The sequence below is a fragment of the Gottfriedia acidiceleris genome (assembly GCF_036421055.1).
Lineage (GTDB): Bacteria > Bacillota > Bacilli > Bacillales > Bacillaceae_G > Gottfriedia > Gottfriedia acidiceleris_C.
Window position 1 is genome coordinate 288,358 of record NZ_JAZGQS010000002.1, and the last position, 57,671, is coordinate 346,028.

A 57,671-nucleotide genomic window follows, 5' to 3' on the forward strand; every position below is an offset into this window, starting at 1 on the left:
TTGAAGATTTCTTAAAATCTGACGGCACATCTAATTTAATGCTTCACGTAGATAATTTAGGTAAACCGATGTTTGGAAATGAAGTAAAATATGCGAAACCTAGTAATCCATTTTATCCAGTCTCCCTTTCTACTACACTTGATAAAGATTTACAACAAATTTTAGAACAAGCTGTTGACCAAGCTAAACTTCAAAAAGGTGCGGCTGTCCTAATTGACGTAAAGACTAACAATTTATTAGCAATGGTTAGCCGACCAAATATGAATTTCCAAAATTTATTTTCTTCGAATGATAATACGGCGACTAATTATGCACTATTAGCTAGTACACCAGGTTCAGTCTTTAAAACAGTTGTAGCGGCTGCCGCTATAGATCAAGGAATTGTGAAAGAAAATCAAATGTATAATTGTAATAATAATCTAGTCGGTAAATATGAAGATGAAGAGAAAAAGAGAAAAGGTAATTTAAATTTTCAACAAAGTTTCTATGAAAGTTGTAATTACACATTTGGCCAATTAGGTAAGCAATTAACTTTAAAAAATAAAGATATGTTTCAAACATATGCCAAAAAGCTAGGTTTAGATGGCCCAGTAGGTTGGACAGGACCTGTCTATCATGAGTCTAATTTTAGTCAATTTCAAAATGAAGGGAAACCAACTTATTTTGTAGGAAACTATTTGAGTGATAAGCTCTTAAATACTTCCATTGGGCAACAGGATGTAAAAGTATCCCCTTTAGGTGTAGCAAATATGATGGCTACCATTGCACGAGGTGGGAGTCCAAAACAAGTAAAGGTAGTAGATTCTGTATTATATAAAAATGGTACAGAGATGTTTAAATTTCCAGAACAGACATTAGTGGATGATTATCTAGCTCCAGATTCAATGCAGCAATTAAGAGAGTTGCTTCGAGGTGTAGTTACAGATCCGAAAGGAACGGGAAATCGATATACTAGTTTGCCTTACACTTTAGCAGGGAAAAGTGGTACAGCAGAAACAAAAGTAGTAGATGGTAAAATAGTCGAACAAAATAAATGGTTTGCAGGATATTTCCCATATGATAAGCCAAGATATGCATTTGCAGTAGTTAGTTTAAATGTTTCAAACGAAGTTACATCTACTTCTGACACTGTTACAAATTTAATAAAATCTATATATAACTTTGATAAAAGCCACACAAAATAGCTATTTTTAATTAGGTAACTCTATGTTAAAATAGGGAAAAATTAGTTGTTTTTGGAGGATTTTGTCAATGACTTCGATTGAACCAAACAAAAGGGTCCAAAAATTAAGACGAGTACGAAGTGGAAATTATTTTTATAGAATACTACTTATTCCACTTCTTTTTGGAATCATCTATTTAGGGATAAAAATCACTTTACCGATCGTCAACCAACAAAAGATAGAGCCTAATACTGCTAAAGCTAAGATTACTACGATTGCTCAAGAACCAAAACAAATGACTGATATACCGAATCCATATCAAGCGAAATATCGTGAAAAAGTAAATGAGATTATTAAAGATTCAATAAATGATGAAAATATAATAGAATCGACTGTAAAAGAATGGACACCTAACAAAACAAAACAAATTGAGCCTCATACAGTTCACTATAGTCATAAGTCTCAAGACTTTTATGAAATAGAAGATACAGTATCAAATGCGATTTCTTTAACAAAAGAAGATTATCTAGTTTGGCATATTGGTCAAGGATACGATCAACAAAGTATAAAAGTATATGTTGCTACAAACGACTTAAGCTATAAATATGTCGTATACTTACACTGGGTTGTAAAAGAAGGCTGGCTCCCTATTTTGGTACAAGAAGTAAAAGAGTTAAAGTATTAAAATCCGGTAATAAAGTTTTTAGTCCCTACAGAAGCAAACTGTAAGCTTATGCCTCATAGAAAGCAAGCTCCTGTAAGGAAACCAACGTCTTTCTTTATTAAAATTTAAGTGTTTTTTGTTGAATGCATTCTTAAAGATGAATGATCTGTCTCTATATGGTAAAATGATTAAAGTTTGAAAGAGAAAGTAGGGAATTGAGAGAATGAAAATAGCTATTATTGGAGCAATGGAAGAAGAAGTACATGTATTACGTGATAAATTAGACAACCTGAGAAAAGAAGAAATTGCAGGCTCAGAATATAACATAGGTACATACGAAGGAAAAGAAGTAATTTTATTAAAGTCTGGAATTGGTAAAGTAAATGCAGCAATGGCAACAGCAATTCTTTTAGAAAAATATCAGCCAGATGTTGTGATTAACACTGGATCTGCAGGCGGACTTCATACAGACTTAAACGTTGGCGACGTTGTTATCTCAACTGAAGTGCGTCATCATGACGTAGACGTTACTGCATTCAATTATGAATACGGACAAGTTCCAGGTATGCCAGCAGCATTCCCTTCTGATGATAAATTAAAGTCTATTGCTAAAAAATGCGCTGAACAAATTAATGGTATCCAAGTTGTTGAAGGATTAATCGTAACTGGAGATTCATTTATGAACGATCCAGTAAGAGTTGACTTCGTGAAAGAGAAATTTGGGGATCTGTATGCTGTAGAGATGGAAGCAGCTGCAATCGCTCAAGTTTGTTATGCATTTAAAGTGCCATTTGTTGTAACACGAGCATTGTCAGATATTGCAGGTAAAGAATCAAATATTTCATTTGATCAATTCCTTCATACAGCAGCAGTTAATTCAACATTAATGGTTGAGGAAATGATTAAAGCGTTATAAATTGTTTAAAGAAAGATGTCTAATAGGCATCTCAGACTACCCGCCAAACGCTCGCTTTCTTCGTTGCTTTGCCTGTCTGGAGTGCTCATTACCGTTTAGGGTAACTCCGCTTTTCACCAGGCTTCGCACCTCGAAAAACAAGCGCTTGTAATCAGTCTGATATTCAAGTTTTTGTACATTATAACCGCACTAAGATGTCTTAAGGGCATCTTTTTTTGTTGTTTGAATACAATTGAGTGAGTACTCACTTTTTGTTGACTGGGAATAAAAAGTGAATTAAAATAAAAGTATAAAGTGAGTACTCACTCATTATGGGTTCTATGAAGAAATAGACTTGAACGGAGGAATAAGATGAGCAATGTTGTTAAAATCCAAAATGTTGATCGTTTATTTGGAAAAAGAACTGTGCTAAAAAATATTTCAATGAACATTCAAAAAGGAGAGATATTTGGAATATTAGGTCCGTCAGGTTCTGGTAAAACAACTTTAATCAAATTGATTGCTGGAATCGATAAAAGTTCAAAAGGAGAAGTATTAGTCTACAATAATGAAATGCCTACTTTCACAGTCCTTCCGTCAATTGGCTATATGGGACAATCTGACGCTTTATATAGCGATTTAACTGGTGCTGATAATTTAAATTTCTTTGGTGCCCTATATAGTCTAAAAGGGAAAGAACTTAAGTCGAGAATACAAGAAGTAGCTCAGATCGTTGGGTTAGAAGATTCATTAAACAAGCAAGTTAATCAATATTCTGGGGGAATGAAAAAACGACTTTCTCTTGCAATTTCAATTCTCCATAAACCTACATTACTAATCCTTGATGAACCGACAGTTGGAATTGATCCAGTACTAAGAAAGCAAATTTGGCATCAATTTTTTGAAATGAAAAAACAAGGTACTACGATAATCATTACTACCCATATCATGGAAGAAGCTGAAAAATGTGAAAGAATCGGATTAATTAGAGAAGGAGAATTAATTGCTTTAGATACTACTGAAAATTTAATTTCGCAATCAAAAACAGGCAAAATCGAAGATCTATATTTTAATACTGAGGTGAGCCCATGAGAGTCTTTGCTATTTCTAAACGTATCATAAAACAATTTTTAAAAGATAGAAGATCACTTGCAATGATTTTTGTTGCACCTATCGTATTATTATTTTTATTTTCTTATATCTTAAAACAAGATGACACAAAACCTACCTTAGCCCTAGTTGATGCCCCTCCTGCATTTGAGCAAATTGTGAAAGATTATGCCAAAGTAAAAAATGTAAATCCTTCGGACATCGAAGATAAATTGAAAAATATGGATCTTGATGGCGCAGTCTTGTTTAAATCGGGAGAAATAGTTGTGCAATTTGAAGGGACAGATAAAGCCCGAACAACTGCAGTAATGGATGCTATTCAATCTGCAGTTAAAGAAAATACACCATCTAATCTAAAAATTGTAATGGACCCTATATATGGTAGTAAAAATATGGAATCATTTGATTCAATTGGACCAATTTTTATTGGATTTTTCTCGTTCTTATTTGTGTTTATCTTATCAGGTATTTCATTTGTCAGAGAAAGATTAACAACAACACTTGAAAGATTACTCGTCACGCCAGTCAAAAGATGGGAAATTGTTGTTGGTTATATTTTAGGCTTTGGATTTTTTGCTTTAATCCAATCGATCATTATAACTGTCTTTTCAATCAGTGTATTGGATATGTATAATGTAGGAAGTGCATGGGAAGTCTGCGTAGTTAATATTCTATTATCTCTCACTGCTCTTACGCTTGGTATGCTGTTATCTGCATATGCAAATAATGAATTTCAAGTTGTACAATTTATTCCAGTTATTGCTGTCCCGCAAATACTTTTTTCAGGTATTTTCTCAACGGCGTTTTTACCAAATTGGTTCAAATTTATCGGGGGTATTTTACCACTGACATATGGTGCAGAAGCTCTTAGAGGGATTATGATAAAAGGACAGTCGCTTTCTGATGTTGTATATCAATTATTAATCCTACTTGGATTTTCAATCGTATTTATTTCTTTAAATATACTTGCATTAAAGAAACAGCGGTCAATATAAGGAGTGTTACCAATTAAATTAGAAGAGTTTTTTCCAGAAGAAAAATTACAAGAAATGAATGAAAAAGAAATAAAAATTCTTGAAGCTGCAATTGAAATTTTTGCAGAAAAAGGTTTTGTTAGTACATCTACCAATGAAATTGCAAAAAAAGCAAATGTTGCTGAAGGGACTATTTTTCGTTACTTTAAAACAAAAAAGGATTTATTAAAAAGTATTATCAAACCGACATTAGTAAAAACAATTGCTCCTTTTGAAATGGATCGTTTTTCTAAAGCAGTATTTCATTTAGAGTACGAAACATTTGAAGATTTTCTTAATGCACTAATTAAAAATCGAATGGAATTTGCAAAGAAAAATAAGGAAGCTGTAAAAATAATCATACAAGAAATACCATTCCAAGACGATATGCAAGAAGAGTTAAAAAGACTCTTTAAAGAAAAAATGTACCCTAAAGCAGCCACTGTATTACAATCGTTTATCGATAAAGGGCAAATAAAAGAACTACCGATACCGACAGTTCTAAGACTAATTATCTCAACAGTAATTGGTCTAGTCATCTCTTCAATCGTCCTAGAAAATACACCTCTTTGGAACGAAGAACAGGAAACTAAACGTACAATTGAGTTTATTAAGAATGGGTTGAAATAACTTATAGCTGAAAACGTAAAATATTGAAAGAAGAAGGGAATTTAAAGTAATCCCTCAGTGAAAATCAAGCTTTCAGTATTATGTCTACAAACTGAGGGATTTAAAATAATCCCTTTTTCTTTGTGTTGAAATATTTACAATTACTATTTTATTAATATAATTTTAGTAAAAAAGCAAAAAATGGAAATCAACATAAATAGTTTGTTTTATTGACAATTTGAACTTACTAATCTCTACATGTACTACCTTTAATTACCTTCACTTTTTTAGAATAAAATATGTTACAGTTATTAAGTCAAGAAGAAGGGAAGGTGTAGTATTCGTGAATTTAAAAAAGCTACAGGCGAAGGTTAACGATTTTAAAACATATGGTGCAATTACAACAGCATTGGCTACTTTTTTCTATATCGGGACTCTCCTTCCAAAGGACGGATTAACCCAACATAAAATATTAATGGTCGAGAGTATCGTTTTTACAATGCTGATATTTGCATTAGGTTTCTTTCTAACATCCAATTATTTTAAACGCGTATTGCAAAAAGAAGAGCAAGCATAAAACCACTAAAAATGAATTCACTCCAATTGTTAGATCAGACTGACAATTGGAGGTCATATTCATCTTTAGTGGTTTAATTTTTATTTTTTATCTTTTTTCTTTTCTTTTTCAGCTCTTAAAAACTCGTGATACATCTTCATTAAAGCACGTTTTTCAATTCTCGAAACATAACTTCTTGAGATTCCTAATTTCTTTGCGATTTCACGTTGAGTTAGTTCTTTATCCATATCAATACCAAATCGTTGAATAATTACATCTTTCTCACGGTCGTCAAGAATCTTGATATATTGCTTGATTTTTTCTAATTCCATATTAAGTTGAATTTGATCAACTACATCTTCTGTCTCAGTTTTTAAAATGTCTAATAGTGAAATTTCATTGCCTTCTTTATCCTGGCCTATTGGATCATGAAGGGACACATCTTTTTTTGTTTTCTTTAAAGCACGTAAATGCATAAGTATTTCGTTTTCAATACATCTTGCAGCATATGTGGCTAATTTTGTTCCTTTACCTTGAACAAAGCTTTCAATTGCCTTTATTAAACCAATTGTACCAATCGAAATTAAATCTTCAGCATCTTCTCCGGTATTTTCAAATTTCTTAACAATGTGGGCTACAAGTCTTAAATTATGTTCAATTAATAAATTTCGTGCTTCTCCATCTCCATTTGCCATACGATTTAAATAAAGCGTTTCTTCGGCTTGTGAAAGAGGTTGAGGAAAGGCATTATTTTTAACATAGGAAACAAACACAAACACTTCTTTTAAGAAAAGACTTAAGGCGGTAAATAAACCAGGCATATAATCACTCCTAAGGAAGGTTAGGTTAGTTGTTATTTATATATTTATGTAATGTACAAATTCTGTGTGTCTGTACCATAAAAAAAATGTAAGCAGTGTAAAAAAAATGTTGAAAATAGTAAGCGCTACCATTCTAATGATGATGTATCTTTTTTTAAATCGTTACATATTCTAGAAAAAAAATGCATTGACAGCCTATTTAATAGTGCTTTATAATCCTCATTAATAACTTTTTTAATGAATCTTTTGACAATTTAATAGATTGCGTTGATAAGGGCACAGTAGGCATAACTTCCCTGTTTAAGAGAGCTGACGAAGGCTGCGAGTCAGTACATAAGGTATGCTGAATTACATTCTTGGAGCAATTTCTATTTTTATTTAATAAAAATAGAAACGGTCATTTTTGATCGTTAACAAAATGAAGGTGGTGAGCAGAATTTTTGTTCACAACTAGGGTGGTACCGCGATTAATTAATTCGTCCCTACTGTTTATTCAGTAGGGACTTTTTGTTTTCATTTTTTACATACTTACTTCTTGATAAAAGAAGTGGTATTGGAATAGACATTTAAAATTTGAGGAGGAAAAAGAAATGAGTACAAATAATGAGTTAGTGCAATTACGTGATAAGGTTGATGAGATTAATTTAAAAATCGTTGAATTATTAAACGAGCGTGGAAAAGTTGTACAAGAAATTGGTCAGCAAAAGATTAAACATGGTATTAAGCGTTTCGATCCAGTTCGTGAGCGTGAAGTTTTAGATATGATTGCAAATGTAAATGAAGGTCCATTTGAAACATCAACTTTACAACATATTTTCAAGACAATTTTCCAAGCAAGCTTAGAACTTCAAGAGGATGATCATAGAAAAGCTCTTTTAGTTTCAAGAAAGAAAAAGCCTGACAATACAATTGTTAAAGTGAAAAATGATATTGTCCTTGGTGATGGTTCTCAATCATTTATTATGGGTCCATGTGCAGTTGAAAGCTATGATCAAGTACGTGCGGTAGCACAAGCTATGAAACAACAAGGATTAACAATGATGCGAGGCGGTGCATTTAAACCTAGAACTTCTCCATACGATTTCCAAGGGCTTGGATACGAAGGATTACAAATTTTAAGAGAAGTGGCAAATGAATTTGATTTAGCAGTAATAAGTGAAATACTAAATCCAAATGATGTTGAAAGATCTTTAGAATACGTTGATGTAATTCAAATTGGTGCACGTAATATGCAAAACTTTGATTTACTGAAAACAGTTGGTCAAGTAAATAAGCCGGTTTTATTAAAGCGTGGACTGTCAGCAACAATTGAAGAATTTATTAATGCAGCAGAATACATTATTTCGCAAGGAAATGACCAAATTATTCTTTGTGAAAGAGGAATTCGTACTTACGAGAAAGCTACAAGAAATACATTAGATATCTCAGCAGTGCCTATTCTGAAGAAAGAAACACATTTACCAGTTGTTGTAGATGTTACACATTCTACAGGTCGTAAGGACTTATTATTACCAACTGCAAAAGCAGCATTGGCAATTGGAGCAGATGCAGTAATGGCTGAAGTACACCCTGATCCAGCTGTTGCTTTATCAGATTCAGCTCAACAAATGAATATCCCACAATTTGAAGAATTTATGTTTGAGTTAAAAGACTTCCGTGCAAAACTACAATCATAAATAATATTACTTAATGAAGGATAGGCGGTGAATGCCTTGAAAAAGAACGTCCTTTTAATTGGTACAGGATTAATCGGAGGCTCAATTGCCTTGGCAATAAAAAAAGTTCATGATGTAAATATAATTGGATATGATATAAACGAAAAACAACTTGAAATTGGTAAAAAAATTCAAGTTTTAGATGAAATCTCGGTACAGCTTAAAGACTGTGCCGAGAAGGCTCATCTAATCATTTTTTCTTGTCCTGTAGAAGAGTCAATAAAATATATACATATGTTAAGTGAATATGAACTTAAGAATGATGTCATATTAACTGATGTAGGTAGTACGAAAAGTGAAATTATGAAGCATTCGAAGACTCTGACAGATAAAGGTTATTGCTTTATTGGAGGTCATCCAATGGCAGGCTCGCATAAAACTGGCATCGAGAGTGCAAAAGTTCATTTATTTGAAAATGCATATTTTATTTTGACACCAAGTGAAAATACAAAAAATGATCAAATCGTTGAATTAAAAGAATGGCTTAAAGGAACTGGTTCACATTTTGTTGTAATTGATGAAGAAACACATGATCAAATCACCGGAGTGGTAAGCCATTTTCCACATCTTATTGCTTCTAATCTTGTTAAGCAAGTTAAAACTTACTCAAAGGACGAGCCTTTAATAACAGCTTTAGCTGCCGGAGGGTTTAGAGATATTACTAGGATTGCATCAAGCAGCCCAAAAATGTGGACTGATATTGTGATTCAAAATAAGGATACATTACTTTCATTAATTTCGAATTGGATTGATGATATGAAAGAAATGTATCAGCTAGTTGAAAGCCAGAATAAGGAAGATATCTTTCATTATTTCAAGGAATCAAAAGATTTTAGAGACAACATGCCAGCAAAAGCAAATGGCGCCATCCCAAGTTATTTTGATTTGTATGTAGACGTTTTAGATCGAGTCGGTGAGCTTGCTAACATCACGACAATTTTATCGATTCACCAAGTAAGCATTACGAATCTAAGAATCATAGAATCACGTGAAGGGTTACCAGGTGTACTAAGAATAAGCCTTCAAACAGAATATGATAGAGAGAAAGCTGAAAAATTTCTAAATGTTAATGGTTATGAGACATACATTGTTTCATAAAAAATTCAGACTTATTTCCACATTAAAAGCACTTCTCCAGGGTGCTTTTTTTGGTGAAAGAACAACAACGAGATCAATTACTTCGCTAGTTTGTCAAATTCTCTCTGACATTTCAAATAAAAATGAATAGTCAGTCTCTTTTCTGTACCAATTTTCTGAACTTTATATTATAATTTAGTAGGTTAGTTTTTTAAATCGTTAAACATGGAGGGATATCAATGTCTCAGTTTGAAAAATCATTAGAAAAATATGCTGAACTTGCGGTAAAAAGTGGTGTTAATATCGTACCAGGACAAACATTACAAATAAATGCACCAATCGGAGCTGTAGAATTCGTTCGTAAAGTTGTAAAATTCGCTTACGAAGCTGGAGCTAAAAATGTAAACATTGATTGGAATGATGACGTAATTACTCGTACTAAATATGAACTAGCTCCTGAAGAAGTTTTTGGAGAATTCCCAGGCTGGAAAGTAACAGCAATGGAAGAATTAGCTGAAAATGGAGGTGCTGTTTTATCAGTAATCTCACCAAATCCAGAATTATTAAAAGGTATCGATCCAAAACGAATTGCAACTTTTAATAAGACAGCTAGCAAAGCACTACATAATTATCGTGAATACATGATGGCTGATAGAATTCGTTGGTCTATCGTAGCTATTCCATGTGTTGAATGGGCTGAAAAAGTTTATCCAAATGAACCAATAGATAAAGCGATGGAATTACTTTGGGACTCAGTATTCAAAATTTGCCGAGTAGACAATGAAAATCCAGTTGAAGCTTGGGTTAAACATAACGATTTCTTACAAGAAAAAGTTGTTCAATTAAATGACAAGCGCTACAAAACATTACATTACACAGCACCTGGTACTGATTTAAAACTAGATTTAGTGGATAATCATGTATGGAAAGGTGGCGGAGCGAACAGTGAAGATGGAAAATGGTTTAATCCTAATATTCCAACTGAAGAAGTATTCTCTATGCCACATAGCCATGGGGTAAATGGTACTGTTAAGGCGACTTTACCATTAAATTACGGTGGAAATTTAATTGAGAACTTCTCTTTAACATTTAAAGATGGTAAAGTTGTCGATTTCACAGCTGAAAAAGGCTATGATACTTTACAACACTTATTAGATACTGATGAAGGAGCTCGCCGTCTAGGTGAAGTAGCATTAGTACCACATGATTCACCAATTTCAAATACAGGTTTAATTTTCTTTAACACATTATATGATGAAAATGCTTCTTGCCATTTAGCATTAGGTAAAGCATATCCAAACAATATGAAGGATGGGGAAAAATTACCTTCAGAAGAGCAAGGAAAATTAGGAATCAACCAAAGTTTAACTCACGTTGATTTTATGATCGGATCAGCGGAATTAAACATCGATGGAATTAAAGAAGATGGTACAGTTGAACCAATCATGAGAAATGGTAACTGGGCATTTTAAAAGTAAATAAAAATGGAAGGGGTGTCTCGAAGTTTTTTTGAGACACCCCTTCATTTTACTTTTCTTAAATTGTTTGAAATTGAGCGTTACATCTTAAAACTGTTATGAAACCATCTAATATTGTATGACTAACCGAGAATCCCTTACGTTTATAAAATTCTAGAGCGTCGTCATTTCCATTTGAAACATAGATAAAATAATCCTCTACATCGTCAAATTGTTTTAACCAGTTCATTGACATACTGAATAGTACAGAGCCTACTCCATATTTTCTATATTCTTCTTTAATGTAAAATTGAGATAAACATCCAACATTCTTTTTATGGACTGATGAAAGGTCAAAAAAAGTTGCAAATTCGCTTACGTATACTTCTTTTGGAGAAATATTTGAATAAACGTAACCAACGATCTGATCTCCATCTTTCACGATAACAATATAATTATGTATAGCTTTTTTTATTGAAGGAACCATCCGTGTATCGAAATTCATACGATCAAACAACTCTGGTTTGATCTTCGCTTTTGCCTTCTGAAAAGTCATTAATTCATTACATAAATCTCTACATATTTCAATTTGATTCCTGTCAATCACTTCATAGGTTAAATTCATTTTGTCACCCCTCGTTAAATTTTTTTTAGCTTTAATTAAATTTATTATGAATTAATATTAATATATAAGTTCTTGAAAACAAATGAAAATAATATAAGCTGAACTATTTTTGGTATATAATGGAATTGGCAACTAGAATCAATTCATCATTCTGCACATAAAACAAATGGAGGATGAGAAAATGGAAGAACTTAAGTATGAGTTTTATATTGGGGCTAAACCAGAAGAAGTGTGGAACATATTTGTTTCGCCAGAAGCAACTAAAGCTATCTTTTTTGGTTGTATTTTAAAATCTACATTTGAAGTCGGTGCAAAATATGAATATATTGGACCAGGAGAAGCTGGAGATCATACAGTGCATGTTTATGGGGAAATCCTAGCATTTGAACCTCATAAAATGATGAGTTATACAGAACATCCAGGCCCAGTTTACCGTGAAAATCATGCTGAGCTAGAAACTAGAATTACACTTACACTTGAAAATATAGGTGAATGCACAAAATTAACACTAGTTAACGACCAATGGCCAAAAAATCACCCTTCATATGAAAATACGAAATCTACTTGGCCAATGATTTTAAGTAATGTAAAAACATATGCAGAAACTGGTAAAACATTAGATTTTGGTTGGTGACATTGAAAATAAAAAAACCTCTGGGATCAGAGGTTTTTGTTTTAGATTTAAAATTCTCGTTCATCTAAAAATATGAAAACCGACATATGCACTACAAATACTTATAACAGTAGATAAAAAGATATAAGATAACGCAGTTTTATACTTTTTTGCAAGCAATAATTGAATCGATTCATAACCAAATGTAGAAAAGGTTGTAAATCCACCTAATATTCCTACTCCAATAAACAGCCACATTGTAGTAGACATCGACTTATCGAGATATAAATGGTTTATTAAACCTAAAATAAACGATCCGAGTATGTTTATCACGAAGGTTCCAGTAGGAAAATTTGTTTTAACTTTTTTATTAACATAGTTTCCAAGGGCATAACGAAAAATTGCTCCGATTCCCCCACCTATTCCAACAATCACAATCATGATGAGGTTTCTCCTTTTACCTTATTAAATTTCTCAGCCGCTTTAAAACCAAAATATGCCAAAATTATTCCGATAACTAAACTTAAGAGGATATAGACTAAACTTACTAGCAATTTTTTTTCATCCATCAGCGCTACATTTTCAAGTGAAAAAGTAGAGAATGTAGTGAATGCTCCAGCAAATCCAGTTCCAATTAGTAAAGTATATTCAGGTTCTAATTTAACTTTAGCCATCGGTAAAAAGAAACCTAAAAAGAAGCATCCTATTATATTAATTAAAAATGTCTGAATTGGATATCCGTTTGAAAGTGGATGGATTGATAGACCTATAAGGTAACGAAGAATTGCTCCAAAAAATCCTCCGATTAGTATCAATAAATAATTCATTATACACCTCATAAATACATTATAAAAACGCTCCTTAGAGCGTTTTTTGTTAGTTTACAATAAAAAAAGCAATAATTGAAACTAAGTTATTTAAAAAATGGGCAAAAATTGTAACTTCGATTTTTTTTGTTTTGATATAGATAATACCAAAAATTAAACCAGCTAAAGAATATGAAAGTAATGCATAGATTGAAAAACCAGCAAGCATATGCAATAAGCCAAACCCAAATGAACTTACAATTAACCCAATAATCGGCGAGTTTTTAAAAATCGAACCAATAATTAGCTTACGTGTAATCCATTCTTCTTTAATTGGTGCAAGAATAACCGCAGAGATAATCATTAGGACTGGATTAGTCCGCAATAAGCCTTCCACTGCTTTTTGGTTATCTGGCGTAGCAATTGAATAATTGAAATGTTGAAAAATAACATCAAGAAGTTGTGAAGAAGCCATAAGAACCACATATGCCCCTAAAACGATCACAACATCAATCATATTTATATTTATTCGTCTTAAAGTTAGAAGCCCTTTTTTCTTCGTATAATAATAGAGCCATAATAAGCTGAGGACACCAAAAATTGAATCCGAATAAATTGATACGGTATTTACAAGATTATCAAATTGTTTTTCAGTAAGGTTTATATCCGCAACACTAACAAAAATCATACCCCATATTGAAGCAATCAAGATTAGTAAGTTCAAACCAACAATAAATATTAAAAAATAGTATAAAAGGGTTTTTAAGGCGGACTTACGTTCATTTGGGATATTTTCAGGAATGAGTGTTTTATAGTTTAATTCATTATTCAAATCGGCTCCTCCAATTTTTTAATCTATGTCACAAACTTTCTAATTTCTAATTTACATTTATACTAACATATCCTATATTATCTTAAATTTAAAGCTGAAAGAACTAGAAAGAGAATAAATGAGTCTAATTAATTAAAACCATTTTTATTTAATATATGAAAGGTTCGAGACAATATATGAGCAAAAAAGGATACCGAATAAATAGTAATATAAGAAACAAGGTATCTAAAGATACCTTGTTTCTTAGTAAAAGAATTATTTTTCAACATTTATTCTTTTATACTTAAATCTTAAATATTCTAATTTAACTGTTCAACCTGATCTCTAATCATCTCCATTTTATAGTCTAAAGAATTTACAGTTGCTGAAGCTTCATTCAAACTTTCTATAATTGCTTTTGGAACCTTCTTATTGTATTTATAAAAAATCTTGTGTTCCAGGCTTGCCCAGAAATCCATCGCAACTGTTCTAATTTGGATTTCCACTTTTACTCTTTTTGTTTCAGAAGCAAGGAAAATTGGAATTTCAATAATCATATGAAAGCTTTTATAGCCATTTGGTTTTGGATTTTTTATATAATCTTTTATTTCTATTATATGAATATCGTCTTGTTGTTTTAATAGTTCATAGATCATATAAATATCACTAATAAATGAACAACTAATACGTACTCCAGCTATATCACTTATATAATTTTCCAAATTATATTGTGTTAGTTCTAAACCTTTTCGCTCAAGCTTTTCTATAATACTGTCAGGTTTTTTTAAGCGTGATTTTACGTGTTCTATTGGATTATGATTATGAGTTAAAGTGAATTCTTCATTTAAAATTCTAATTTTAGTATTGATTTCATCTAACGCAAATTTATAGATTAAAAGTGTGTTAGTCCATTCACCTAAGCTTTGATCTTTCAACATAGGCAACCTCCTAGTGTATATTACATCAGTAATTGTACCAGCTTAATGTGAACTCAGTGTGAAATCTTGGTGAACAGTTAGTGACAAGTAGAATACAGGGATATTAAGTGTTTTAGGTAAAAGGAATAGTTAAGGTTAGTAATGGCAGGGTTATTAGAAAGGATCAAAGCAGTAGAAAGTGCAAGTAATATTAGAAAAATAAACAATTAATTTTAGCGACAGTAATTTATTTAGGGTTTTGTTAGTTTTGGAATAATATGTTATAAATTTATATATATAATTTTAGTTAGGAGTACATTGATGAAACAGAGTTTTTATCGTTTGTTTATAGAGTTGACAAATAATCGTTTTACTTCTGGTCTTTTGCGTAGGCTTGCTACTTCTAGATTTAGTAGGATTTTTATTAATCCTTATATTAAAGCGTTTAATTTAAATATGGATGAAAGTAAAGAGACCGTTTTTCCTACTTTACATGCCTTGTTTACTAGAGAATTAAAGCAAAATGCTAGACCGATTCATGCTGGTGAAAGTGAATTAGCTTGTCCGGTAGATGGTGTGTTAGAGTCATGTGGGAAAATTGAAAAGGATATTAAATTTGTCGTTAAAGGAAAGACATATAGCATTATTGAGATGTTAGGTTCAAAGGAAATGGCAGATAAATATGATGAGGGTTATTATATGGTATTGTATTTAAGTCCTAGCCATTATCATCGTATACATAGCCCAATCGAAGGCGAAATTGTATCACAATTCGAGTTAGGTGCTAAATCTTATCCCGTGAATAAAGCAGGATTAACGTATGGTAAAGATCCACTTTCAAAAAATTATCGAGTTATTTCAGAAGTATTATGTTCTGAAAACAATAAACATGTTGCGATGATTAAAGTTGGTGCTATGTTTGTTAACACAATCGTAGTAACTAAAAAAGAAAAACGTTTGAAAAAAGGTGAAGAAGTAGGGTATTTTTCTTTCGGTTCTACAGTTGTTTTGCTTTTTGAAGCTAATAGTTTTTCACCAAATTTGAAACTTCAATCTGGCCAAGCAATCAGAGTTGGTCAAAATCTTGGTAAATTACACTAAGTATGCACTTTTTTTCACGAAATGAGAGCCATCGTATAGAAAGATGGTTCTTTTTCTGTTATTGTAAAGAGTGCTTGTATTTATATTTCACTTGTATTATTTGCATATATTGAAAATAATAAAAATGTTTAAGATGTTTTTTTTATATAGTATTCTAGACCTCTTCGTTTAATTTCTTTTTCAATTAAATAAATGAAGGCAGGATCAAGCTGTAAACCTAGAGCTTTTTTGTACGACTCAAGTAACAACTCATCATTTAATTTGTACATATTTTTTGCCCGGTTGGGCATTCACCTCCGAGTGAGAAAAGTTTTTGAATTTCTTCGTAAACTTAATGTATCAAATTTTTAAAAATAGAACAATCGTTCGTTTATCCACAGAAATAGGTGGATAAGTTGTGGGTAATTTGTTTATATATTCTGAAAAGGTAGGTTCTTAGACTAAGGATAATGTGTATAAGATTTATCCACAGTTAGAATGATTGTAGTTATTTGTCGAACGATTTTAAGAATATATTGAGGTGTAATAATGTTTAATAAATTTTTACCGAGTGAAACTGTTAATAATGTTTATGCAATTACGCCTGAGCATTTAAAAGGCTTAGGAATAAAAGGGATCATTACTGATTTAGATAACACGTTAGTAGAGTGGGACCGTCCATTAGCTACTCCAGAACTAACGAAATGGTTCAAAAGCATGGATGATGCAGGGATTAAAATTACTGTTGTATCGAATAACAATGCTGAGCGTGTCGGAAAGTTTTGTGATCCTTTAGGAATTCCATTTATTCATCGTGCACGTAAGCCACTTGCTACATCATATAAAAAAGCATATAAACAAATGAATTTAAAGCCAAATGAAGTTGTCATGATTGGAGATCAGTTGCTTACAGACGTATTTGGAGGCAATCGTCAAGGAATTCATACAATTTTAGTTGTTCCGGTTGCAAGTACAGATGGAATTTGGACTAGATTTAATCGAATGGTAGAACGTAGAATTCTTTCATCCTTAAGGAAGCAAGGATTGCTACAATGGGAGGATAAAAAGTGAGTTATACAGAAGTAAGATGTATTGGTTGTGGAGTTGAAATTCAAACAGAGGATAAAGACAAGCTTGGATATGCACCTCCATCATCATTAGAAAAAGAAGAGATTATTTGCCAACGTTGTTTCCGTTTAAAAAACTATAATGAGATTCAAGATGTAGAGTTGACTGATTCTGACTTTATTCGTATCTTAAATGGAATAGGTTCTAAAGACTGTCTTGTCATAAAAGTAGTTGATGTGTTTGATTTTTCGGGCAGCTGGTTAAATGGAATCAATCGATTCGTTGGTAACAACAAAATATTATTAGTTGGAAATAAGGCAGATTTAATTCCGAAGTCAGTTAAGAAAAATAAGCTTACGCAATGGATGAGCGGAACTGCAAAACGTTGGGGACTTAAACCAGTAGGAGTTCATTTAATTAGTGCAGTAAAAGGCACTGGTATAGACGAATTAGCTGAAAGTATTGAAAAGCATCGTGAAGGTAAGGATGTATACGTAGTAGGTTGTACAAATGTTGGAAAATCAACGTTTATCAATACGATGATTAAACGTTATAGTGAAGAAAATAGCAATATTATTACAACTTCTCATTTTCCGGGTACAACACTTGATATGATTCAAATACCACTTGATGATCAGAGTGATCTAATTGATACACCAGGTATTATTAATCATCATCAAATGGCTCATTTCGTTGATAAAAAAGGTTTAAAGGTTATAACACCGAAAAAAGAAATTAAGCCTATGGTTTATCAATTGAATGAGGGTCAAACATTATTCTTTGGTGGGTTAGCACGTTTTGATTATTTAGAGGGTGGAAGACGTTCTTTTACTTGTCACTTCTCAAACGAATTATCAATTCATCGTACTAAACAAGAAAATGCTGATGATTTATATGAAAGACAAGCTGGGGAATTATTAGTTCCACCTTATGGTGAGCAAATAAATGAGCTTCCTAAATTAGTGAAGCATGAATTTATGATAAAAGATGCTAAAACTGATATAGTTTATTCAGGGTTAGGTTGGATCACAGTAAATGAACCTGGTGCTAAAATTGTTGCTTATGTACCAAAAGGTGTAGCTGTAACTCTTCGTAATTCTATTATATAAGAATAATTTTGGGGGCGAATAGATATGAAAGACCAATACTATGTAATCGGTCAACCGATTGGTCATTCAATGTCTCCAACTATGCATAATGAATGGTTTGACTCGAATCATATTTCGGGTCAATATTTTGCAAAAGAAGTTGGGATAACAGAATTAAAATCAGTTATGACAGAATTTCGTTCAACAGTAAAAGGATTTAATGTTACAGCTCCACTAAAAGTAGAAATTATGAAGTACTTAGATGAAATTGATCCATTGGCAAAAGCAATTGGAGCTGTAAATACAGTTATTAATAAAAATGGGAAACTGTATGGAAAAAATACTGACGGTATGGGGTATTGTAGAGGCTTATCCTATGTTTTGAAAAATCCGATTGAAGAAGAAAAGATTTTGATTATCGGTGCAGGCGGAGCTGCTAGGGCAATCCTTTATAGCTTACTGCACTTAGGTGTTAAGCATATTACAGTTACAAACCGAACGTTAGAAAAAGCACAGGATCTATTAGATGGCAAGCTGATGAATGAAGTTAATATTATGTCTATTTCAGATGCTGAAGAATATTTAGGGCGCTTTTCTCTTATCATTCAAACAACTTCTGTTGGAATGAAGCCAAATGAAAATAGCACGCCGTTAGCACTAACTAATTTATCAAAAGATGCAATTGTTTCGGACCTAATATATAGTCCATTTAAAACAGTATTCTTAAAAGAAGCAAAAGAGAGAAATGCGACTATTCAAAACGGATTACCGATGTTTATTTATCAAGGGGCATTAGCATTTCAAGAGTGGACAGGAATTTTTCCGAATACGATTGATGCATACTCATTATTAGAAAGAAAACTTGGAGGAACAAAATGTTAACAGGTAAACAAAAAAGATTTTTACGTTCGAAAGCTCATCACTTAAACCCTATTTTTCAAGTAGGTAAAGGTGGAGTTAATGAAAATATGGTTAAGCAAATTTCTGAAGCGCTTGAAGTAAGGGAACTTTTAAAAGTAAGTATACTTCAAAATTGTGATGATGATCGTTACGATGTAGCAGATCAGCTAGCTGAAGGTGCAAATGCTGAACTAGTACAAGTAATTGGACATACAGTTGTTTTATATAAAGAGTCAAAAGAAAATAAAACTATCGTACTTCCTTAATATGTTAAATACCGTTAATTAGAGGAGAAGCGGATTAATGGATAAACAAAAAGCACTTTCACTTGTAAAAGAAAAACTAACGAACCAACGTTTTACACATACTATTGGTGTGATGGAAACTGCAGTTAGACTAGCCGAAAAGTACGGTGCGGATGTAAAAAAAGCAGAACTAGCTGCAATTTTCCATGATGTCGCAAAATGCATGCCGATTAAAGACTTAAAATCAATTATGGAAGAAAATAAATTTTCATTAAAGCTTTTAAAGTACAATAAAGAATTATGGCATGCTCCTGTTGGTGCATTTCTTACTGAACATGAATATGGAATTGATGATCAAGAGATATTACAAGCAATCACATATCATACAAGTGGTCATAAAGAAATGAATTTATTAGATAAAATAATATATGTAGCAGATTATATTGAACCTAATCGGAGTTTTCCCGGAGTAGAGAAAGCTCGTGAATTAGCGGATCAAGATTTAGATCGAGCTTTATTATTTGCATTAAAAAATACAATTACATTTTTGATTGATAAAGAACAAACAGTCTACCCATTAACGGTTAAAACATATAACTCAATATTAAAGCAAGTTAAAAGCCAGGGGGAATAAAAGAATGAATGAAAAAGAATTAATGATGCTAGCTGTAAATGCTGCTGATGATAAAAAAGCTGAAGATTTAGTTGTATTAGACATGAAAGGAATCTCTGCAATTGCAGATTATTTCATTATTTGTCACGGTAATTCAGATAAGCAAGTTCAAGCTATTGCAAGAGAAGTGAAAGACCAAGCTCAAAAAAATGGTAAAGATGTTAAACGTTTAGAAGGTTTTGATGAAGCTCGTTGGGTATTAGTAGACATCGGTGACGTTGTCGTTCATATTTTCCATCGTGATGAAAGAAACTATTACAACTTAGAAAAACTTTGGGGAGATGCACCTTCTCTTGATGTTTACGGAGAGCTTCTTTCATGACATACAATCGCTTTGCGTATTTGTATGATCAACTAATGAATGATGTCCCATATGAAAAATGGGTTCAATTCTTAGAAGATGTATTTCAAAAATATGAAATGCTTCAGCCTTCAATTTTAGATATTGGTTGTGGAACAGGTACATTACCCATCTCAATGGCAAAATTGAATTATTCAATTAGTGGGGTTGATTTATCTGAGGAAATGTTAAGTGTCGCAATGGCAAAAGCAGAACAGGAAAAAGTTAATATCCCTTTTTTTCAACAAAATATGGTGGAATTAGAAGGGTTTGATCAATTAGATTGTGTAACAATTTTCTGTGATTCACTTAATTATTTAGAAACAGAAGATCAAGTAAAACAAACCTTTATAAAAGTAAATGAAAGCTTAAAGGATAATGGTTTATTTTTATTTGATGTACACTCTCCTTATAAAATTGAAGAAATTTTTGGTGAAGAGACATTTTTTATTGATGATGCGGAGTTAAGTTTAGTTTGGTCTTGTTCGCAAGGGGAACATCCATTAAGTGTTGAACATGATTTAGTTTTCTTTATGAAAGAGGAAAATCGTGATTTATACGAACGCTTCGAAGAGTATCACAATCAAAGAACATTTCCAATAAATACGTATAAATCATTGTTAAATCAAACTGGATTTGAAGTGAAAGAAGTTATAGCAGATTTCCATGAAGCTGTAGATGATACTTCTGAACGAATCTTTTTTATAGCAATGAAAAAATAATAAACCCTTTTAAGAAAATTCCTTTTCTTAAAGGGTTTTTTTACGTTATTAGTCATACAAAATTGAATTTTATATTTTTGTTACAAATGGTGTAAAGCGGTATAATCATTTTTAAGTTAATCAAAATTGTTCCTTTACTCGCTCTATTTCCTTATCAAACTTATCATGTGTTTTTTCAAAAATTTCTTCGAATAAATCTCCTACTCGTGCTTCTAATACTTTAATTCCTTCTCCAGTTATTCCACCTTTTACACATACTTTTTCTTGGAGTGTTTCAAGCGTAAAATGTTTTTGTTCAATTAATTTTCCAAATCCAATAATCATTTCTTCTGCTAAAATCGTTGCTTGCTCTTTTGAAATTGAGGTTTGACAAACAGCCGCATCGATAAATTTTTGTAGCAAGTAACTAAAAAATGCAGGTCCACAGCTTGCGATATCCGATGAAACTCTTGTGATGTCTTCTGTAATCATGACTGGTTTAGATATGTTTGAAAAAAGTTCGATAATTTGCTCCTTACTTTTGGCCGTACACCTATTCCCGAAATTAACTAAAGTTACTCCACTCAATGCTTGATTGGTTATGCTTGGAATAACGCGTGCAACTTGACAAGGTAGTATCGCTTCTAATTGTTCAACGTTAATCGGACTAGTAATTGATATAACGCAATGTTTTTTAGTGAAATGTTTTTGTAAAGATGATAAGAGTGGCTGAATTTCTAAAGGTTTAACACAAACTAATACAATGTCTGATGCAGTAATTACTTCTTTCGCTGTCTCAACAACATTTAAATCAGGATATATATTTTTTAGCTCATAAGCTTTATACATTGAACGGTTTGTAACAGTTAATTCGGAGGGCTTCACGGCATTCGATTTAATAAATCCTTTGAGCAAAATGGTGCCCATATTTCCTGTACCTATGATTCCTACGTTCATGAGTACATCCCTTCCTTTGCATACATTCTCTCCTACACTATATGAAGCAACGTCGAAAATAATGATATAAGTTAAAATGGAGGACTAATAATGAAAAAGTTAATTCATAATAAATTAGTTTGGATTTGTCTCGTATTTGTCGCTATTTTAGTCATAAATTATTATCAAACTGAGCGTAAAAATGAAGTAGTTTTTGCAAAGCAATCACTTGAAGAAGAAATAGTAAAGAAGAACGATGATCAGAAAAAAGAAGTTAGTAAACCAGTGAATTCGAAAGTATATATGGTTGATGTAAAAGGAGCAATACAAAAACCAGGTGTAATCAAATGTAACGAAGGAGAGCGTGTTATTGACGTAATTAGATTAGCGGGAGGATTTAAAGAAAAAGCTGATGTTAATAAGGTTAATTTAGCTGAAAAAATAGTTGACGAGATGGTCATTTATGTACCGTTTATTGGAGAAGAAACTGATCAAACAATAATTACGAATGGGGAGGATGAATCCAAACAAAATGAGACGATTGATATAAACCATGCATCACAATCAGAATTGGAAAATATTCCGGGTGTTGGTCCAGCAAAAGCAAAAAATATTTTAGATTATATTGATAAAAACGGACCATTTACTTCAATAGAACAATTAGAATCTGTAAATGGAATCGGCAAAAAATCCCTTGAAAAAATGACTCCGTATATTTTCATACGCTAAGTGATGAGTATTTATCTAGCTTATATTGTTTTTGTCCAAATAATAACAATCGTCTTTTTTAAATCCTATCATACATTGTTTCTATTAATATTACTCATTTTAATGATCTTTATAGTCGTAAAGAAAAAATGGATACTTTTATCTATTTGTATTACTTCGGTATTTATTACGTTTAGTATATGTTACATACAAAACAATAAAATGAATTCCCCTAAAACAAAGCCCTCGCAAAATGTACGTGGAGAAATTACTTCTACTCCAATAATAGATGGTAATAAGGTTTCGTTTACATTTAAACTCCATAATCAAAAAATTTTATTAAATAGTTTTGCTAATACAAAAGAACAATTAAAAGTTTTTCAAAAAAGAAAAATAGGTGAAATATGTGAGGTAAAAGGTGAAGTTACATTACCTTTAGAAAACTCGAACCCATACTTATTTAATTATAAGAAGTATTTATTAAACCAAGGAATTCACTGGATTATTACAGCTAATCCAAATAGTTTAAGGGAATGTGAAAATGGAAAACGAACCATCATTCAATCAATAAATTATAGTCGCCATGCCTTAACTAAATATGTAGAGGTAAATTTTAATTCCAATACAGAAGGTTATATTAATGCTCTCTTATTTGGTGAACGATCAAAAATGAATGCAACTACAGAATCTCAATATCAAATAGTGGGAATTGTGCATTTACTTGCGATTAGTGGATCTCATATTAGTTTATTGAGTGTTGGCATCTATTTTCTTCTCATTAGAATCGGAGTAACGAAGGAAACCAGCTTATTTATAACGATTTTGTGTATTATTACGTATGGATTTCTAGCAGGGGCTTCAGCTTCAGTTGTCAGGGCAGTTATTATTGGTGTTCTAGTTTGCTTCTACAAATTAGCAAAAATGAAAGTTGACATTACTTCGTTATTATTCACTTCTTGTATAATCATGTTATTTGTAAAACCAAATTATATTGATGATATTGGATATCAATTTTCTTTTATAACCAGTTTTGTACTCGTTTTAATTTCTGAACAAATTTTAAATTACAATTCTTGGATTGCAAGGGCTCTTTTTACATCGAGTATTACCCAATTAGCATCAATCCCTATATTGCTTTTTAATTTTCATGAATTATCACCATACAGTATAATCATTAACTTACTTTTCATTCCTTATATTAGTTTTATTATTATGCCACTATGTATGTTTTGTTTTGGTATAAGTTTTATTAATTTTGAAATGAGCGAAATGTTAACATTATTGCTAACATTCTTTCTTAACATATCTGATAAATTATTGAGTTTATGTATGCAATTACCGTTTATTAAGTTGATTTTTATGCATCCTTCTAAAGGAATTCTGTTTATATATATAGTACTAATATTTTTAATTTTATACTTTATGGAAAGTGAGAAAGAGAAGAAATTATATAGTTATTGCCTAATTGGATTTTTTATTCTGATTGGAGGGCATTTATTTTATCCCTTTATGAACCCTATTGGAAAGATTATGTTTATAGATGTAGGTCAAGGTGACTGTATCCTTATAAAATTGCCTTTTAATAAAGGGAATTATGTAATTGATACTGGAGGTAAGTTAACTGGAAAAGAAGAAACATGGATGAAGCGTAAAAAACCATTTTCAACTGGCAATGATGTATTGATTCCATTGTTAAAAGGAGAAGGAATAAGTAAAATAGATAAATTAATATTTACACATGGTGACATTGATCATATTGGAGGTGGAAAAGAGGTGCTACAGTCATTTAATGTAAAACAATTAATGGTAGGTGACAAGACGAAATTTACTTCAGCAGAAAAAGAAAGAATGAATTTAGCCATAAAAAAGGGAGTAGAGATTAAAAGAATAAGTGAAGGTATGAGTTGGAAAATCGGTAAGAATTATTTTCAAGTGATTTCGCCAATTAAAGATTATGTAGGTGAGGAAAACCAAGGGTCAATCGTTTTAAAGGCACACATAGGCGGGAAGAATTGGATGTTTTCTGGTGACTTAGATGAAAATGGAGAAGATCGGCTCATCTCTAAATATCCTTATTTAAAGTCAGATGTTTTGAAAATAGGGCATCATGGGAGTAAATCATCTACTTCAGAAAAATTTATTAAAGCTGTTATGCCGAAATTTGGTATTATTTCAGTTGGAGAAAAAAATCGATATGGTCATCCAACAGAAGAAGTACTTACTCGATTAAAAAAGTACAATGTTAGAATCTTACGTACGGATAAACTTGGTGCAATAACTTATGAATTTAAAAGAGGACAAGGTACCATTTATACATTTAAAGCATATCGTAAAACAAATAACAGAAACCAAGAAGCAAATTAAAAAGACTGCCGAGGCAGTCCAGTCATTTGATTCTATGTATTATCGCGTAACATACTCCACAATTGTTGCGATGATAAATAGAGTTGCGAAGAAACCAAATGAAACAGCAAAGCCAACGCCAGAATCTGTTGAATCATTACGTTTGCTTTGAACATTTTTTTCAAAAGTATTCACAAATAACCCCTCCTAATTCAATTTTAGTATAAATCAATATAACTAAAAAATCCATAGTATGTTTGTTTTAGTTATACCGTTTTAAATGAAGAAACCGGGTCTTTATTTAAAACGTTAATATAAATTAGAGATTAGTATTTACTAATCTCTTCCTTCTCATGTAGGACATGTTATACTATACTAAGAAAATTAGTGTAGAGGAGCAAAACATGATTAATGATTTACATAAAAAATTGAAAAAGAATGTAGCGCCAATGTATTTATTGGTAGGTACGGAAGATTTTTTACTTCAAGAAGCAGAAAACTTAATCGTGAAAGCAGCTTTACAAGGAGAAATTGATGATTTTAATTATCAAACATATGATTTAAAAGAGTCTTATTTAAGTGAAGCTCTTGAGGATGCTCAAACACCGTCCTTTTTTGGCGGAAACAAAGTCATCATCATAAAATCATGTTTGTTTTTAACAGCTCAAAAAGAAAAAATTGTACAAGATATAGAACCACTATTTGATTATATTGAAAATCCTGCGCCTTTTACTACTGTTGTTTTTGTTGCTCCTTTTGAAAAATTAGATGAGCGGAAAAAAGTAACAAAAGCGATGAAAAAACAAGTAGAGCTAGTTGAATGTCATCCTGTTGAAACGAGTAATTTAGACAGCTGGATCAAAGAGCGGTTTACTGGGAATGTAACGATTACTAATGAAGCAATTGAAAAATTAAAATTACTTGTTGGAAATAATTTATCGATCTTAAAGCTTGAATGTGAGAAGCTACAACTGTTTATTGGGAATGAAGGAAAAGTTGATGCAGACCTAGTAGAGATGATGGTAGCTAAAACTATTGAACAAAACGTTTTTTCTCTTATCGAAAAAACAGCAGTAAGACAGACAACTGAGGCACTTAAAATTCTTCATGAACTATTATTTATTGGTGAAGAACCGATAAAAATAGTTGCATTGTTAGCTAGTCAGTTTAGATTATTGTACGGAATAAAACAATTATCGAGTAGTGGATATTCCAATAATCAAATTGCCTCTTCAGTTGGTGTATCACCAGGAAGAGTGTTTTATGGACAAAAGCAAGCAAATAACTTTCAAGCAAATGAATTGAAAGAAGCAATACGATTAATTGCTGAAGTTGATTACAAAATGAAGACAGGTCAAGGAGATAAGGTAATGATCCTTGAAATGTTAATTCTTCAATTAAATAAATAATTATAAGAGATTCACTACTAAATGAATATTCGTTTAATAAATTAAATAAAAAAACAATTGGCAGTCCGATAACATTAAATTGGACTGCCATTTTTTGTGTTAGAAAAAGGCTACGATGTTTAATATACAACTTATATAATTTGTAATAAAGTAGTATTTGTTAAAGTTTACCAATAAATGGTATTTGGGAGATGGGTTTATGGATGAAATTCCAAAAGAAATAAACGTTGTTTTAGATACATACTTTCATCATATTGATTTAAAATTACCAAATTTAATTGATTCTTTTTATTTATATGGATCAATTACTTTAGGTGCTTTTAAGAATGGATTTAGTGATATCGATTTTATCGCTGTTGTTAAGTGCAAAGTATCTGATACCGATTTAAAAATATTGAAAGAAATTCATAAAGATTTGCAAAGAATGTTCCCTCATACAATTTTGGATGGGTGGTATATTCTTAATGAAGATATCGAGTCCTTAAATGAAGAAGGAAAATTATGTGTTCGTTTCAATGATGGGAAGTTTCAAGGTTTAAATAAATTTCAAAAGAACTCCATAGATGCTTTTCAATTAAAAAAATATGGAATCACTGTAAGAGGGCAACATATTGAAAATGTGGATATTACGGTAAACTGGGATACAATACTATCTAATATGGAAGATAATCTTAATTCGTATTGGTTTGGCTGGTTAAACAACTGTAAGAAGTTTCCTACAATTAAATACTTGAGTTTATTTGTAAGTTTAAGAAGTATCGAATGGGGAGTTTTGGGAGTTTCTCGGCTTTATTACACATTTAAAGAAAGAGATATTACATCGAAAGTAGGAGTAGGTGAATATGTTTTAGAGGCTATTCCCAAAAGATGGCATAAGATTATTAAGGAGTCAATGAGATTACGAACTGATCAAAAAAAATCATATTACAAATCAATTTTTAAAAGAAGAAAAGATGCTATAGATTATATTGAGTTTATGATTGGAGAATGCAATAAACATATTCGATAAAGGACCCAATCTTTATTTAACTAACATATATGGTTGATCGCAAATAAGGATTAAAAAACGCTAGTGAAAAACTTTATTGCACGAAAAAATGGTGTCTCAGATGAGACACCATTTCATTCATTACGCGTTCATAGCGTTAACTTTTTTAGCTAAACGAGATTTTTGACGTGAAGCAGCGTTTTTGTGGATTAGATTGCTGTTAACAGCTTTATCTAATTTTTTAGAAGCAGTTAATAAAGCTTCTTGCGCTTTTTCAGTTTCGTTATTAGTAACTAAAGCTTCAACATTTTTAACTGCCGTACGCATTTCTGATTTTAAAGATGCGTTGTGAGCACGATGAGCTTCAGCTGTTTTTACACGTTTAATAGCTGATTTAATATTTGGCATACCTTTCACCTCCCGAATGCAGTCGAGAAATTTGCCTCGAATACAAATAGAACAAAACTTATTTTATCAAAACAAGTCCCATTTGGCAATAGAATTCATACAGCTATTTTCGCCTTTTCAAAAGAAAAATAAACAACTCGTTTAGAATTGGTAACATCTAGCTAAACTAGTTAAGAAGAGAATTGTTAAATTTCGATGAGTATTGTGGAGGCTAGATAAATGAGTGAGTTAGATTTAAGTCAATATAGTGTTCGAACAGATTTAGCAGTAGAGGCAAAAGAGATGCTCGAGGAACGAGAACAAACAAAAGAAGAAATTACAGGCGTCATCGTTAAAGAACGTGAAGCAGATGGTGTAAGTATTTCTCATGTTCATATTAAAGAGTCGGCATCTGAAAAAATTGGTAAAAAGCCTGGGAATTATTTAACACTTCAAGTTCAAGGTATTCGTGAACAAGATACTGAACTTCAAGAAAAGGTTGAAAAGGTTTTTGCAAATGAGTTTTCTGCATTCTTAAAAAATTTAGGCATAACGGAAGATCAAACTTGTTTAGTAGTCGGATTAGGGAATTGGAATGTAACACCAGATGCACTTGGTCCAATGGTTGTTGAAAATTTAGTTGTTACGAAGCATCTTTTTGAATTACAGCCAGAAAGCGTACAAGATGGTTATCGTCCAGTTTGTGCGTTATCGCCTGGTGTAATGGGAATAACTGGTATTGAAACGAGCGATATTATTTCAGGTGTCATTGATAAAGTAAAACCAGATTTTGTCATTGCGATCGATGCACTTGCAGCTAGGTCCATTGAGCGAGTTAATACAACAATCCAAATTACAGATAATGGTATTCATCCAGGTTCTGGAATAGGGAATAAACGTAAGGAATTAAGTAAGGAAACACTAGGTATTCCAGTAATTGCTATAGGCGTTCCAACTGTTGTTGATGCTGTTGCTATTACAAGTGATACAATTGACTTCATTTTAAAACATTTCGGACGAGAAATAAAAGAGGGAGACAAGCCTGCTAAAGCGTTAATCCCTTCAGGAATGGCATTTGGTGAAAAGAAAAAGTATACCGACGAAGATATGCCTAGTGAAAAAGAAAGAATGGCATTTATGGGGATTGTAGGAACACTTGAAGAGAATGAAAAACGAAAATTAATACATGAAGTACTGTCACCACTTGGTCATAACTTAATGGTTACACCAAAAGAAGTGGATACATTTATTGAAGATATGGCAAATATTATTGCTGGCGGTATGAACGCTGCTCTGCATTCTAAAATTAATCAAGATAATATTGGCTCGTATACTCATTAATATTTCGTAAGTGAGGAGAAACAAATGAAATATATGATTCGGTATTTTACGCTAATCATTATTTTTTCGATAACAATCATTACTTGTATGCAAGTTGCGAAAGACGGAATAAGTAAAGTTACTTCAACTGATTACTATCATGTAGACGATGTAGTAAAAATCTCAAAAGAAGATGGGAAAGCTGGTCCAGTACTTTTTGGAAAAGATTACACGAAAGAAGGACTAGCAATTAGAGAAGATCATTTAGAAAGATTAGGGGCATTTAATTATTTTACAGTTGTTGGTAAAGGACTATCCCATTTTGTTACATATGTAACTGAAAAAGGGGTTAAGATTGTTGAAAAAATTCCTTCTATTATTGATAGCTTTAATTAGACCTTCTAAACTTCATTCGACATATACTGCTAATATAGATTGAATATTTCCCTGTTTTTTTGATATAATCAAAACTATCTATGCTGTCGAGAAATTTAGGAGTGATGAAATGAATAAAGAGTCAAGATCAGAAAGACAAAAGAGAATTAGAAACTTTTCAATCATCGCACACATTGACCATGGAAAATCTACATTAGCAGATAGAATTCTTGAGAAAACAAATGCCTTAACTCAGCGTGAGATGAAGTCTCAGCTATTAGACTCAATGGATTTAGAGCGTGAACGTGGAATTACCATTAAATTAAATGCTGTGCAGTTACAATATAAAGCGAAAAATGGAGAAGAATATATTCTTCATTTAATTGATACACCTGGACATGTCGACTTTACTTATGAAGTTTCACGTAGTTTAGCAGCTTGTGAAGGCGCAATTCTTGTAGTTGATGCTGCACAAGGTATCGAAGCACAAACATTGGCGAACGTATATTTAGCTTTAGACAATGATCTAGAAATCTTACCGGTTATTAATAAGATTGACTTACCGAGTGCAGAGCCTGAACGTGTAAGACAAGAAGTTGAAGAAGTAATTGGATTAGATGCATCTGAAGCAGTATTAGCATCTGCTAAAGCAGGAATCGGAATAGAAGAAATTTTAGAACAAATCGTAGAAAAAGTACCAGCTCCAACAGGAGATCCAGATGCGCCTTTAAAAGCACTTATTTTTGATTCGTTATTCGATCCATACCGTGGGGTTGTAGCTTATATTCGTATTGTGGAAGGTACTGTTAAAGTAGGTCAAAAAATTAGAATGATGGCTACAGGTAAAGAATTCGAAGTAGTTGAAGCTGGAGTCTTTACTCCTCGTACTACACAACGAGATGAATTAACTGTAGGTGACGTAGGTTTCTTAACAGCTTCTATTAAAAATGTTGGAGATACTCGTGTTGGGGATACAATTACCCTTGCTGAGAACCCAGCAACAGAGCCACTACCAGGTTATCGTAAATTAAATCCTATGGTATTCTGTGGATTATATCCAATTGATACTTCTAAATATAATGATTTGCGTGATGCACTTGAAAAGCTTCAATTAAATGATGCTGCTTTACAATTTGAAGCAGAAACATCACAAGCTTTAGGATTTGGTTTCCGTTGTGGATTTTTAGGATTATTACACATGGAAATCATTCAAGAACGTATTGAACGCGAATTTAAAATTGATTTAATTACAACAGCACCAAGTGTTATCTATAATGTTTACACAACAAAAGGCGATATGATTATCGTTGATAACCCTGCTCATATGCCAGATCCACAATCAATTGATCGAGTAGAAGAGCCTTACGTAAAAGCAAAAATCATGGTTCCAAATGACTTTGTTGGAGCAATCATGGAGCTTTGCCAAAAGAAACGCGGAAACTTTATTGATATGCAATATTTAGATGCAAACCGCGTAACGTTAACTTATGAAATTCCGTTATCTGAAATTGTTTATGATTTCTTTGACCAATTGAAATCAAGTACAAAAGGTTATGCATCATTTGACTATGAACTAATTGGCTACAAAGTTTCTAAACTTGTGAAAATGGATATTTTATTAAACGGTGAACAAGTAGATGCTCTTTCATTTATCGTTCATAGAGACGCTGCTTATGATCGTGGGAAAGTTATTGTTGAAAAATTAAAAGAACTTATTCCAAGACAACAGTTCGAGGTACCAGTTCAAGCGGCAATTGGACAAAAAATTGTTGCCCGTTCAACAATTAAGTCAATGGGTAAAAACGTATTAGCAAAATGTTACGGTGGAGATATCTCTCGTAAACGTAAGCTATTAGATAAGCAAAAAGAAGGTAAAAAGCGAATGAAAGCTGTTGGATCTGTAGAGGTTCCACAAGAGGCATTCATGGCTGTTTTACGTATGGATGATTAATAATTAAAAGAAATCATCAATTATAGAATTGATGATTATCCAAAGATGCCACCGTAATTTAATTGCGGTGGCATTTTTAACATCGTTTTTGGAGTCATATAATCTATCCCAACTTAATTGTTTTGAATTTTGTAACATTTAATTAATAACAAATAAAAAAATAATCATAATATCCAAATGGATAAGCTAATTAATAGGAGTAGATTGTTCTTGAATGTAGATATTAAAAGGAACGTTAAAAGACCGACTCCAAGTCCTGCACCAACGCCAATTAAGGGTTTTTAATTTGTAAAAGTTCTGTCCGAGTAATTTTTTTTTTTATTCTATAACCTATTTTTTTTGCAGTAACAGGATTTGCCCAAAGTGTTGCACCGATTATGGAACAATGGGTACCATTACCTTCAAGAGCTATAACAGCGCTGCTTTTTGGTATACAAACGGAAAAGTTCATAATAGTAGCGATTAGAATGATTAATAACTTTGCTTTCATGTATAAATGAGCGCTCGGGATATTAGGCTTTGTTACTTTATAATTTAAGAAATGAATAAAAAACAAAAAAATATTAATAATGATAAATAAGAATAGTAAAGCGATTAAATAGACAAATTTCTTAAGAAAATATACAATCATAAAGTTGAAATCAACAAAAGTCCCTGAATCTGCACCTTAGATGGTATTGAATCAGGGGCTTTTCACATAGAAAAGAGGAGAAGGTATGGCATCTTCCGTTTATATTCATATACCATTTTGTCAGCAGATTTGTTACTACTGCGATTTTAATAAATTTATGATGGACCGTCAGCCGGTTGATCAATATTTAGAATATCTTGAGAAAGAAATTGTTGAAAGTTTAAAAAGAAATCCGATTATAGATTTGAAGACAGTTTTTGTAGGTGGCGGAACACCAACTGCATTAACATTACCTCAAACTAAACGCTTAATTGAAATCATTAATAAACAGATCATTAAAGGAAAAAAAGAAATTGAAATGACTTTTGAAAGTAATCCAAATGAAATTTCAAAAGAGAAGCTACAGATTTTAAAAGATGGTGGAGTGAATCGAATTAGTTTTGGAGCGCAAACATTTGATGAAGGTTTACTTAAAAAGATTGGAAGAACACATTCTCCAAACGAAATAGAAGAAGCAATTCAAACCGCCAAAGAAGTTGGAATTGATAATATTAATCTTGATTTAATGTATGCATTACCTGGTCAAACAATGGAACAATTTGTTGATTCTTTAGACAAAGCAATGAAGCTACCGATACAGCATATCTCAGCGTATTCATTAATTATTGAACCAAAAACGGTTTTTTACATAGAAATGAATAGGGGCAAGCTCAAACCAGCCCCAGAAGAAGATGAAGCGGCAATGTATGACTTTTTAATGAACTATTTAGAAAAAAAGGGCTTTCACCAATATGAAATTAGCAATTTTGAAAAAAATGGCTTAGAAAGTAAGCATAATCTTGTTTATTGGAATAATGAAGAATATTTTGGATTTGGTGCGGGAGCACATGGCTATATTAATGGAATCCGATATTCAAATGCAGGACCATTAAAGAAATATTTTCAGTTGATTGATGATACTGGTGTCCCAATTGTTCATGAACATACGGTAACGAAGCAAGAAAAAATGGAAGAAGAAATGTTTTTAGGGCTACGTAAAATGCAGGGAGTTTCGGAAAGAAAATTTCAAGAAAAATTTGGTTCAAACTTTAATGAAGTATTTCCGAACGTAATTGAAAAACTAATGAAAGATGGATTAGTCGAGATGAATGGAGTATTTCTTCGATTAACCCATAAAGGGAAGTTATTAGGAAACGAAGTATTTCAAGCATTTTTACTTTAAAGTAGTAAGTGAGAAGAGCAGGAAAAGTAGATGAGTTCAGCGACAACAGAATAGAGCTAATGCACAAAAAAATTTCCGAATTCATTAATCCAGCACTTCTTTATTCCTACCCTTAACTTCTTGACATCGTATAAAGGATTTGTTAAGTTAATAATATATTTAGCACTCACTAGATAAGAGTGCTAATAGAGGTGATAAACATGTTGACTGAAAGACAGTTATTGATACTCCAAATTATTATCGATGACTTTATTCGCATGGCACAACCTGTTGGTTCAAGGAGTTTATCTAAAAAGGAAGGTATTTCATTTAGTTCAGCAACGATACGAAATGAGATGGCTGATTTAGAAGAACTTGGTTATATTGAAAAGCCTCATAGCTCTGCAGGTCGAATCCCTTCAGAAAAAGGGTATCGTTTTTATGTAGACCATCTGTTATCACCACAAATTGTTAATGAAGATGATGTTCGTTCGATAAAAGGTATTTTTGCCGAGCGTATCTTTGAAATAGAAAAGCTTGTGAAAAATTCAGCCGATATACTATCTGATTTAACAAATTACACAACAATTGCTCTAGGACCAAAAGTTACTGAAAATAAGCTTAAGAATATTCAGCTTATCCCAATAGGACCTAATACAGCAGTATCAATTATTGTGACAGACACAGGTATTGTTAAAAATCGTACAGTAACTATACCATCTGGTGTGTCGATGAGTGATATTGAGAAAATGGTAAATATTTTAAATGAGCGACTAGTAAATGTTCCAATTCATCAAATAAATGATAAGCTTTATAAAGAAATTGCAATGATTTTACGTACGCATATTTCGAATTATGAAAGTGTTATTAAGATGATTGGTGGCACTATTGACGTACCGATTGAACAAAAGCTGATTTTAAGTGGAAAAACGAATATTTTAGCTCAACCAGAATTTCATAATGTTGAGACAATGAAAGTATTGTTAAACATGATTGAAAAACAAGAAGAACTAAAAAGTATTATTCCTTTTGAACAGATGGGTTTAAGTGTCAAAATTGGTAAGGAAAATGAAAAGTCTGGTTTAGAAAATGTAAGTATCATTAGCGCAACCTATTCATTAGGTGAAGATCAAATTGGTACAATCGCAGTATTAGGACCAACTCGAATGGAATATTCTCGAGTAATCTCATTAATGCATTTAATAACAGGGCAATTGAATTTATTATTTTCATCTAAGGATGTTGAATAAATCCATTGTGAAAAGAAACAATGGATTACATATAAAAAAATAGGAGGTGAAGGTGACATGACAGAACGTCAGGAAGAACTTTTAAATGAAGAAGTAGTGAATGAAGAAACTACTGTTGAAGAGCCTTCAATCTTTACAGAAGAAAATACAGAAGAGAAAACTGACAATGTGAATTCTTCTGAAGAAGAGATTCAAAAACTTCGTGCAGAAGTAGATGAGAAGGAAAATAAGTATTTACGTCTACATGCTGATTTCGAAAATTATAAACGTCGTGCACTTTTAGACCAACAAGCTTTAATGACTTATCGTGCTCAAAGTTTAGTAACTGATTTATTACCAGTACTAGATAATTTTGAACGCGCCCTACAAGTTGAAGCAACAGACGAGCAAACTGCTTCTTTAAAACAAGGTATGGAAATGGTTTACCGTTTACTTGTTGAAGCTGTGAAAAAAGAAGGTGTAGAAGAAATCCCAGCACTTGGTGAACAATTCGATCCGAATGTCCATCAAGCTGTTATGCAAGAAAGTGATGATTCTAAGCCATCTAATGAAGTTTTACAAGAATTCCAAAAAGGCTATAAGCTAAAGGACAGAGTAATTCGTCCATCAATGGTAAAAGTAAACGAGTAATTAGTTAAGCGTCTATATAAAATCGCTAACAGAAATATAAAATTTTTTTCAAAAACTAAAATATAACTTATGTAAATTTTAGGAGGAACATGCAATGAGTAAAATTATTGGTATTGACTTAGGTACAACTAACTCTTGTGTCGCAGTATTAGAAGGTGGAGAGCCAAAAGTAATTCCGAACCCAGAGGGTGGACGTACAACTCCGTCAGTTGTTGCGTTCAAAAATGGTGAGCGTCAAGTTGGGGAAGTAGCAAAACGTCAAGCAATTACAAACCCTAACACAATCATGTCAATTAAACGTCATATGGGTACTAATCATAAAGAAAACATTGAAGGCAAAGATTATTCTCCACAAGAGATTTCTGCAATCATTCTTCAAAATTTAAAAGCATCAGCAGAAGCCTACTTAGGTGAAGCAGTAACGAAAGCAGTTATTACAGTACCTGCATACTTCAATGATGCTGAGCGTCAAGCAACTAAAGATGCTGGTAAAATCGCAGGTTTAGAAGTAGAACGTATCATCAATGAGCCAACTGCAGCTGCATTAGCATACGGTTTAGATAAAATGGATGAAGACCAAACAATCTTAGTTTACGACTTAGGTGGCGGTACATTCGACGTTTCAATCCTTGAATTAGGAGATGGAATCTTTGAAGTTAAAGCTACTGCTGGTGACAATCGTCTAGGTGGAGACGACTTCGACCAAGTGATTATTGATTACTTAGTAGCTGAATTCAAAAAAGAAAACGGTGTTGATTTAAGCCAAGATAAAATGGCATTACAACGTTTAAAAGATGCTGCTGAAAAAGCGAAAAAAGATTTATCAGGTATTACTTCAACTCAAATTTCATTACCATTCATTAGCATGGGTGCAGCTGGTCCATTACACTTAGAGTTAAACTTAACTCGTGCAAAATTCGAAGAACTTTCTCACAACTTAGTAGAAAGAACTTTAGGCCCAACTCGTCAAGCAATGAAAGATGCTGGTTTATCAGCAAGCCAAATTGATAAAGTAATCTTAGTTGGTGGATCTACTCGTATTCCTGCAGTTCAAGAAGCAATCAAAAAGGAAACAGGCAAAGAGCCACATAAAGGTGTAAACCCTGATGAAGTGGTAGCATTAGGTGCTGCAATTCAAGGTGGGGTATTAACTGGTGATGTAAAAGACGTAGTATTACTAGACGTAACTCCATTATCATTAGGTATTGAAACAATGGGTGGTGTGTTCACAAAATTAATCGATCGTAACACGACAATCCCAACTAGCAAATCTCAAGTATTCTCAACAGCTGCTGATAATCAACCTGCTGTAGACATTCACGTTCTACAAGGTGAGCGTCCAATGGCTGCTGATAACAAAACATTAGGTCGCTTCCAATTAGCGGATATCCCACCAGCACCACGTGGAATTCCACAAATTGAAGTATCATTCGATATCGACAAAAATGGTATCGTAACTGTACGTGCAAAAGACTTAGGAACTCAAAAAGAGCAAAACATCGTAATTCAATCTTCTTCAGGTTTAAGTGATGATGAAGTAGAACGCATGGTAAAAGAAGCGGAGTTAAACGCTGAAGCTGATGCAAAACGTAAAGAAGAAGTTGACCTTAAAAACGAAGCTGATCAATTAGTATTCCAAGTAGAGAAAACTTTAAAAGATCTTGAAGGAAAAGTTGAAGAAGCTGAGGTTACTAAAGCTAACGAAGCTAAAGACGCATTAAAAGCTGCTTTAGAAGCTGGTAACTTAGATGACATTCGTACGAAGAAAGATGCACTTTCTGAAATCGTTCAAGCTTTAACGATGAAGCTTTATGAGCAAGCTGCTGCTGCACAACAAGCTGCAGGTGGAGCTGAAGGCGCAGCGAAACAAGACGATGTAGTAGACGCTGAGTTTACTGAAGTTAAGGACGAAAAATAATACCGAAAAGTGGCAGGCGTTTGGTTATTAAACGCCCGAACTAGACAATTTATAAATATCTAAAACATTAAGGGAAGTCAAAGTCAGGGTAGCCTTGGCTTTGACTTTTTCTTTTTCTTTAAGAAAATCACAGGATATGTTAAAATATTCTTTATGTGAAAGGAGCGGATTGTAACACTATGAGTAAACGTGATTACTATGATGTACTTGGCGTGAGTAAAAGTGCATCACAAGATGAAATAAAAAAATCGTTTCGTAAATTAGCAAAACAATATCATCCTGACGTTAATAAGGATCCTGATGCACCTGAAAAGTTTAAAGAGGTGCAAGAAGCATACGAAAATCTATCAGACGATCAAAAACGTGCTCATTATGATCAGTTTGGTCATACAGATCCAAACCAAGGATTCGGCGGCGGCGGATTTGGCGGCGGCGGATTCGGTGGATTTGAAGATATTTTCAGTCAGTTTTTTGGTGGTGGCGGTGGTGGACGTCGTCGTGACCCGAACGCACCGAGAGCTGGGGCTGATTTACAATATACGATGACGATCCAGTTTGAAGAAGCAGCATTTGGAATGGAAAAAGAAATTGAAATTCCAACTGAAGAAACATGTCATACATGTAGTGGTTCAGGGGCTAAGCCTGGTACGTCAAAAGAAACATGTAAACAATGTCATGGTTCTGGACAAATGAGTGTTGAACAAAATACTCCATTTGGACGTATTGTGAACCGTACGACATGTTCACACTGTCAAGGTACTGGTCAGATTATTAAAGATAAATGTAATACTTGTCATGGTGCTGGCCGTGTGAAAACTCGTAAGAAAATCATGGTGAAAGTGCCAGCTGGTATCGATGATGGGCAACAAATTCGACTTTCTGGTCAAGGAGAACCAGGTAAAAATGGTGGTCCTGCTGGAGATTTATATATTGCATTCCATGTTCGTGAGCATGAATTCTTTGAACGTGACGGAAATGATGTTTACTGCGAGCTTCCATTAACTTTTGCACAAGCTGCATTAGGCGATGAAGTTGAAGTTCCTACATTACATGGTAAAGTAAAAACGAAAATTCCTGCTGGAACACAAACTGGTACTAGAATGCGTTTAAAAGGTAAAGGAATTAAAGACGTACGTGGTTATGGTCAAGGTGATCAGCACGTAATCGTAAAAGTTATCACACCTACAAAACTAACAAGCCGTCAAAAAGAATTGCTTGAAGAGTTTTACAATATTGGTAAAAGTCAAAAAGACGACAAACACGATTCTTTCTTTACAAAGTTAAAGCGTGCAGTTAAGAATTTTGGCGAATAATAAGGAAGTTATAAATTCAGTACGTTAGTTAAGGTAAAAAGTGGAAACACTAAATAGAAGAATTAATTTAAATGGCACCCTCTAATTCTGACTAAGATTAGAGGGTATTGCCAAGTAAAGAAGAGAGTATGAATGGAGTTGGTAGTTTATGAAATGGTCAGAATTAAGTATTCACACTACACAGGATGCGGTTGAACCGATTTCTAACATTTTACACGAAGCTGGTGCAAGTGGTGTTGTCATAGAGGATGTGTTTGATTTGACGAAGGAGCGAGCACAGGTTTACGGTGAAATCTACCAACTTAACCCAAAAGATTATCCAGAGGAAGGTGTAATCGTTAAAGCATACCTTCCTGTGAATAGTTTTTTAAATGATACGATCGACGGTATAAAAGAAGCAATTAATAATTTAATTTCATATGATATTGATTTAGGAAAAAATACAATTGCTGTGCATGAAGTTAACGAAGAAGATTGGGCTACTGCATGGAAAAAATATTATCATCCAATTTCAATCTCAGATCGATTTACAATTGTACCTTCTTGGGAAGAGTATGAAGTCAAATCATCAGACGAATTAATTATAGAATTAGATCCAGGCATGGCTTTTGGTACTGGTACTCATCCTACAACTGTTATGTGTATTCGTGCACTTGAGAAAGTTGTAAAACCAACTGACCGTGTTATCGATGTAGGTACTGGTTCAGGAGTATTAAGTATTGCAGCTGCAAAACTTGGCTCTACAAATATAGAAGCTTATGATTTAGACGATGTAGCGGTTCGAAGTGCAAGAGAAAACGTTGTATTAAACAAAGTTGACGACGTCATAAAAGTTGGACAAGGTAACTTACTACAAGGAATTGAAGGTCCATTCCAAGTAGTTGTTGCGAACTTACTTGCTGAAATTATTCTTCGTTTCGTAGACGATGTATTTAACGTTCTAGAACCAGGTGGAACATTTATTTCTTCAGGAATTATTGGTGCTAAACAAGAAGACATCGAAAATGAGCTTAAACGAGTTGGCTTTGAAGTAAAAGAAGTATTACATTTAGAGGACTGGGTTGCAATTATTGCAAAGAAGCCAGGTCAAGGAATGTAATATGCAAAGATATTTTATAGAAGAAACGCAGCTTCATAATGATCTTGTTACAATAACTGGTGATGATGCTCATCATATTGCAAATGTTATGCGAATGAAGCTAGATCAAGAAATTATTTGTACAGTTCCAGGATCATCAACAGTTCGTTGTACACTTACAAATATTTCTAGTGAACAAATAACTGCAGCTGTTGTAGAATATGTTGAGAATACAAATGAATTGCCAATATCAATTACGATTGCTAGTGGACTACCCAAAGGTGACAAACTAGAGTTGATTATACAAAAAGGCACGGAGCTTGGAGCATCTGGTTTTTTACCTTTTGCTGCAGCTAGGTCAATTGTGAAACTAGATGATAAAAAAGCTGGTAAAAAAGTTGATAGATGGCAAAAGATTGCAAAGGAAGCGGCTGAACAATCATACCGATTTATTGTGCCAACTGTAGATCAGCCAGTATCTTTTCAACAATTACTTAACTCAATACCGCATTATGACGCGTGTATTGTTGCATATGAAGAAAGTGCAAAAACAGGAGAATCAGCAGGGCTTGTACAAACATTCCAGTCATTAAAGGAAGGTTCACGATTATTAGTAGTGTTCGGACCAGAAGGTGGTTTGTCTGATAAAGAAGTTAATCAGCTAGAAGAAAAAGGTGCAAAACTATGTGGACTTGGACCAAGAATTCTGCGAACAGAAACAGCACCATTTTATGTTTTAGCTGCTGCCTCCTTTTATTTTGAATTAATGGGGTGAAGAAATGCCACAAGTAGCTTTTCATACATTAGGCTGTAAAGTTAACCATTACGAAACAGAAGCAATCTGGCAACTGTTTAAAGCAGCAGGCTATGAACGTACAGAATACGAAAGTAAAGCTGATGTTTATGTAATTAATACTTGTACAGTTACAAATACAGGTGATAAAAAAAGTAGACAAGTAATCCGTCGTGCAGTACGCAAAAATCCAGATGCAGTTATTTGTGTAACTGGATGTTATGCACAAACATCACCAGCGGAAATCATGGCGATTCCTGGGGTAGATATTGTTGTTGGTACACAGGACCGTACTAAAATGTTAGATTATATCGAGCAATATCGTGTAGAACGTCAACCAATTAATGGTGTAGGAAATATAATGAAAGCACGAGTTTATGAAGAATTAGACGTACCTGCTTTCACTGACCGTACACGTGCTTCATTAAAAATTCAAGAAGGCTGTAATAACTTCTGTACGTTTTGTATTATTCCATGGGCACGTGGTTTAATGCGTTCTCGTGATCCAAAAGAAGTTGTAAAACAAGCTACGCAATTAGTTGAATCAGGCTATAAGGAAATTGTTTTAACTGGAATTCACACAGGTGGATACGGTCAAGACATGAAAGATTACAACTTAGCAATGTTATTAAAAGATTTAGAAACAGTTGAAGGGTTAAAACGTGTTCGTATTTCTTCAATTGAAGCTAGTCAAATTACAGATGAAGTAATTGAAGTTCTTCGCAATTCAAATATTGTCGTTCGTCACTTACACGTACCATTACAATCGGGATCAGATACTGTTCTAAAACGTATGCGTCGTAAATATACAATGGCTGAATTTGCTGAAAGAATTGAAAAACTACGTGAGGTATTACCAAACTGTTCAATTACATCTGATGTAATCGTAGGTTTCCCAGGTGAATCAGAAGAAGAATTCATGGAAACGTACAATTTCATTCGTGACAATAAATTCTCTGAATTACACGTATTCCCATACTCTAAACGCACAGGTACTCCAGCTGCACGTATGGAAGATCAAGTTGACGAAGAAATTAAAAATGAACGAGTACACCGTTTAATAGAATTATCAAATCAGCTTGCAAAAGAATACGCATCAATGTTTGATGGAGATGTTCTAGAAGTTATTCCAGAAGAAAAATATACTGAAGATGGTGCAGAAGGACTATTAATAGGCTACACAGACAATTATCTAAAAGTCGTGTTCGAAGGAACAGAAGACATGATCGGTAAAATTGTAAAAGTTAAAATCGCTGAAGCTGGTTATCCAGTTAATAAAGGTGAATTTGTCCGAGTATTAGAAGATGTAGCTGTTAACTAAGAATAAAATTAATAAAAGGATAGATACTCTAGAATTCAATCTGGATGATCTATCCTTTTTTGCTTCATCAAAACAAAAGAATAAACCTTTTCATCGTTACTCTAACGAAGAGAACTTTCTCAGATGGTTTAAAAAAAAGTAGTTCATAAAAATTAAACCTTTGTTATAGACCAATATAAATAATTCCCTCAAACTACCTGTTATTTAAAGTTACATCTATACACAATATAAATGTAGAGGTGAAAAAAACATGTCAAAAGATAATCAATCAAGAAAAACGGATGACAATCATATCCATGTTGCTACCAACTCATACTTAGACACGAGCGAAAACGATTCTAATAAAATTAATTATGACGAAGGTGGTAGCCCATATTTAGATACAAGGGAAGACGCATCTTCTGCAGCTAACACAAGACGAGGAGCTCCATATTTAAATACTTAATGAAAAGAGGAACAGGGGAAAGATGGAAAAATCTTTTCCCTATACTCTTTTTACTTAACTCTTTTCTCCTGTCCTATTAATATCTTGAACCTCAATTAATGGTTTATGATAACCAGCTTTTGCAATATTGATCATTGAACGACCAATCTGTTCTGAAGTTGTTATTGAGTTTGGAAAGAATTTTTTTAGCATCGGATAAATAGGTCTCGTTACGTTATAACCATATTGATATAGTTTAGTTTTTGATTTTATATTTCTATGAGGAATAATAGCACCAGGTCTAAACATGTATGCAGCTTTAAACGGTAATTTTAACAAGTCATTTTCTGTTTTTCCCTTCACTCTAGCCCACATTGTACGCCCCTTCTCAGTACTATCGGTACCCGATCCAGTAACATAAATAAAAGTCATTTGTGGATTCAATTTTGATAATGTACGTGCGATGGATAATGTAAGGTCATATGTAATCTTCCGATAATCTTCCTCTTTCATTCTAAATGATGAAACACCTAAGCAAAAAAAGCATGCATCAAATCCAGATAATTGACTTTCAATTGCGGATAAATCAAGTAGATTAGAATGCTTAATTTCATAGAATTTTTCATGTTGTATCCCTGTTATACTACGACCAATTGAGTAAATCGAGCTAACAGAAGGATTTTGTAAGCATTCTCTTAATACACTTTGCCCAACCATTCCAGTTGCTCCAAAAAGTAAAATTTTCATAATGTAACCTCCGTAATTTATTTTCATCGTTAGTCTCATGGGCAAATAATAAATGATAAATCATTTTTAAGCAATTTACTATTCAGCTAATTAATACTTCAAAATAGAAAAGTGTTGTTCAAGTCGCTGATTAGCCTATTATTATGAGCTAATTTTTTACGAAAACAAATTCAATTAATTAGTTTATTAATTACTTACAAATTAATAAATAAACAATTTTTATATTACTCAAAGTAAAGAATATTTGAAGGCTAAAGACCCAATAGGGCTTGCCGAGGAGGCTAGAGATTGTTTTTCATCAGCATAAAGAGCTAATCAAGTCGTTGATTAGCTCTTCTCTATGAAATATTTACAGACTCTTTCTTACTAAAAAAATGGATTGTAAAACCAAAAATAATAATCACGATCGAAAACAATAAACTTAACCAAATGCTTTGAAATTCACCTACATAAGGCTGAACAATATAAGAAAGTATAATACTAATTACAATACTAATTGGAATATAATTCCCAACTTTGCCCTTACTAAAGACTATCACTAAAATAGGAAATAACAATGCAGAATAGACATTTCCTGAGTAAAATAATAGATCAATAATTTTTTTTGATTGGATAATTGTAGCGAAAAAGATGATCGCCCCAATCATCACGGATAGAAAATAAGCAAGTTTTATTTTTTTTTGATCATTTTTTATCGTTTTAAATGGCTCTATTATATTGATAATGATTAAACTAGCAAGCGAATGTAAAACCGCACCAAAGGTTGATGTAATTGCATTAAAAGCACATAAAACAAAAAGTATGAAAAAGAATGGTGTTGTAATTTTATTTGCTAAACCAACTAAAATTGATTGAATATCTGTAAATCCCCCTGTAAAAATAACAATTATAAAAAGACATGAAAATGAAAGTGGGAAAATACACCAAATTAATCCGGAAATTGAGAATGTTAAAGGAAGTTTTTTCGATTCAATCATAAATAATCGGTGCCATGAAGTAATGTCAAAGAAAAACTGACCAAATCCAACTAATAAGCCTGAAAATAAAAAACCCCATAAATCGTAATGATCAATAACTAGCATGTATGGATGGTATAGTTTAATCCCATCATATACTGGTTGAACGCCCTCTTTTACGAAAAAATACAACGGAATTAAAATTGCCGCTGCAAACATTGTAATGACTTGGAATCCAGCTAATCCATGTATCATCTTTAATCCACCAAAGCCTGCAAAAAGTACACAAAAGCTTATAAAAATGATTATTTCTATGTACAACGGTAAATTAAAAAGAAAATGAAATAACGTAGATGCAGTCATCGACTGTATATATAATATGTGTAAACTAGTTAATATTAAAATACAAATCATAATCCAATAACCAAGTGGATGTAGTTTCTTCCTCAAATAATCTCCAATTGTTAAACCATCGGGGTACTCTTGGCGAACCTTTTTCCCAATAAAACTAAATACAAATAAAGCAATCGCACCTAAAAATGCATATCCGATTCCACCAAATACACCATATTTAATCATTGATTCTGGCGAAGATAATATCGTAGTTCCTGTTATCCAACGTGCCAAGAGTGAAATAATTCCCATACCCATTCCAATTTGAATAGGGCCTTGCACGTATTCTCTAAATGAACGTGAATTCACTGTTTATTTTCCTTTCTCACGATACTCTTTTGGAGTAATGCCCTCAATTTTACGGAATAAAGTACTAAAGTAATGCTGACTATTAAAGCCTGAGTTTTCTGCAACATCGGATATGTTCCAATTTGGATTATTTGTTAAATATCGCTTGGCTGCTTGTATTCTATAGTCTATTAAATATTCTGAAAACGATACACCGACTTCTTCGTGAAATTTTCTACTTAAATAAGTATGATTCGTGTGAACTTCTCTGGCAACATCAGAAAGAGAAAGTTTTTCAGCGAAATGATCATGTATATATGTAAGAGTTTGATGTATTAAACTAGAATATTGGTTTGACGTATCGATTTCACTATACTTAGATAAAACTTTATATAATTCACTTTCTATTATTGGCTTTGTTAAATAATCAAGAACGCCGATTCGGATTGACTGTTGAGCATAATCAAAACTTTGATATGCAGTAACCATTATAATATCTACGTCTTTATTTATTGCTCTAAGCTCTTCACCAAACTCTAGACCTGAACGTCCAGGTAAATTGATATCTAGAAAGGCAATATTAATTTTATGATTTTGATTAATTGTGATTGCTTGGCATGCATCAGCAGCTTTAAAAAACTTCCATAATGGAAACATATTTTTTATCAAATATTCCATCTGTTCAAGCTCTAATGGTTCATCATCTACTAATAATACATTCACTTGATTTTCACTCCTTTACTCTCATAAATAAGTGGCCAAACAACCTTAACATTTGTTCCTAATTCATTTGAAGAAATCAGTAAATGTCCACTATTACCAAAATATAGTTGCAATCTCTTTTTTATATTGTCTAATCCATGGCCTTCTTGATTAGAAAAAGAATTAGTCATTCCCATTAAACCATTATCAATTACTTCTAAACAGACTAGCTCAGAATCTTGATAAAATCGAATATTCAGTAAAGCCTCTCCAACCTTTTTTTCTAAACCGTGTTTAAATGAATTTTCAACTAAGGTTTGCAAAATAAAAGGGGGAACTAGCGCATTATATAAATCTTTTGGACAATCTAATTGTGTTTTAAGACGATCTCCAAACCGTAGATTTTGAATGTCTAAATAATATTGAGTATATTGTATTTCTTGATTTAACGGAATTAAGGGTTCTGATGATTTATATTTAAATTTTAAAAATTGAGAGAATGTTTCTAGGGCTCGGATTAATTCAGAAGTTCGATTTAAACGTGCTAAGCTTAATATGACATTAAGTGTGTTAAATAAAAAGTGCGGTTGAATTTGCTGATTTAATTTATTGTATTGAGCTTCTTGTAATGCATGTTCTAGCCGAATTTCTCTATTTTTATTTTCAAGTAGGTCAATTCTTTTTTCAAATATAAACAAAAATAATAAAGCAATAGCTCCCATAATAGGAGCTAAAATAAATAGCATAATTAGTAAAGTAAATCCCTCGTAACTAAGCATTAAGAACCTCAAATAGTTTTTTTGATAATATTTTTAATTTTTTTGAAAACTTTGTTTATAAAGTGTTGCTTGAGTGGAATGGAACGAAAGCTGAACATCCCCTTGGTGTTTCATAGGTGATTGGCTAGCCTTCGCACATTCTCCATAGGAGCTATAAAACATTTTGATCCAAAACAATATTCGATTTATCATCCAATTTTATAACAATTAAATATTTATATATAGAAGTAATTTCTACATGGCAGGATTAATTCTCTTCTTTTCCTTCACTTCATGCCTATAAGAATACTATTTAATTAATTATGTGACAAGCAACTTGATGATTTTGCTCAGATATTTTTAATTCAGGTACTCTTGATTTGCAAATATCAATTGCGAAAGGGCATCTTGTGTGAAAACGACAGCCGCTTGGAGGATTGATTGGAGATGGGACATCTCCTGTTAACATGATTCTTTCTCTTTGAAGTACCGGGTTTGGTACTGGAATAGCAGATAATAGGGCACGTGTATAAGGATGCTGCGGATTTTCAAAGATCGATTTTTTATCGGCAATCTCAACAATTTTTCCTAAATACATTACCATTACTCGGTCAGAAATATGTCTTACTACACCTAAATCATGTGAGATGAAAAGAAAGGTAAGTGAGAATTTTTTCTGTAACGATTTTAATAAGTTTAACACTTGAGCTTGGATTGAAACATCTAGGGCAGAGACTGCCTCATCACAAATGATTAGTTTTGGATCAACTGCAAGTGCACGGGCAATTCCGACACGTTGACGTTGACCGCCACTAAATTCATGGGGAAAACGCTCCATAGCTTCTGGTCTTAGCCCAACATGCCCTAATAATTCCTCAATTCTAGCTTTACGTTCTTCTTTTGGAACTACATTTTGAATGGCTAATGCTTCAGCTAAAATTTGTCCAATTGTTTGTCTAGGATTAAGTGAGGCAAACGGATCTTGGAAGATTACTTGTAAATCTTTTCTTATTTTACGCATCTCTTTTTTTCCTAAGCTTAATAAATCTTTTTCCTTAAAATGAATGCTTCCACTTGTAGGCTCGTCTAATCTTAGAATGGCTCTACCAGTAGTAGATTTACCACAACCTGATTCCCCAACTATACTTAAAGTTTCTCCCTCGTAAATGTGGAAACTAATATCGTCTACAGCTTTTACGTGATTAACCGTTCTTCCTAAAACGCCACCTTTGATTGGAAAGTATTGTTTTAAATGATCTACTTTAAGTAGTATTTTTTTATCCACTAGTTGTAATGTCATTATTCAATTCCTACTTTCTCTTTGATGGTATGATCTGTTTCCCATTGTGATGTGTACATCCAACAGCTGACCTCAGTATTTTTGTCGAATGTTTGTAAATCTGGTACTGATTGATGACATATTGGCTTTGCATGTGCACAGCGTGGTGCAAAACTACAGCCCTTAGGCATATTGAATGGACTAGGTACAGTACCAGGAATTGTTGTTAATTCATCTTGATCCATATCAAGACGTGGAAGAGAGTTTAATAGCCCGATTGTGTATGGGTGCTTAGGGTTATTATAAAGTTCTTTTGCTGAAGTATATTCAACAATTCTTCCAGCGTACATGACAGCCACTCGATCGCAAGTTTCATAAACGACGCCTAAATCATGCGTGATTAATATTACGGCAGTACCTAAATCTTTTTGGAGTGATTTAATTAATTCCAGAATTTGAGCTTGAATTGTCACATCAAGAGCGGTAGTTGGTTCATCTGCAATTAGAACTTCTGGATGACAAGCAAGTGCCATTGCGATCATAACCCTTTGTCTCATTCCACCACTAAGTTCATGTGGTTCTTGCTTAGCACGTTTTTCAGGAGAAGGAATCCCTACAAGTCGCAGCATTTCAACTGCTTTATCCCAAGCTTCCTTTTTGCTTAATTTTTGGTGAAGACGAATCGCTTCTGCAATTTGCTCGCCTGCTGAATAAACAGGGTTTAAAGATGTCATTGGCTCTTGAAAAATCATAGAAATTTCATTACCTCGAATGGAACGCATTTGTTTTTCGGTTTTTGCTAATAAGTCTTCACCTTTAAAAAGAATACTACCACCAGTTATTTTTCCTGGAGGAGAGGGGATTAATCGTAAAAGAGATAAGGATGTAATACTTTTACCACTTCCAGATTCTCCTACTATTCCAAGTGTTTCCCCTTTTTTTAATGTAAAGCTAATTCCATTAACTGCTTTACTTGTTCCTTCATCCGTATAAAAGTAGGTTTGTAGATTTTTAACCTCAAGAATTGTTTCATCAAATTGTTTGTTCATAGTAGTACCCCCTTAATTCAAGTCAACTCGTTTATTAAAGTAACGGTAGAGAATATCAACAGCTAGATTCATAAATACAAAGATAACAGAAGCGATTAATACGCCACCTTGAACCATAGGTAAATCTCTTGTCCTAATTGCATCAACAATTAATCTACCAAGTCCATTAATTGCAAAAACTGACTCTGTTAAAACGGTACCACCAAGTAAAGCACCAAATTGTAGACCAACAACAGTAATAACTGGAATTAATGCATTTTTTAGTCCATGTTTGTAAATAATGATATGTTCTTTTAAACCTTTTGCTCTTGCTGTACGCATATAGTCTTGACGAACAACTTCTAACATACTTGATCTAGTCATTCTAGCTACTATTGCAGCACCACCTGCACCTAATGTTAATGCTGGTAGTACCATATGTTTAAATGTTCCCCAACCAGCAACTGGAAATAGATGAAGATTAACTGAAAAGAAGTAGATCAACATTAAACCAAACCAGAAACTTGGTAAAGAGATTCCTAATAAAGCGACAATCATAATTGTAATATCTGCTGCGGAGTACTGTTTGGTCGCTGATATTATTCCTGCTAGCATACCAAACACGACAGTAATGAAAATACTAGCTAGCGCAAGTTCAATTGTAATTGGTAAACGAATCATAATCTCATCTAATACTGGACGATTATTTCGAAGTGATTCACCAAAATCACCTTGAAGTACATGGTATACATAATCGAAATACTGAATAACGACAGGACGATCAAGTCCAAGTTGATGACGAATCATTTCAATCGTTTGTTTCGTAGCACCTTCACCAGCAAGTAAAGTAGCTGGATCTCCAGGAACCATCTGCATAATTAAAAAAACAACTAAACTTACACCAAGTAAAACTGGAATCGTTTGTATAATTCTTCTGACAATAAATAGAAACATTTATTTTCCTCCTTATTTTTTCATCCTTGGATCTAGAGCATCTCTTAGACCATCACCGAAAATATTAAATCCTAAAACTAATGTTGAAATAGCAATACCCGGAAATAAGGCAATGTGAGGTGCACTAAATAAATAATCACGTCCACTACTTAACATTGCTCCCCATTCTGGAGAAGGAGGTTGAGCACCTAATCCGAGATATGACAGGCCTGCTGCTGATAGAATAGCTGTAGCAAGTTTTAAAGTAGCTTGGACAATTATTGGTGAAAGAATATTCGGGAGAATATGTTTAAAAATAATTGTCGTATCAGTTGCACCTAAAGCGCGAATTGCATCGATATATTCAAGTTTTCTGACGGATAACGTAGATCCTCTAACGATACGTGCAAACATTGGGACTGAAAAGATACCGACAGCAACCATAACATTTATTAAACTTGGACCTAATGCACTTATAATGGCAAGTGCTAGTAAAATACCTGGAAAAGCTAGTAAAACATCAACAACCCTCATTATGATCGTGTCCATCCATTTTCCGTAATAACCTGCTATCAACCCGAGAGTGATTCCGAAAATTGCTCCAAATAAAACTGATACGAAACCTACAGAAATTGAAAGACGACTTCCATAAATGATTCTACTTAAAATATCTCTTCCTTTATCATCTGTTCCCATCCAATGTTCTAGTGATGGAGGTTGCAACTTATGCATTAAATCAATTGCAAAAGGATCCTTGGGCGAAATAAGTGGTGCAAAAATAGCTACTAAAATATAAAAAAGTACGATATATCCGCCAACTAGTGCCAATTTATTTTTTTTAAATTTCTTATAAAATACTTTCCATCTTTTTAGTTTTTGAGATTCTTTTTTTTCTAATTTGATTTCATTGTTATTCAATACAATCTCTGTTTTCATTCTTTTTCCCCCTTTTCTTTGTTTAAATTTATTCAAAATTGGAATTGAAGTAAATATAATGCCCAAAAGCAGTAAAGATAATTAAAAAACGAGTAAAGATTCTGAAAATATAAAATTTTATTTTTTTTTATAATTTGATTAAGCCTACGTACTCAAGAAAAATGGTGAATAAGAGAATCATAGGGCAAATAGAAAGAGGGGGAAGAAAACAATGAAGAAAAAGACAGCTGGAGTATTATTTGCATCATTATTAACAATTTCTACTGCGCTTGCAGGTTGTACATCTGACCAAACAAGTAGTAGTGCAACTGGAACAAAAGCAAAAGCAGGAGGAACTCTAGTCGTAGCTAGACTATCGGATGCGACTACATTAGATCCACATTTTATTACTGATATACCATCAGCAAACGTTGTCTATGAAAAGGTATATGAAACATTAGTTGAACCAGATAAAAATATGGAGCCACAACCTCTTTTAGCAACAGAATGGAAGCAAATAGATAATGTGACTTGGGAGTTTAAATTACGACAAGGCGTTAAATTCCAAGATGGATCTCCTTTTAATGCAGATGCAGTTAAAACAAATTTTGATCGAGTTCTAGACCCAAAAACTGCATCACCTCAGGCTGGTAAATTTGAAATGATAAAAGAAGTGAAAGTGGTAGACGATTCAACTGTTCAATTTATTTTGAAATACCCATATGCTCCTCTTTTATCTATTTTAATGAGTAATGAAGGAAGTATTATTAGTCCAAAATCGATTAAAGAAAACAGTGATAAGATTGGACGAAATCCAGTAGGAACTGGTCCTTATGTATTTAAATCTTGGAAATCAGGAGAAGAAATTAAAATTGAAAAAAATAAAGATTATTGGGGAAATAAACCTAAAATTGATGGTGTAGTCTTTAAAGTAGTTCCTGAAGATGCTACAAGACTGGCAATGATTGAAACTGGTGAAGCGCATGTAACTGATCAAGTGCCTGTAACAGAAATCGATCGTATTGAAGCTTCTGACACAATGGATTTATACCGTACTGATGGACTAGCTGTTGAATATTTAAGTTTTAATGTTAAGAAAAAACCATTTGATGATGTTCGTGTCCGTAAAGCAATTGCACATGCAATTGAAGTAGATTCAATTATTAAAGGTGTATATAACGATGTTGGAACAAAAGCAAATTCAACAATGAGTCCGAAAGTATTTGGATATGATTCAAATCTTAAAGGCTATAATTACGATATTAATGAATCTAAAAAGCTTTTAAAAGAAGCAGGAATTAAAGATGGCCTTTCTTTTACACTTACAACTAGTGACCGTAAAGAAAGAATAAATATGGCTGAAGTTATTCAATCTCAATTAAAAGGTATTGGGATTAAAGTGAAAATTCAAGTTCTGGAATACGGAGCTTATATTGATGCAATCGCAAAAGGTGAACATCAAGTTGCAATAGGTGGATGGGGTAATGCTACTGGTGATGGTGACTATAACCAATTTAACTTATTTGATAGTAAATCCCAAGGTGCAGCAGGAAATAGTGCATTCTACAGTAACCCGAAAGTAGATAAATTAATTGAATCAGCTCGTCAGGAAGCAGATAGTGAAAAACGTAAAGAGTTATATGCTCAAGCACAAGAAATTGAAAATGACGAAGTACCGTATGTTCCTATTCGTAACTATGAGCACTTAGCAGTTACCGGCTCATCAGTTAAAGGACTTTGGTTAAACCCAGCAAGTTATTTAATGCTTGATAATGTAACAGTGAAATAAGTAATTTAATGAAACAGCATAATTAATTTATGCTGTTTTTTTGCTAATACCCATAGTTGATGCTAAAGACTAAGAATAGGAGGAAAAAAATGATTGATTTGCTATTAGTTAATGGAACTGTTATTACAATGGATACAGATAGAAGAATAATCCAAAATGGCTCCGTTGCAATTCACAATGGGAGAATAGTAGACATAGGTCTCACCGAAAACTTGAAAACTAAGTATGAGGCGAAAAAAGTAATTGATTGTAGTCATCAATGTATTTTACCTGGATTAATTGATGTTCATGGTCATGGCGGTCATTCAATGTTTAAAACAATCGCGATGGAGAATATCGATTTTTGGATGCCGATTATGACGAATACGTATAAGCATTATGTGACAGATGATTTTTGGTATTACGAAGGAAAGTTATCAGCACTTGAACGACTAAAAGCAGGTATCACAACAGGAGTAAGTGTTTTAGGCTCAGTGCCGAGATCTGATGATCCCATATTTGCAATAAACCATGCAAAAGCATATAACGAAGTAGGTGTGCGTGAAGTAGTTTGTACTGGTCCGTGTAACCCACCTTGGCCACATTCATTTAGTAGATGGGTTGATGGGAAAAGGGTTGAGAAAGAAGTTACTTATGAAGAAGTGCTAAAAGGGGCAGAAGCTGTTATTGAGGCATTAAATCACGCAAATGATGATCGAACAAGAGCCTTTATTACGCCATTTGTTATTGTTACATCGGTTGATCCTTCCTATCCGACTTCTCCAGATCGGCTTTATGGGTTAACAAAACATGATCTCTATCAAGCTAAAAAAATAAGAGAGATTGCTAGGAAATATAATACAAGAATTCATTCAGATGCATTTGGTGGAATGATTCATTTAGCCATTCAAGATAAAGAAAATGCGCTATTAGGTCCGGATGTTCATCTTCAGCATTGTCGAGGAATTTCCTTCGATGAAGCTAAAATATTAGCTGAAACTGGTACAAACATTAGTGCTTCTCCTGGTTTTGGACAAATAAATGCACGTACACCAATCACAGAATTAATTGAAATGGTAGCAACTGTTGCGATTTCTACAGATGGTACATCACCATCTACAAGCTTTGATTTATTTCAAGCCATGAGGAAAACACAGTTTGTACATCAAGCAGCACTTAGAGATTATTATTATTTACCACCAGGTAAGCTTTTAGAAATGGTAACAATTGATGCAGCAAAATGTATAGGTTGGGAAGATGAAATAGGTTCACTTGAAATTGGGAAAAAAGCAGATGTCATTACAGTTAATCTTCATCAACCACATTTGACTCCAGAGTATATGCATGTTCATCGGCTAGTATTTCAAGCTGTAGCAAATGATGTAGACCACGTGATTGTTGATGGAAAACTAATAATGGAAGGCAGAAATGTTCATACAGTACATGAAAGCACTGTTTTAAATGAAGCAAATGAAGAAGCTTTTGCAACGATAAAACGCGCTGGATTAGAAAAATATATGCAACCTACAAAGTATTTCTGGGGACATGCTCGTGCTTATGTAGACGAGATGAGATATGTTGAAAAATAAAATAAAATTTTCAATTCGAAGGAGAAATAATGAAAACGAAGCTAAAGGGAAGATATGTCATTGGTTTTGACGGAAGTGAACATGTCATATTGGAAAATGCAGAGATTGTATATGAAAAAGATACAATTTTGTTTGTTGGAAAAAACTATACGGAAATAGTAGATCAAGTAATTGATGTTGGAAATGCGATCCTTAGTCCTGGCTTTATTGATTTAAATGCATTAGGTGATATTGACCATGATATTTTGCATTTAGAAGCTAAATCAAATAGACAAAAAAATCTCCTTTGGTCAAAAGAGTATGTAAAAAATGGGCATCATGAGCTAATGAGTGATGAGGAAGAAGCATTTAAATCTTTATATGCATATTCGCAGCTTATTTTAAATGGAATTACTACTGCAATGCCGATTACATCCGTTTTTTACAAAAAATGGGCCGAAACTTTTGAAGAGCTAGAAGCTGCAGCGAATCATGCAGGAAAACTAGGGTTGAGAATTTACCTTGGACCAAGCTATCAAGCTGGTATTAGAGTAGTTGAGCCAGATGGAAACGTTAAAATTCATTGGGATGAAAAAGCGGGCGAGGAAGGATTAGAAAGAGCAGTAAAGTTTATTGAAACTTTCGATGGTGCATACGATGGATTGGTCAGAGGGATGTTAGCTCCAGAAAGAATCGAATCACAGACTGAAGAAATTTTAATAAAAACAAAGTATTATAGTGACAAATTAAACGTTCCAATCAAGCTACATGCCGCGCAAGGAAGTTTTGAATTTCATACAATTTTAAAAGAACACGGAGTTACACCAATTAAATATTTATATAATCTTGGATTCTTAGGCCCAAATACAGGAATACCACACGCTCATTTTGTATCGGGCTATAGTGGAGCAAATTACAATATCGATAATGACATTTCACTTCTGAAAGAAACAAATACGACTGTTATCCATTGTCCACTTATTATAGGAAGACACGGAGAAGGGCTTGAATCATATGCAAAATATAGGAAGGAGGGAATCAATATTGCATTAGGTACTGATACTTTCCCTCCAGATATTTTTCAAAATGTACGTACTGGTAGCATGCTTTCAAGACTTGTAGAAAAAGAAGTTGAAGGATCTACATACGCCGATTTCTTCAATTCGATCACTCTAGGAGCAGCGGCATTTCTTAATCGTGAAGATATTGGAAAAATAGCAGTCGGAGCAAAAGCGGATATCATTGCAGTTGATTTAGATGGATTCCATATGGGCATTATTGATGATCCAATTCGAACAATGTTTGTAAGTGGTTCAGGTAGAGATGTAAAACTATCAATTATAAATGGAAGAATTGTGATGCAAGATCAAGTAATTCCTAATCTTGATATGCAGGTATTAAAACAAAAAGGCCAAGACTATTTTAACAAGATGAGAAGAGGATACATGGAAAGAGATTACGAACAACTTCCTGAAAATGAACTATTTCCACCATCATTTAAAAGACTTGAAACATGTAATGAACTAGAAGTAAAGTCAAATAATTAAAAAAAGTAAAGAAACTGAAAAAACAGGTAAAGATATTCAAAAATAATTATCAGAATATTTTATATAATTAGATAAATATTTGTAAGTCAAATTTTATACAGGGAGGCAGTGCATTGAAACTAAAATCAGGAATAAGTAAATTTTTTCTAGTACTATTTTCAGCTGTCACAATTACAGGATGTTCATCTAATCAAGACGTAGGTACGAAAGAAAATGGACAAGCAAATGATTCAAAAGGAGGAAGCACGCTAGTAATTGCTCGGTTATCAGATGCCGAAAATTTAGATCAGCAATTTATGTCTACAATAAATGCAGCAAGCGTTACTCACCATAAAATTTACGAAGGTCTAGTCCAGAGAGATAGTAATAACGAAATTCAACCAATGTTAGCAGAGTCATGGAATCAAGTCAATGATAAAACTTGGGAATTTAAACTACGACATGATGTGAAGTTTCACGACGGTACACCATTTAATGCAGAGGCTGTAAAGAAAACATTTGATCGCCTACTAGATCCTAAAGTTGCTTCACCAAGAGCTGTTGTATTTAAAATGGTAAAAGAAGTTAAAGTAGTCGACGAATTTACAGTTGAATTTATTTTAAGCGAGCCATTCTCACCACTTCTTTCAATTTTAGCAAATCATGAAGGTGGAATTATAAGTCCTAAAACAATTGATAAATATGGTAAGAACATTATTCAAGAACCAAACGGAACAGGTCCATTTAAATTTAAATCATGGTCCCCAGGACAGGATATTATACTAGTTAAAAATGAAAATTACTGGGGGAAAAAACCTAAAATTGACAAGGTTGATTTCAAGGTTGTTCCAGAAGACTCAACAAGGATTTCAATGATTGAAACAGGAGAAGCTCAAATTGCAGAACCACTCCCAATAGCAGTTATGAATCAAGTTGAATCATCTTCGGCTATGGAAGTGTACCGAAGTGAAGGTTATGGAACAGAGTATATCGGATTCAATGTAACAAAAAAACCGTTTAATGACGTACGCGTACGTAAGGCAATCGCTCATGCTGTTGAAATGGATTCGATTATTAAAGGTGTATATAACAATGTTGGTAAAAAAGCGAATTCAGCAATGGGCTCAAAAGTATTCGGATACGATGAGCAATTAAAAGCATACAATTACAATTTAAAAGAAGCCAAGAAACTATTAACAGAAGCTGGCTATCCAAATGGATTTGATGCAACAATCCTAACGATGGATAGTAAAGAACGAGTAAATTTAGCAGAGGTTATTCAATCACAATTAAAAGGAATTGGCATTAATTTAAAAGTACAAGTGATGGAATACGGTTCGTTCGTTGAAAAAGTAAATAAAGGTCAATCAGAAATGTTTATTATAAGCTGGAGAAACGCAACAGGAGATGCTGATTACAATCAGTACAACCTATTCCACTCAGACTCCCGTGGCGCTGCTGGAAACACATTTTTCTATAGCAATTCAAAAGTTGATGACTTAATTAATGCTGGAAGAAAAGAAAAAGACGAAACAAAACGTAAAGAAATCTACGCTAGAGCACAAGAAATTGAAATGGATGATTCACCTTATATTCCTGTAAGAGTAATAGAAAATGTCGCTGCAATCTCGAAAAATGTAAAAGGCTTCTCAATTAGCCCTTCAGGCTATTTAGAAATTAACGATGTAACAATTAAATAATCTTATTTTTCTGTTAGTGGAAGTTCATCCTGAATTAGGGTGAACTTTCTTGTTTGTGGAAATTAAAAAGTAACTTCTTCATAAAGGGTTCATGGGTAAGTAAAACAGCAAAAAGAAGAAAGTTAGTTCTCCATAGATTGGAACGGATCTCGATTCCAATAGGAGATGCGGGAAGCCTGAGACCCCGCAGGAACGAGGAGGCTAAAGAATCACGCCCCATGGAAAGCGAACATCCTGTAGTGGAAATCAACTAACACAAACTTTTTTAAACTGAACACTCAAAAGGTTTACTTTTCATTGATAGACTTAGACAAGTAGTAAAAATACCTTAAAAATATGTAAACATACTAAAATCAAAATATTTCAAACACGCTTATAATGAAAATAGAATCAAAATTTAATGTGGGATGGAAGGGTGAGTATATTGTCAAAATCGTATTGGTTAACAAATGTGAGTCTGGAAAATGGTTTTACTTATAATGACAATGAAGTAATCAACGGAACTGCAACTGGAAAGTACAATGTTAAAATTGAAAATGGAAAAATTGCTTCTATTCTATTAGTTAGTGATTTAATTACAGATCAATTACCTCAATATGATGTGCAAGGCCTTCTAATGGTTCCTTCATTTAAAGAAATGCATATTCATATTGATAAAACTTATTATGGTGGACCATGGAAAGCGTGTATGCCAGCAACAAATGGTGTAAAAACTCGTATTGAAGAAGAGCAAATTTTATTACCAAAATTATTACCAACTGCGAAAGAAAGAGCAGAAAAGATGCTAGATCTATTATTAAGTTATGGTACGACTCACATTCGTACACATTGTAATATTGATCCAGTTATCGGATTAAAAAACTTAGAAGCAACGCTGCAAGCTTTAGAAGGATATAAAGATAAATTAACACATGAAATTGTTGCATTTCCACAACACGGACTTTTAAGAAGTCACTCTGTCGAACTAGTAAGAGAAGCGATGAAATATGGAGCAAATCTTGTAGGTGGGGTTGATCCAGCTTCAATCGATGAAAACATCGAACGTTCTCTTGAGACGATTATGGAAATAGCAGTTGAATCAAATTCTGATATCGATGTTCATTTACATGATCCAGATCATCTTGGATTATTTACAATGCAAAGATTAGCAACATTAACTGAAAAAGCAGGATGGCAAGGAAGAGTTA

General features: G+C 33.0%; 59 protein-coding genes and 1 other annotated feature (2 of these 60 only partly in view). Of the genes, 40 read left to right on the forward strand and 19 right to left on the reverse strand.

Annotation, left to right across the window (positions count from 1 at the left end; genetic code table 11):
- From RAH41_RS04080 to RAH41_RS04110, 7 genes are all read left to right on the forward strand, one after another.
- Positions 1 to 1,184, forward strand: the 3' portion of a protein-coding gene (locus tag RAH41_RS04080; protein ID WP_331220874.1) for a penicillin-binding protein 2. 577 nt of this gene lie to the left of the window's left edge; only the last 1,184 of its 1,761 coding nucleotides appear in the window; the start codon falls outside the window, past its left edge; the stop codon is at positions 1,182 to 1,184.
- 67 nt (positions 1,185 to 1,251) lie between these two features.
- Positions 1,252 to 1,848, forward strand: a complete 597-nt coding sequence (locus RAH41_RS04085; protein ID WP_331220876.1) for a YrrS family protein — start codon at positions 1,252 to 1,254, stop codon at positions 1,846 to 1,848.
- Positions 1,849 to 2,050: 202 nt separating this feature from the next.
- Positions 2,051 to 2,743, forward strand: coding sequence for a 5'-methylthioadenosine/S-adenosylhomocysteine nucleosidase (mtnN, locus tag RAH41_RS04090; RefSeq protein WP_331220878.1), 693 nt, complete (start codon positions 2,051 to 2,053; stop codon positions 2,741 to 2,743).
- 351 nt (positions 2,744 to 3,094) lie between these two features.
- Complete coding sequence (locus tag RAH41_RS04095; protein ID WP_331220880.1) at positions 3,095 to 3,814, forward strand: ABC transporter ATP-binding protein; 720 nt, start codon at positions 3,095 to 3,097, stop codon at positions 3,812 to 3,814.
- On the forward strand, positions 3,811 to 4,827 hold the full coding sequence (locus tag RAH41_RS04100) for an ABC transporter permease (protein WP_331220882.1): 1,017 nt from the start codon (positions 3,811 to 3,813) through the stop codon (positions 4,825 to 4,827). The genes RAH41_RS04095 and RAH41_RS04100 overlap by 4 nt, the downstream gene beginning before the upstream one ends.
- A 3-nt stretch (positions 4,828 to 4,830) precedes the next feature.
- Positions 4,831 to 5,475: a TetR/AcrR family transcriptional regulator gene (locus tag RAH41_RS04105; RefSeq protein WP_331220884.1), complete on the forward strand. Its 645-nt coding sequence runs from the start codon at positions 4,831 to 4,833 to the stop codon at positions 5,473 to 5,475.
- A 322-nt stretch (positions 5,476 to 5,797) separates the two neighbouring features.
- Positions 5,798 to 6,031 carry a YrhC family protein gene (locus RAH41_RS04110; RefSeq protein ID WP_331220886.1) on the forward strand — a complete coding sequence of 78 codons (234 nt, stop codon included), beginning with the start codon at positions 5,798 to 5,800 and terminating at the stop codon, positions 6,029 to 6,031.
- An 80-nt stretch (positions 6,032 to 6,111) separates the two neighbouring features.
- On the opposite strand, the gene sigK is transcribed toward RAH41_RS04110, so the two are convergent.
- Positions 6,112 to 6,831 (reverse strand): RNA polymerase sporulation sigma factor SigK, encoded by a 720-nt coding sequence (gene sigK, locus RAH41_RS04115; RefSeq protein ID WP_069035122.1) that lies wholly within the window; start codon positions 6,829 to 6,831, stop codon positions 6,112 to 6,114.
- 258 nt (positions 6,832 to 7,089) lie between these two features.
- Positions 7,090 to 7,318 (forward strand) — a binding site (T-box leader).
- A 103-nt stretch (positions 7,319 to 7,421) separates the two neighbouring features.
- Between sigK and RAH41_RS04120 the strand changes: the two genes are divergently transcribed.
- The 3 genes from RAH41_RS04120 (at position 7,422) to RAH41_RS04130 (ending at position 11,095) form a co-directional block, all read left to right on the forward strand.
- Positions 7,422 to 8,507: a bifunctional 3-deoxy-7-phosphoheptulonate synthase/chorismate mutase gene (locus RAH41_RS04120; protein ID WP_331220889.1), complete on the forward strand. Its 1,086-nt coding sequence runs from the start codon at positions 7,422 to 7,424 to the stop codon at positions 8,505 to 8,507.
- Positions 8,508 to 8,543: 36 nt separating this feature from the next.
- A complete protein-coding gene (locus RAH41_RS04125; RefSeq protein WP_331220891.1) occupies positions 8,544 to 9,644 on the forward strand; it encodes a prephenate dehydrogenase in 1,101 nt (366 codons plus the stop codon).
- A 218-nt stretch (positions 9,645 to 9,862) separates the two neighbouring features.
- Positions 9,863 to 11,095, forward strand: a complete 1,233-nt coding sequence (locus RAH41_RS04130) for an aminopeptidase (RefSeq protein WP_331220894.1) — start codon at positions 9,863 to 9,865, stop codon at positions 11,093 to 11,095.
- Positions 11,096 to 11,159: 64 nt separating this feature from the next.
- Here the strand turns inward: RAH41_RS04130 and RAH41_RS04135 are convergent, their stop codons facing one another.
- Positions 11,160 to 11,705: a GNAT family N-acetyltransferase gene (locus tag RAH41_RS04135; protein ID WP_331220896.1), complete on the reverse strand. Its 546-nt coding sequence runs from the start codon at positions 11,703 to 11,705 to the stop codon at positions 11,160 to 11,162.
- Between the two features lie 181 nt (positions 11,706 to 11,886).
- On the opposite strand from RAH41_RS04135, the gene RAH41_RS04140 reads away from it, so the two are divergent.
- On the forward strand, positions 11,887 to 12,339 hold the full coding sequence (locus RAH41_RS04140; RefSeq protein WP_331220898.1) for an SRPBCC family protein: 453 nt from the start codon (positions 11,887 to 11,889) through the stop codon (positions 12,337 to 12,339).
- Positions 12,340 to 12,399: 60 nt separating this feature from the next.
- Here the strand turns inward: RAH41_RS04140 and crcB (RAH41_RS04145) are convergent, their stop codons facing one another.
- The 4 genes from crcB (RAH41_RS04145) to RAH41_RS04160 all read right to left on the reverse strand — a co-directional run bounded on the left by crcB (RAH41_RS04145) (position 12,400) and on the right by RAH41_RS04160 (position 14,873).
- The gene (gene crcB / locus RAH41_RS04145) at positions 12,400 to 12,759 is read right to left on the reverse strand and encodes a fluoride efflux transporter CrcB (RefSeq protein ID WP_331220899.1); all 360 of its coding nucleotides are present in this window, start codon (positions 12,757 to 12,759) and stop codon (positions 12,400 to 12,402) included.
- Complete coding sequence (crcB, locus tag RAH41_RS04150) at positions 12,756 to 13,145, reverse strand: fluoride efflux transporter CrcB (RefSeq protein WP_331220902.1); 390 nt, start codon at positions 13,143 to 13,145, stop codon at positions 12,756 to 12,758. The genes crcB (RAH41_RS04145) and crcB (RAH41_RS04150) overlap by 4 nt, the downstream gene beginning before the upstream one ends.
- Positions 13,146 to 13,194: 49 nt before the next feature.
- Positions 13,195 to 13,956: a type II CAAX endopeptidase family protein gene (locus RAH41_RS04155; RefSeq protein WP_331220904.1), complete on the reverse strand. Its 762-nt coding sequence runs from the start codon at positions 13,954 to 13,956 to the stop codon at positions 13,195 to 13,197.
- Positions 13,957 to 14,255: 299 nt separating this feature from the next.
- Entirely contained in the window at positions 14,256 to 14,873 is a 618-nt protein-coding gene (locus RAH41_RS04160; protein WP_331220906.1) for a GTP pyrophosphokinase family protein, read from the reverse strand.
- Positions 14,874 to 15,173: 300 nt separating this feature from the next.
- Between RAH41_RS04160 and RAH41_RS04165 the strand changes: the two genes are divergently transcribed.
- On the forward strand, positions 15,174 to 15,953 hold the full coding sequence (locus tag RAH41_RS04165; RefSeq protein WP_331220908.1) for a phosphatidylserine decarboxylase: 780 nt from the start codon (positions 15,174 to 15,176) through the stop codon (positions 15,951 to 15,953).
- Positions 15,954 to 16,081: 128 nt separating this feature from the next.
- Here the strand turns inward: RAH41_RS04165 and RAH41_RS04170 are convergent, their stop codons facing one another.
- Positions 16,082 to 16,222, reverse strand: coding sequence for a sporulation histidine kinase inhibitor Sda (locus tag RAH41_RS04170; RefSeq protein WP_331220910.1), 141 nt, complete (start codon positions 16,220 to 16,222; stop codon positions 16,082 to 16,084).
- A 259-nt stretch (positions 16,223 to 16,481) separates the two neighbouring features.
- On the opposite strand from RAH41_RS04170, the gene RAH41_RS04175 reads away from it, so the two are divergent.
- The 7 genes from RAH41_RS04175 to RAH41_RS04205 are packed head-to-tail and all read left to right on the forward strand — an operon-like array spanning position 16,482 to position 20,968.
- Positions 16,482 to 17,003 (forward strand): YqeG family HAD IIIA-type phosphatase, encoded by a 522-nt coding sequence (locus RAH41_RS04175; protein WP_069035111.1) that lies wholly within the window; start codon positions 16,482 to 16,484, stop codon positions 17,001 to 17,003.
- Positions 17,000 to 18,109, forward strand: a complete 1,110-nt coding sequence (gene yqeH, locus RAH41_RS04180) for a ribosome biogenesis GTPase YqeH (protein ID WP_331220913.1) — start codon at positions 17,000 to 17,002, stop codon at positions 18,107 to 18,109. Before RAH41_RS04175 ends, yqeH begins: the two co-directional genes overlap by 4 nt.
- Before the next feature lie 24 nt (positions 18,110 to 18,133).
- On the forward strand, positions 18,134 to 18,970 hold the full coding sequence (gene aroE / locus RAH41_RS04185; RefSeq protein ID WP_331220915.1) for a shikimate dehydrogenase: 837 nt from the start codon (positions 18,134 to 18,136) through the stop codon (positions 18,968 to 18,970).
- A complete protein-coding gene (gene yhbY / locus RAH41_RS04190; RefSeq protein ID WP_331220917.1) occupies positions 18,964 to 19,254 on the forward strand; it encodes a ribosome assembly RNA-binding protein YhbY in 291 nt (96 codons plus the stop codon). Before aroE ends, yhbY begins: the two co-directional genes overlap by 7 nt.
- A 37-nt stretch (positions 19,255 to 19,291) precedes the next feature.
- Positions 19,292 to 19,867 (forward strand): bis(5'-nucleosyl)-tetraphosphatase (symmetrical) YqeK, encoded by a 576-nt coding sequence (yqeK, locus tag RAH41_RS04195; RefSeq protein WP_331220919.1) that lies wholly within the window; start codon positions 19,292 to 19,294, stop codon positions 19,865 to 19,867.
- Between the two features lie 4 nt (positions 19,868 to 19,871).
- Positions 19,872 to 20,228 carry a ribosome silencing factor gene (gene rsfS, locus RAH41_RS04200; protein WP_331220921.1) on the forward strand — a complete coding sequence of 119 codons (357 nt, stop codon included), beginning with the start codon at positions 19,872 to 19,874 and terminating at the stop codon, positions 20,226 to 20,228.
- Positions 20,225 to 20,968 (forward strand): class I SAM-dependent methyltransferase, encoded by a 744-nt coding sequence (locus tag RAH41_RS04205; protein ID WP_331220923.1) that lies wholly within the window; start codon positions 20,225 to 20,227, stop codon positions 20,966 to 20,968. Before rsfS ends, RAH41_RS04205 begins: the two co-directional genes overlap by 4 nt.
- 120 nt (positions 20,969 to 21,088) lie before the next feature.
- Here RAH41_RS04205 and comER read toward each other — a convergent pair whose 3' ends face one another.
- Positions 21,089 to 21,904: a late competence protein ComER gene (gene comER / locus RAH41_RS04210; protein WP_331220925.1), complete on the reverse strand. Its 816-nt coding sequence runs from the start codon at positions 21,902 to 21,904 to the stop codon at positions 21,089 to 21,091.
- Positions 21,905 to 21,994: 90 nt separating this feature from the next.
- Between comER and RAH41_RS04215 the strand changes: the two genes are divergently transcribed.
- Together RAH41_RS04215 and RAH41_RS04220 are read left to right on the forward strand one after the other, a co-directional pair.
- Positions 21,995 to 22,612, forward strand: coding sequence for a helix-hairpin-helix domain-containing protein (locus RAH41_RS04215; RefSeq protein ID WP_331220926.1), 618 nt, complete (start codon positions 21,995 to 21,997; stop codon positions 22,610 to 22,612).
- Between the two features lie 3 nt (positions 22,613 to 22,615).
- Positions 22,616 to 24,955: a DNA internalization-related competence protein ComEC/Rec2 gene (locus RAH41_RS04220; RefSeq protein ID WP_331220927.1), complete on the forward strand. Its 2,340-nt coding sequence runs from the start codon at positions 22,616 to 22,618 to the stop codon at positions 24,953 to 24,955.
- Between the two features lie 39 nt (positions 24,956 to 24,994).
- On the opposite strand, the gene RAH41_RS04225 is transcribed toward RAH41_RS04220, so the two are convergent.
- Positions 24,995 to 25,129, reverse strand: coding sequence for a YqzM family protein (locus tag RAH41_RS04225; RefSeq protein ID WP_069035101.1), 135 nt, complete (start codon positions 25,127 to 25,129; stop codon positions 24,995 to 24,997).
- 209 nt (positions 25,130 to 25,338) lie between these two features.
- Here RAH41_RS04225 and holA point away from each other — a divergent pair, with 209 nt between their 5' ends.
- Together holA and RAH41_RS04235 are read left to right on the forward strand one after the other, a co-directional pair.
- Entirely contained in the window at positions 25,339 to 26,343 is a 1,005-nt protein-coding gene (gene holA, locus RAH41_RS04230; RefSeq protein WP_331220928.1) for a DNA polymerase III subunit delta, read from the forward strand.
- A gap of 199 nt (positions 26,344 to 26,542) precedes the next feature.
- Entirely contained in the window at positions 26,543 to 27,352 is an 810-nt protein-coding gene (locus tag RAH41_RS04235) for an aminoglycoside adenylyltransferase domain-containing protein (RefSeq protein ID WP_331220929.1), read from the forward strand.
- 120 nt (positions 27,353 to 27,472) lie between these two features.
- Here RAH41_RS04235 and rpsT read toward each other — a convergent pair whose 3' ends face one another.
- Positions 27,473 to 27,739, reverse strand: coding sequence for a 30S ribosomal protein S20 (rpsT, locus tag RAH41_RS04240; protein ID WP_069035099.1), 267 nt, complete (start codon positions 27,737 to 27,739; stop codon positions 27,473 to 27,475).
- A 219-nt stretch (positions 27,740 to 27,958) separates the two neighbouring features.
- On the opposite strand from rpsT, the gene gpr reads away from it, so the two are divergent.
- From gpr to lepA, 3 genes are all read left to right on the forward strand, one after another.
- Positions 27,959 to 29,059, forward strand: coding sequence for a GPR endopeptidase (gene gpr, locus RAH41_RS04245; RefSeq protein WP_331220930.1), 1,101 nt, complete (start codon positions 27,959 to 27,961; stop codon positions 29,057 to 29,059).
- A 24-nt stretch (positions 29,060 to 29,083) separates the two neighbouring features.
- On the forward strand, positions 29,084 to 29,434 hold the full coding sequence (locus tag RAH41_RS04250) for a hypothetical protein (RefSeq protein WP_331220931.1): 351 nt from the start codon (positions 29,084 to 29,086) through the stop codon (positions 29,432 to 29,434).
- A gap of 109 nt (positions 29,435 to 29,543) precedes the next feature.
- Complete coding sequence (gene lepA, locus RAH41_RS04255; RefSeq protein ID WP_331220932.1) at positions 29,544 to 31,364, forward strand: translation elongation factor 4; 1,821 nt, start codon at positions 29,544 to 29,546, stop codon at positions 31,362 to 31,364.
- A gap of 271 nt (positions 31,365 to 31,635) precedes the next feature.
- Here lepA and RAH41_RS04260 read toward each other — a convergent pair whose 3' ends face one another.
- Complete coding sequence (locus RAH41_RS04260; RefSeq protein ID WP_331220933.1) at positions 31,636 to 31,995, reverse strand: hypothetical protein; 360 nt, start codon at positions 31,993 to 31,995, stop codon at positions 31,636 to 31,638.
- Between the two features lie 85 nt (positions 31,996 to 32,080).
- Here RAH41_RS04260 and hemW point away from each other — a divergent pair, with 85 nt between their 5' ends.
- The 9 genes from hemW (at position 32,081) to RAH41_RS04305 (ending at position 41,944) form a co-directional block, all read left to right on the forward strand.
- On the forward strand, positions 32,081 to 33,217 hold the full coding sequence (hemW, locus tag RAH41_RS04265; protein WP_331220934.1) for a radical SAM family heme chaperone HemW: 1,137 nt from the start codon (positions 32,081 to 32,083) through the stop codon (positions 33,215 to 33,217).
- Between the two features lie 200 nt (positions 33,218 to 33,417).
- Positions 33,418 to 34,446: a heat-inducible transcriptional repressor HrcA gene (hrcA, locus tag RAH41_RS04270; protein WP_331220935.1), complete on the forward strand. Its 1,029-nt coding sequence runs from the start codon at positions 33,418 to 33,420 to the stop codon at positions 34,444 to 34,446.
- 57 nt (positions 34,447 to 34,503) lie between these two features.
- Entirely contained in the window at positions 34,504 to 35,076 is a 573-nt protein-coding gene (gene grpE / locus RAH41_RS04275) for a nucleotide exchange factor GrpE (protein ID WP_331220936.1), read from the forward strand.
- Between the two features lie 94 nt (positions 35,077 to 35,170).
- Positions 35,171 to 36,994 carry a molecular chaperone DnaK gene (dnaK, locus tag RAH41_RS04280; RefSeq protein WP_331220937.1) on the forward strand — a complete coding sequence of 608 codons (1,824 nt, stop codon included), beginning with the start codon at positions 35,171 to 35,173 and terminating at the stop codon, positions 36,992 to 36,994.
- A 179-nt stretch (positions 36,995 to 37,173) separates the two neighbouring features.
- The gene (dnaJ, locus tag RAH41_RS04285) at positions 37,174 to 38,307 is read left to right on the forward strand and encodes a molecular chaperone DnaJ (RefSeq protein ID WP_331220938.1); all 1,134 of its coding nucleotides are present in this window, start codon (positions 37,174 to 37,176) and stop codon (positions 38,305 to 38,307) included.
- 148 nt (positions 38,308 to 38,455) lie between these two features.
- Positions 38,456 to 39,406 carry a 50S ribosomal protein L11 methyltransferase gene (prmA, locus tag RAH41_RS04290; protein ID WP_331220939.1) on the forward strand — a complete coding sequence of 317 codons (951 nt, stop codon included), beginning with the start codon at positions 38,456 to 38,458 and terminating at the stop codon, positions 39,404 to 39,406.
- A 1-nt stretch (position 39,407) separates the two neighbouring features.
- Entirely contained in the window at positions 39,408 to 40,160 is a 753-nt protein-coding gene (locus tag RAH41_RS04295) for a 16S rRNA (uracil(1498)-N(3))-methyltransferase (protein ID WP_331220940.1), read from the forward strand.
- A 4-nt stretch (positions 40,161 to 40,164) separates the two neighbouring features.
- Complete coding sequence (gene mtaB, locus RAH41_RS04300) at positions 40,165 to 41,499, forward strand: tRNA (N(6)-L-threonylcarbamoyladenosine(37)-C(2))-methylthiotransferase MtaB (protein ID WP_331220941.1); 1,335 nt, start codon at positions 40,165 to 40,167, stop codon at positions 41,497 to 41,499.
- A 250-nt stretch (positions 41,500 to 41,749) separates the two neighbouring features.
- On the forward strand, positions 41,750 to 41,944 hold the full coding sequence (locus RAH41_RS04305) for a hypothetical protein (protein ID WP_331220942.1): 195 nt from the start codon (positions 41,750 to 41,752) through the stop codon (positions 41,942 to 41,944).
- A 54-nt stretch (positions 41,945 to 41,998) separates the two neighbouring features.
- Here the strand turns inward: RAH41_RS04305 and RAH41_RS04310 are convergent, their stop codons facing one another.
- From RAH41_RS04310 to nikC, 8 genes are all read right to left on the reverse strand, one after another.
- A complete protein-coding gene (locus RAH41_RS04310; protein WP_331220943.1) occupies positions 41,999 to 42,670 on the reverse strand; it encodes an epimerase in 672 nt (223 codons plus the stop codon).
- 338 nt (positions 42,671 to 43,008) lie between these two features.
- Positions 43,009 to 44,328 (reverse strand): sodium:solute symporter family transporter, encoded by a 1,320-nt coding sequence (locus tag RAH41_RS04315; RefSeq protein WP_331220944.1) that lies wholly within the window; start codon positions 44,326 to 44,328, stop codon positions 43,009 to 43,011.
- A 3-nt stretch (positions 44,329 to 44,331) separates the two neighbouring features.
- Entirely contained in the window at positions 44,332 to 45,030 is a 699-nt protein-coding gene (locus tag RAH41_RS04320; protein WP_331220945.1) for a response regulator transcription factor, read from the reverse strand.
- A complete protein-coding gene (locus tag RAH41_RS04325) occupies positions 45,027 to 45,755 on the reverse strand; it encodes a sensor histidine kinase (protein ID WP_331220946.1) in 729 nt (242 codons plus the stop codon). Before RAH41_RS04325 ends, RAH41_RS04320 begins: the two co-directional genes overlap by 4 nt.
- A 325-nt stretch (positions 45,756 to 46,080) precedes the next feature.
- Positions 46,081 to 47,067: a dipeptide ABC transporter ATP-binding protein gene (locus tag RAH41_RS04330; RefSeq protein WP_331220947.1), complete on the reverse strand. Its 987-nt coding sequence runs from the start codon at positions 47,065 to 47,067 to the stop codon at positions 46,081 to 46,083.
- Entirely contained in the window at positions 47,067 to 48,095 is a 1,029-nt protein-coding gene (locus tag RAH41_RS04335) for an ABC transporter ATP-binding protein (protein ID WP_331220948.1), read from the reverse strand. The genes RAH41_RS04330 and RAH41_RS04335 overlap by 1 nt, the downstream gene beginning before the upstream one ends.
- 12 nt (positions 48,096 to 48,107) lie before the next feature.
- Positions 48,108 to 49,028, reverse strand: coding sequence for an ABC transporter permease (locus tag RAH41_RS04340; protein ID WP_331220949.1), 921 nt, complete (start codon positions 49,026 to 49,028; stop codon positions 48,108 to 48,110).
- Positions 49,029 to 49,040: 12 nt separating this feature from the next.
- Positions 49,041 to 49,943, reverse strand: a complete 903-nt coding sequence (gene nikC / locus RAH41_RS04345) for a nickel transporter permease (RefSeq protein ID WP_331220950.1) — start codon at positions 49,941 to 49,943, stop codon at positions 49,041 to 49,043.
- Positions 49,944 to 50,154: 211 nt separating this feature from the next.
- Here nikC and RAH41_RS04350 point away from each other — a divergent pair, with 211 nt between their 5' ends.
- From RAH41_RS04350 to RAH41_RS04370, 5 genes are all read left to right on the forward strand, one after another.
- Positions 50,155 to 51,711 carry a glutathione ABC transporter substrate-binding protein gene (locus tag RAH41_RS04350; protein ID WP_331220951.1) on the forward strand — a complete coding sequence of 519 codons (1,557 nt, stop codon included), beginning with the start codon at positions 50,155 to 50,157 and terminating at the stop codon, positions 51,709 to 51,711.
- 89 nt (positions 51,712 to 51,800) lie between these two features.
- Positions 51,801 to 53,279: an amidohydrolase family protein gene (locus tag RAH41_RS04355; protein WP_331220952.1), complete on the forward strand. Its 1,479-nt coding sequence runs from the start codon at positions 51,801 to 51,803 to the stop codon at positions 53,277 to 53,279.
- A gap of 29 nt (positions 53,280 to 53,308) precedes the next feature.
- The gene (locus RAH41_RS04360) at positions 53,309 to 54,805 is read left to right on the forward strand and encodes an amidohydrolase family protein (RefSeq protein WP_331220953.1); all 1,497 of its coding nucleotides are present in this window, start codon (positions 53,309 to 53,311) and stop codon (positions 54,803 to 54,805) included.
- Positions 54,806 to 54,918: 113 nt separating this feature from the next.
- Positions 54,919 to 56,484 carry a glutathione ABC transporter substrate-binding protein gene (locus tag RAH41_RS04365; RefSeq protein ID WP_331220954.1) on the forward strand — a complete coding sequence of 522 codons (1,566 nt, stop codon included), beginning with the start codon at positions 54,919 to 54,921 and terminating at the stop codon, positions 56,482 to 56,484.
- Between the two features lie 400 nt (positions 56,485 to 56,884).
- Positions 56,885 to 57,671, forward strand: the 5' portion of a protein-coding gene (locus RAH41_RS04370) for an amidohydrolase family protein (protein ID WP_419471560.1). It continues 485 nt past the right edge of the window; 787 of the gene's 1,272 nt are visible here — the first part of the coding sequence; the start codon lies at positions 56,885 to 56,887; its stop codon lies off the right edge, out of view.

Bases quoted from the DNA above. Each gene is read 5' to 3' on its own strand.
- RAH41_RS04085 (WP_331220876.1), top strand. From the start codon at position 1,252: ATGACTTCGATTGAACCAAACAAAAGGGTCCAAAAATTAAGACGAGTA.
- mtnN (WP_331220878.1), top strand. From the start codon at position 2,051: ATGAAAATAGCTATTATTGGAGCAATGGAAGAAGAAGTACATGTATTA.
- RAH41_RS04095 (WP_331220880.1), top strand. From the start codon at position 3,095: ATGAGCAATGTTGTTAAAATCCAAAATGTTGATCGTTTATTTGGAAAA.
- RAH41_RS04100 (WP_331220882.1), top strand. From the start codon at position 3,811: ATGAGAGTCTTTGCTATTTCTAAACGTATCATAAAACAATTTTTAAAA.
- sigK (WP_069035122.1), bottom strand. From the start codon at position 6,831: ATGCCTGGTTTATTTACCGCCTTAAGTCTTTTCTTAAAAGAAGTGTTT.
- RAH41_RS04120 (WP_331220889.1), top strand. From the start codon at position 7,422: ATGAGTACAAATAATGAGTTAGTGCAATTACGTGATAAGGTTGATGAG.
- RAH41_RS04130 (WP_331220894.1), top strand. From the start codon at position 9,863: ATGTCTCAGTTTGAAAAATCATTAGAAAAATATGCTGAACTTGCGGTA.
- RAH41_RS04135 (WP_331220896.1), bottom strand. From the start codon at position 11,705: ATGAATTTAACCTATGAAGTGATTGACAGGAATCAAATTGAAATATGT.
- RAH41_RS04140 (WP_331220898.1), top strand. From the start codon at position 11,887: ATGGAAGAACTTAAGTATGAGTTTTATATTGGGGCTAAACCAGAAGAA.
- crcB (WP_331220899.1), bottom strand. From the start codon at position 12,759: ATGATTGTGATTGTTGGAATAGGTGGGGGAATCGGAGCAATTTTTCGT.
- crcB (WP_331220902.1), bottom strand. From the start codon at position 13,145: ATGAATTATTTATTGATACTAATCGGAGGATTTTTTGGAGCAATTCTT.
- RAH41_RS04160 (WP_331220906.1), bottom strand. From the start codon at position 14,873: ATGTTGAAAGATCAAAGCTTAGGTGAATGGACTAACACACTTTTAATC.
- RAH41_RS04165 (WP_331220908.1), top strand. From the start codon at position 15,174: ATGAAACAGAGTTTTTATCGTTTGTTTATAGAGTTGACAAATAATCGT.
- RAH41_RS04170 (WP_331220910.1), bottom strand. From the start codon at position 16,222: ATGTACAAATTAAATGATGAGTTGTTACTTGAGTCGTACAAAAAAGCT.
- RAH41_RS04175 (WP_069035111.1), top strand. From the start codon at position 16,482: ATGTTTAATAAATTTTTACCGAGTGAAACTGTTAATAATGTTTATGCA.
- aroE (WP_331220915.1), top strand. From the start codon at position 18,134: ATGAAAGACCAATACTATGTAATCGGTCAACCGATTGGTCATTCAATG.
- yhbY (WP_331220917.1), top strand. From the start codon at position 18,964: ATGTTAACAGGTAAACAAAAAAGATTTTTACGTTCGAAAGCTCATCAC.
- yqeK (WP_331220919.1), top strand. From the start codon at position 19,292: ATGGATAAACAAAAAGCACTTTCACTTGTAAAAGAAAAACTAACGAAC.
- rsfS (WP_331220921.1), top strand. From the start codon at position 19,872: ATGAATGAAAAAGAATTAATGATGCTAGCTGTAAATGCTGCTGATGAT.
- RAH41_RS04205 (WP_331220923.1), top strand. From the start codon at position 20,225: ATGACATACAATCGCTTTGCGTATTTGTATGATCAACTAATGAATGAT.
- comER (WP_331220925.1), bottom strand. From the start codon at position 21,904: ATGAACGTAGGAATCATAGGTACAGGAAATATGGGCACCATTTTGCTC.
- RAH41_RS04215 (WP_331220926.1), top strand. From the start codon at position 21,995: ATGAAAAAGTTAATTCATAATAAATTAGTTTGGATTTGTCTCGTATTT.
- RAH41_RS04220 (WP_331220927.1), top strand. From the start codon at position 22,616: ATGAGTATTTATCTAGCTTATATTGTTTTTGTCCAAATAATAACAATC.
- holA (WP_331220928.1), top strand. From the start codon at position 25,339: ATGATTAATGATTTACATAAAAAATTGAAAAAGAATGTAGCGCCAATG.
- RAH41_RS04235 (WP_331220929.1), top strand. From the start codon at position 26,543: ATGGATGAAATTCCAAAAGAAATAAACGTTGTTTTAGATACATACTTT.
- rpsT (WP_069035099.1), bottom strand. From the start codon at position 27,739: ATGCCAAATATTAAATCAGCTATTAAACGTGTAAAAACAGCTGAAGCT.
- gpr (WP_331220930.1), top strand. From the start codon at position 27,959: ATGAGTGAGTTAGATTTAAGTCAATATAGTGTTCGAACAGATTTAGCA.
- RAH41_RS04250 (WP_331220931.1), top strand. From the start codon at position 29,084: ATGAAATATATGATTCGGTATTTTACGCTAATCATTATTTTTTCGATA.
- lepA (WP_331220932.1), top strand. From the start codon at position 29,544: ATGAATAAAGAGTCAAGATCAGAAAGACAAAAGAGAATTAGAAACTTT.
- RAH41_RS04260 (WP_331220933.1), bottom strand. From the start codon at position 31,995: ATGATTGTATATTTTCTTAAGAAATTTGTCTATTTAATCGCTTTACTA.
- hemW (WP_331220934.1), top strand. From the start codon at position 32,081: ATGGCATCTTCCGTTTATATTCATATACCATTTTGTCAGCAGATTTGT.
- hrcA (WP_331220935.1), top strand. From the start codon at position 33,418: ATGTTGACTGAAAGACAGTTATTGATACTCCAAATTATTATCGATGAC.
- grpE (WP_331220936.1), top strand. From the start codon at position 34,504: ATGACAGAACGTCAGGAAGAACTTTTAAATGAAGAAGTAGTGAATGAA.
- dnaK (WP_331220937.1), top strand. From the start codon at position 35,171: ATGAGTAAAATTATTGGTATTGACTTAGGTACAACTAACTCTTGTGTC.
- dnaJ (WP_331220938.1), top strand. From the start codon at position 37,174: ATGAGTAAACGTGATTACTATGATGTACTTGGCGTGAGTAAAAGTGCA.
- prmA (WP_331220939.1), top strand. From the start codon at position 38,456: ATGAAATGGTCAGAATTAAGTATTCACACTACACAGGATGCGGTTGAA.
- RAH41_RS04295 (WP_331220940.1), top strand. From the start codon at position 39,408: ATGCAAAGATATTTTATAGAAGAAACGCAGCTTCATAATGATCTTGTT.
- mtaB (WP_331220941.1), top strand. From the start codon at position 40,165: ATGCCACAAGTAGCTTTTCATACATTAGGCTGTAAAGTTAACCATTAC.
- RAH41_RS04305 (WP_331220942.1), top strand. From the start codon at position 41,750: ATGTCAAAAGATAATCAATCAAGAAAAACGGATGACAATCATATCCAT.
- RAH41_RS04310 (WP_331220943.1), bottom strand. From the start codon at position 42,670: ATGAAAATTTTACTTTTTGGAGCAACTGGAATGGTTGGGCAAAGTGTA.
- RAH41_RS04325 (WP_331220946.1), bottom strand. From the start codon at position 45,755: ATGCTATTTATTTTAGCTCCTATTATGGGAGCTATTGCTTTATTATTT.
- RAH41_RS04330 (WP_331220947.1), bottom strand. From the start codon at position 47,067: ATGACATTACAACTAGTGGATAAAAAAATACTACTTAAAGTAGATCAT.
- RAH41_RS04335 (WP_331220948.1), bottom strand. From the start codon at position 48,095: ATGAACAAACAATTTGATGAAACAATTCTTGAGGTTAAAAATCTACAA.
- RAH41_RS04340 (WP_331220949.1), bottom strand. From the start codon at position 49,028: ATGTTTCTATTTATTGTCAGAAGAATTATACAAACGATTCCAGTTTTA.
- nikC (WP_331220950.1), bottom strand. From the start codon at position 49,943: ATGAAAACAGAGATTGTATTGAATAACAATGAAATCAAATTAGAAAAA.
- RAH41_RS04350 (WP_331220951.1), top strand. From the start codon at position 50,155: ATGAAGAAAAAGACAGCTGGAGTATTATTTGCATCATTATTAACAATT.
- RAH41_RS04355 (WP_331220952.1), top strand. From the start codon at position 51,801: ATGATTGATTTGCTATTAGTTAATGGAACTGTTATTACAATGGATACA.
- RAH41_RS04360 (WP_331220953.1), top strand. From the start codon at position 53,309: ATGAAAACGAAGCTAAAGGGAAGATATGTCATTGGTTTTGACGGAAGT.